Consider the following 57,546-nt stretch of genomic DNA (forward strand, 5'->3'; position numbering starts at 1 on the left):
CCGTCGGTGCTGACACGACCTATTAATGCGCCATCTTCCCGTGACAGGAAGTGGATATAACCTTGATAATCGCCGACGGCGACGCTGCGGCCGTAGGAGGCCGGTGTCGACAGGCGACGGCGCGCCAGCGCCTCGTTCTTCCAGGCGCTTTGACCGCCTTCGCGGCTGAATGCCAAGACGCCGCCCTGATCATCGGCAACAAACACGAAACGCTGGTCGACGGCCACGCCCACATCGGACGAGATCGGCTTGGTCCAGCGCGGCACGCCCGTGGCGGCGTCGAAACAGCCCGCCTTGCCCTGGTAGGTGACGGCGCACACTTCGCCTTCGAACACCACCGGCGCGCCGGCGATGTCGGAGACGCGTTCGAGTTCGGTAGCGCCGCGCGGTTCGCTGACGACGATCTCCCAGCGTACCACACCGGTGGCCGCCGTCAGTGCCAGCAGCTTGCCGCCAGGCTGGGCCACGTAGATGTTGGCGCCGCCCAGCACCATGCCCGGCGCATTGCGCAGGGTCAATGCCGGCGTGGCGCGCTGCACCGTCCACTTGCGCTCGCCCGTCTTGGCGTCGAAGCCGACGATGCGGTTGTCCACGCTGCGCACGACGACCACGCCCTGCCCCACGACGGGCGCCGTCAATACTTCGCTGGACGCCTGCGCCTTCCACAGTTGCTTGCCATCGGCGTCAAACGCCAGCACGGCGCCCTTGGCGGCGCCAACGGCCACGACCGTGCCATCGCTGCCGGCGCTCGACGTGATGTCGCTGCCGGCCTTGACGCGCCACGTTTCACGACCGCTGGCCGCGTCCAGGCGCGCCAGCGCGCCATCGGCGTTGACCACGTACAGGCTGCTGCCGGCCAGCGCAGGCGTGAATGCATAGACGCCAGCCTTGCCGATCGAATACTTCCAGGCGTCGCGCACGGCAATGCTCGATTTTAACTCGACCAGCTTGGCCGGCTCGGTTTTCGGATCTTTCGAGGCGAACGGGTTCCAGGACGAGCAACCAGCCATCAGGGCCAACAGACTTGCAGCTACCAGCTTTTCAGTGACACGCATAAGTGTTATCCAACCTTTTTCTTGTACTTGTAAGGGCAAGGCAGGCGGCGCACAACGCCACCCGGCCCCGCCATCAGTGTTCCTGTCAGGCGGCGGCCTTGTCAGCCTTGGCCTTGTCTTCCGGTACCGTACCGCCGATTGCTTCCAGCTTGACCTGGATCAGCTGACGGCCTGGATTGTTCTTGTCCGTCGCGGCCAGAGCGGCCAGGTAAGCCGTGCGGGCATCGGCCAGCTTGTTTTGCGCCACCAGGATGTCGCCCTTGCGGTCGGCCACGGCGCCGGCAAATTGCGCCACGGAAGCCGTTGCCAGCACTTTCAGCGCTTCATCGTAGGCTTTTTCGTCCAGCAGAACACCGGCCAGGCGCAGCTTGGCGATGGCCTTGTACTCTTCCGTGCCATGCTCGGCCACCCATTGCAGCTGGGTCTTGGCCGTTTTCAGGTCGTTCGCGTCGAACGCCACCTTGGCCGCGGCCAGGGCGCTCATCTGCGCATATGCCGTGCCGCTGAAACGCGACTGCATGTCGCCGGCCGCGCGCATCACCTTGGCCGTGTCCTTGGCGGCGATGGCGTTTTGCAATTCGTCGTACAGCTGGCCCGCTTGCGCAGCCTGCGTGCGCTGGTAGTACTGCCAGCCAGCCCAGCCGCTGTAGCCTGCCAGCGCCACGATCAGGACCCAGGAGGTCAGATTGCCATTGCGCTGCCACCAGGCCTTGAGGGTTGCCAGTTGTTCTTGTTCTTCGTGATCGTATGCCATGGGTCGTCAGTTTTAATGAGTAGTTGATCGAGGGTAGAACGGTCTTGCTGCAAATCAGTGGTGGTGATGCACGTGGCCGCCAGGACCGTGGTCATGGCCACAATCGTGGTCGCCGATGATCTGGTCCACCACGTAATCGACGACATCGTCGAACGGCACCGTGTTCTGCTGCGCGCCCGCATCGGCTTCGCGCATGGCTTTCACCGTCGCGACATGGTTGGCGATTTCATCGTCGCCCATGATCACGGCAAATGCCGCGCCGCTCGCGTCCGCCTTTTTCATTTGCGTCTTGAAGCTGCCGCCACCGTTGCTCGCTGCGCAATGTAGCACAACGTCCAGGCCCGCATCGCGAATCCGCTCGGCCAGCACGAACGCTTGCAAGCCTGCCTGCTCGCCCTGGTGCACCAGGTAGACGTCGCACTGGGCTGGCTGTTCCGGCTCGGCCGCGTCCTTCATCAGCAGCACCAGGCGTTCGACGCCCATGCCGAAACCGACGGCGGGCGTCGATTTGCCGCCGAACATTTCAACCATGCCGTCATAGCGGCCACCGGCGCACACCGTGCCTTGCGCGCCCAGCTTGTCGCTGACCCACTCGAACACCGTGCGGTTGTAATAATCGAGGCCGCGCACCAGGCGTGGATTGATGATGAATGGAATATTGTTGTGGTTCAGAATCTTCTGCACGCCGTGGAAATGGGCCAGCGATTCCTCGCCCAGGTACTCGAGCAGCTTCGGCGCGCCATTGACCAGATCCTGCATGGCAGGATTCTTGGTATCCAAAATGCGCAGCGGATTGCTGTGCAGGCGGCGTTTGGCTTCTTCGTCGAGCAGCTCGCCATGGCTTTCCAGGTAGGCGATCAGGTCGGCGCGGTGGCGCAGGCGCTCGGCCGCGTCGCCGATCGAGTTCAGTTCCAGGCGGATGCCTTCCAGGCCCAGGTCATCCCACAGGCGGCGGGTCATCATGATCAGCTCGGCGTCGATGTCCGGGCCCGTGAAGCCGATGGCTTCCGCGCCGAACTGGTGGAACTGGCGGTAGCGGCCCTTTTGCGGACGCTCGTGGCGGAACATCTGACCCTTGTACCACAGGCGTTTCGGGCCTTCGTACACGAGGTTATGCTCGACGACGGCGCGCACTACGCCGGCCGTGCCTTCAGGACGCAGGGTCAGGTTGTCGCCGTTCATCGAATCGGTGAACGAATACATTTCCTTTTCCACGATATCGGTCACGGCGCCGATGGCGCGCGCGAACAATTTCGTTTCTTCCACGATCGGCGTGCGGATCTGCTGGAAGCCATAGCTTTGCAGCACGGATTGCGCCGTGTTTTCAAACAATTCCCACAGCGGGGCGTCAGCTGGCAGGATATCGTTCATGCCTTTGACGGCGGTGATTTTGTCGAGCTTTTTATTTTCGGACATAGTGTTCTTCTTTGCTGTTCTTTGCTTGTTGCTGTATCAAAGTTGTCGGATTACGCGCGTGGCGCTAATCCGACCTACCCGACCTACGCCGTTGCCGTAGCGGCGGCGCCGTAATGGCTTTTAACATAATTGAGGACGATGTCCTGGAATTCCTCGACGATGCGTTCGCCGCGCAGGGTGACGACCTTTTCGCCATCGACGAACACGGGCGCGGCTGGCGACTCGCCCGTGCCGGGCAGGCTGATGCCGATGTTCGCATGCTTCGATTCGCCGGGACCGTTGACGATGCAGCCCATGACGGCCACGTTCATCGCTTCCACGCCCGGATACGATTTCTTCCACTCCGGCATCTGCTCGCGCAGATACGTCTGGATGTTGTCGGCCAGCTCCTGGAAGGTGGTCGACGTCGTGCGGCCGCAGCCGGGACAGGCGATGACCATGGGCGCGAACTTGCGCAAGCCCATGGTTTGCAAAATTTCCTGGCCGACGATGACTTCGCGCGTGCGGTCGCCGCCCGGTTCGGGCGTGAGCGAAATGCGGATGGTGTCGCCGATGCCTTCCTGCAGCAGCACGGCCAGGGCCGCCGTCGAAGCGACGATGCCCTTGCTGCCCATGCCCGCTTCCGTCAGGCCCAGGTGCAGCGGATAGTCGCAGCGCTGCGCCAGTTCGCGGTACACGGCGATCAGGTCCTGCACGCCCGACACCTTGCACGACAGGATGATCTTGTCGCGCGCCAGGCCCAGCTCTTCGGCGCGCACGGCGTTTTCAATCGCCGACGTCACCAACGCTTCATACATGACGGCTTGCGCCGGCCATGGTTCGGCACGGCCCGCGTTTTCATCCATGATGCGCGCCAGCAAGGCTTGATCGAGGCTGCCCCAGTTCACGCCGATGCGCACCGGCTTGTCGTAGCGGCAAGCCGCTTCGATCATTTGCGCAAATTGCGTGTCGCGCTTGGCGCCCTTGCCCACGTTGCCCGGATTGATGCGGTACTTCGACAGCGCGCGCGCGCAATCAGGGTAATCGTTGAGCAGGGTATGGCCGTTGTAGTGAAAATCGCCGACCAGCGGCACGTCGATGTCCATCTTGTCGAGCTGCTCGCGGATGTAGGGCACGGCCGCGGCCGCTTCCGGACGGTCCACCGTCAGGCGCACCAGTTCCGAACCGGCACGCGCCAGCTCCTTGATCTGGATCGCCGTGCCGATGGCGTCGGCCGTATCCGTGTTCGTCATCGACTGCACCACCACGGGGGCGTCGCCGCCCACCCAGATCTGGCGCTGGCCGTGCGCGATCAGCACCTTGCGGCTGTCGCGCCGGCCGGATGGGCCGGAGCCGATCGCTGTTTTCGAGGTAGCCATAATATTATCTTCTGAGTTTGCTTGAACGGTTACTGCACTTATTTGATGCTGACGCGCGAGATCGTGCCGCCGGCAACGGTCGGCAGCTCCAGCTTGGCGCCGCGCAGGGTTGCCTGCACCACGCCAGGTTTGCCCACCACCAGGGTGGCCGGGCCCGTGATATCGAACGTTTCCGTGCTGCCCGCCTTGACCATGCGCGAAATCAGCGGCGTGCTGCCAGGGCGGCGGATTTCCACCCAGGAATCCTGCTCCACCTTCAGCACCAGCGCATTCGCGCCCACGGCAGGGGCAGCCACGGGCGGCGTGACGGCGGCCGTCGCGGCTGTCGCAGGGGCTGGCACGGCGACTGGCGGCACGGCGGCGGCCGGCGACGACGCGATGGCGGCAGCCGGAGCGCCCGTCTGCGTATCGTTGCCTGGCGGCGGCGGCACGGAAATCAGGGGCACGGACGGCGACTGCACGGGCGTCAAGTCCTGGCCCGGCTTGATCAGGGTCGTTTCCACGGGACCCACTTGCGATGGTTCCTTCCCGGCCTGCGAGGACAGCAGGCTGGCTGGCACATAACCGAGCTTATACGCGCCAAAGGCGGCCGCCACGACGACGGCCACGGCACCGGCGATCCAGAGGGGAGTCTGGTTCGACGAGCGCTGCGTCATCGACGGGAAGCGCGATTCGGAAAACGTGGCGGAAATCTCGCGCCGCACGGGCGCGGCCGGGTCTTGCGCCGGCGCCGGGTGGACTTCGATCATGGCCACCAGCGGCGCCGCGTCGAGACGCACCACCTTGGCGTAGGCGCGCACGAAACCGCGCACGACGGCCACATTCGGCAAGGCCGCCATGTCGCCCTCTTCCAGCGCGATCACCTGGCGCGGCGCCAGCTTGAGCTGGTCGGCCACCTGCTCCACCGGCCAGCCCAGCGCTTCGCGCTGCGCCTTCAACTGCGCGCCTGCCAACGCCAGATTGCCCTGGGGCTGCTGCTGAGGCGTTTCTGCCCACTCTGAATTCATTGGTATCCCTGTCTCACTCATCAAACGCCCCATTTTGATAAGCAGCATATTCGGGGGAGCCGGAATGGTGGTTGCGCAAATGCGCCCCCAGGCCAGCTTCCGCACCCGCATCCCCGAGCTTATGCTGCACCTTGATCCCGAGCCACAGCACATCGGCCGTCTGGCTCTCCATTGTTGCTATCTTACCGAGCCGCTGCAAATAATAAGCCGCCTGCCGGTAGTCTTGCTGTTGGTAATACACGCGCACCAGGCCGGCGTTCGTCACTGCCACGTCCGGTGCGATGCGTACGGCGCGCATCCAATACGCGCCCGCACGCGGGTAATCGTTCAGGGCCAGGCTGCAAGCGCCCCCATTGTTGAGCGCCTTTTCCGGCGACACATACGCCGCATCCGCCAATGCCGCATCGAAATACGCCAGCGATTGCGCGGCGCGTCCCGTCTGGCATAAAAACAGGCCGTAATTATTGCTCAACTCGGGATTGTGGGGCGCAAGGCGCAAAGCGTAAAGGAAATCTTTCTCGGCAGACGCAGTTTGCCGCTGGGCCGCGAGGATCAGGGCGCGCACGCCATAGACTTGCGCATCGTTCGGCGCCAATTGCACGGCTTGCTGCGCTTCCGCCAGGGCCACGTCGAGCTGGCCTTGCGCATAGTACGCGCTGGCCAGCTGCAAGCGCAGCGCGGCACGCTCCGGCGCACCCGCCTGCACGTCCTTGGTGATAGTCTGCGGCGTGGAAGAGGCACAGCCGACCAGCAGCACGGCCAGGCAAACAGCGGCCACAGCGAGCGAGCGTTGGTAAGCCATGCCTTCCCTCATCAGGAGCGGATCTCCACGATCTTGCCGAAATTGGCACCGAATTTCTGCTGATATTCAGTCATCTTTTCCATGCGTTCCTGTACCCGGGTGCGGTCCTTGACTTCGCCGGCCAGCTGGCCGCAGGCCGCATCGATATCGTCGCCGCGCGTCTTGCGCACGGTGGTGATGATGCCGCCATCCATCAGCACTTGGGCAAACGCCTTGATGCGCGGGTTTTTCGAGCGGAACAGGCCCGACTCGGGAAACGGGTTGAACGGGATCAGGTTGAACTTGCAGTTCACGCCGAACTCGCGGTCTTGCACCAGCGCCAGCAGCTCGCGCGCATGCTCGTCGCTGTCATTGACGCCGTCCAGCATGCAGTATTCGAACGTGATGAAATCGCGCGGGGCGAATTCCAGGTAGCGCTTGCAGGCCGCCATCAATTCCTTCAGCGGGTATTTCTTGTTCAGCGGAATCAAGCCGTCGCGCAAGGCATCGTTCGAGGCGTGCAGCGAGACGGCCAGGGCCACCGGCACTTCCTGCGACAGCTTGTCCATCATCGGCACGACGCCCGACGTCGACAGGGTCACGCGGCGGCGCGACAGGCCGTAAGCGTTGTCATCGAGCATCAATTTCAGGGCCGTGACGGTCGGCTCGAAGTTCAGCAGGGGCTCGCCCATGCCCATCATGACCACGTTGGTGATCTGGCGCTCGCCTTTCGGGCCCGGCTCGATGCCCTTGGTGCGGCGCAATTCGAATTCCGCCATCCACAGCTGGCCGATGATTTCGCCGACACTGAGGTTGCGGTTGAAGCCTTGCTTGCCCGTCGAGCAGAAACGGCAGTTCACGGCGCAGCCGGCCTGGGTCGAGATGCACAGGGTGCCGCGGTTTTCTTCCGGAATGAACACGGTTTCCACGGCATTGCCATTGCCCACGTCGACCAGCCACTTGCGCGTGCCATCCGTCGACGTGTGATCGCTGATGATGGCCGGGGCGCGCACTTCGGCGCGCGTGGCCAGCTTGTCGCGCAGCGACTTGGCCAGGTCCGTCATGGCGTCAAAGTCGGAGGCGCCGAACTGGTGTATCCAGCGTTGCAATTGTTTCGCACGAAACGGTTTCTCTCCCAACTCGGCGCAGTAAGCGATGAGTTGCGCGGGATCGAGGTCCAGCAAGTTGGTGAGGGTCGTCGTATTCATGATCTTGTCTATTCTAAAAATCCGTCCCCGCGCGCATCCGGAGCGAAAACTCCACAGCGCAGCGGGAACAGGGGGTGATAAGTTATTTCACAGATAACGCCAGGAAATAACGTTATCTAAGGCAATTAAGCCTTCAGTTCTGGGAAGAAGTAAGCGATTTCCACTTTAGCAGCTTCGACAGCGTCGGAACCGTGTACGGCGTTGGCGTCGATCGAATCGGCGAAATCGGCGCGGATCGTGCCTTTTTCTGCTTTCTTCGGATCGGTCGCGCCCATCAGGTCACGGTGGGCCAGAACGGCGTTTTCGCCTTCCAGGGCTTGAATCATGACTGGACCGGAAACCATGAAGTCGACCAGATCCTTGAAGAAGCCGCGTTCCTTGTGCGCTGCGTAGAAGCCTTCAGCTTGTTCGCGCGACAGTTGGGTCATGCGTGCTGCAACGATTTTCAGGCCAGCGTTTTCAAAACGCGAGTAGATTTGACCGATTACGTTTTTTGCAACTGCGTCTGGTTTGATGATCGACAGGGTGCGTTCGATTGCCATGTGTGAAAACTCCAATAAAAAGTAAGGTTTAAAACGGTAAATTGAGAACTCAATCAACCTTTGATTTTACCATACTCCACCCCATATCACCCAGACAGGCAGGGGCATCTTGCCGCCCTGTCCCTGTTTAATGAAATCTTAAGCTGCTTTTTTGGCAAATTCCGGCCCTCATGCTATCCTTGAGTAAAGCAGTAATTTGAATTGACAACACGGAGGCACTATGAATCAGAACATGCAACGCACCTTTGACCTGTCGGGGGGCATGCAGCAAGTCCGCCATCAGGTCTTGCGCAACACTTACTGGCTGCTGGCGCTGTCCATGATCCCGACCGTGCTGGGCGCCTTCATCGGCGTGCAAATGCATTTGCCGATGCTGACCGGCGGCATGGGCTTCATCATCTTCATGGCCGTCGCATTCGGCTTCATGTACGCGATTGAAAAGACCAAGAACTCGGGCCTCGGCGTCGCCGTCCTGCTGGGCTTCACCTTCTTCATGGGCCTGATGCTCACGCCACTGCTGACGCGCACGCTCGGCTACTCGAACGGCGGCATGCTGATCATGACGGCATTCGGCGGCACGGCCACCATCCTGGCCGTGATGGCGACGATCGCCACGGTCTCGAAGCGCGACTTCTCGGCCATGGGCAAATGGCTGTTCGCGGGCGTGATCGTACTGATCCTGGCATCGGTGGCAAATATTTTCCTGGGCCTGTCGGCACTGTCGATCGTGATCTCCATGGTCGCCATCGCCATCTTCTCGGCCTACATCCTGTATGACGTGCAGCAAATCATCAACGGCGGCGAGACCAACTACATCTCGGCCACCCTGCGCATCTACCTGGACGTGTACAACATCTTCACCAGCCTGTTGTCCTTGTTAGGATTTGCCGGCGGCAGCCGCGACTAAGCGCTAACGCAAAAACGCCCAGGGCGGCGTTGCAGTGCCTCGCCGTACCAGTCGTACTGTCTTCGGCACCGCGCCTTGCCCTGAACGTTTTATGCGCTGCGCTTATGCGCAAGGACATAAAAATAAAAGCCGACCCCCGGGTCGGCTTTTTTACGTCCGTTTAAATTACTTGATCTTCTCCGCCACCTCGAGCAGGCAGGCGCGGGCGCGGTCCAGGGTCGGGTTGTCGCGCTGGGCCGCATACACGGCGTAGGCGGAATGCGAGAATTCTGGCGCGTCGCGCACGCGGTACAGCAAGCCCGCGTCGAGATACGGCTGCGCGCTGCCGATGCGAAAGTAGCTGGCGCCGCCCACTTCCAGCAGGTAGACGAGGGCCAGCGGCCCCAGCGAGATCGACACGGGCGGGCTGCTCAGCTCCGGATACGCGGCCTGGTGGTTCGCCGCGAAGCTGGGTCCCCAGTCGACGTACACATAGGTATCGGCCTGCATCTGCCCGTCGGCGCGCGTGGTGACCATCACGAGCTTTTCCTCGGCCAGCAATTCGCTGGCCAGGCCCGGACGCTGCGGCGGGTTGTACAGCACGGCCAGGTCGAGCGAGCCGTCGTGCACGGCGTCGAGCAGACGCGCGGGGCTGTCGACTTCCGCGCGCAGGGCGATCTCGGGGCAATCGCGGCTCATGCGTATCAGCCAGTCGCCGAGCAGCGGCTGCCACAAACTCAATTCGCAGCCGATACTGACGGCGTCGTCGCGCCCCGGCGGCAAGGCTACCTGATGGCGCGCCCGCTCCCACACCTGCACCATGGTGGCCGCATGGCGCATGAAGCGCTCGCCGGCCGGCGTCAGGCGCGCGCCCGCCTTGTTGCGCACGAACAGCTGGCGCCCCAGTTGCTGCTCCAGGGTGCGGATGCGGGCGCTGACGGCCGTCTGCGTCACGTGCATGCGTTCGGCCGCCATGATGAAGCTGCCGCAGGACGCCACTTCGAGGAAGGTACGCGCTTGATTGATATCCATCAGCCCATGATATCAGCTGACACGCTCATAGCCGCCCAGTACGCCCTGCTTCGACAGCACCCATTGCCACAGCTGCAGGTCGCGCGCGCGGAAGGCGCCCGCGCAGGACAGCAGATAGTATGACCACATGCGGTGGAAGCGCCCGCCCAGCTGGGCGGCAAAGCGCGGCCACGCCTGCTCAAAATTGGCATGCCAGGCCATCAGGGTCTTGTCGTAGTCGGCGCCGAAGTTGTGCAAGTCTTCGGCCACGAACAAGTCGTCCATGGCGTCGCCGATCTGGCCGATCGACGGCAAGTCGCCATTCGGGAAGATGTATTTGTCGATCCACGGATCGCACGTGGAATGGCGCTTGTTTTTGCCGATCGTGTGCAGCAGGAACAGGCCATCGTCTTGCAGGCAGCGGTGCGCCACTTCCATGAAGGTGCGGTGATTCTTGTGGCCCACGTGCTCGAACATGCCGATGCTGACGATGCGGTCGAATTTCTCATCGGTGTCGCGGTAATCCTGCAGGCGGAAGTCCAGCTGTTCGCCGCCCGGCATGGCGCGCGCATACGCGGCCTGCTCTTGCGAGATCGTCACGCCCACGCACCGCACCTGGTATTTTTCCGCCGCATAGCGCATGAAACTGCCCCAGCCGCAGCCGATGTCGAGCACGCGCATGCCCGGTTCCAGGCGCAGCTTGCGGCAGACCAGGTCGAGCTTGGCCTCCTGCGCCTCGGCCAGGTTGGCCGCATCCTTCCAGTAGCCGCAGGTATAAGTCATGCGCGGGTCGAGCATGGCCGCATAGAAGGCATTTCCGAGGTCGTAGTGTTCCTTGCCCACCATCCAGGCGCGGCGTTCCGTCTGCAGGTTGAACAGGCGCGCGGTCAAAGCGTGGAAGGCCAGGCGCATGGGGCGCACGTCGTCGCCCAACCTGGCGCGCAGCAAATGGCAAAAGAATTCGTCGAGCTGCTGCGCATCCCAGTCGCCGTCCATGTACGCTTCACCGAGGCCCAGGTTGCCGCTGGCGAAGGCGCGCTCGGGCACGCCCGGCTTGCGCAGCTGCATGTCCCAAGCGGCGCGGCCATTCAAATGGATATCGGCCCTGGCCAGCAACTCGGCCGCTTCGCGGGTCAGGCGTGTGTCGAGCCGGAGTCCGGTGCTGCCTGCCGGCGTTTGCTGTAACTGTGACTGTGTCATTTGCTGCGTGTTCATGCCCTGCCGCCTCCAGATGGTTGGTACTGGCGCCCCGCCAGCCATCAAATTATCCGCCCGCCATGACCATCTGGATAATGAAACATCATGGTCATTCATATCAAAATAATTGCTGCAAAATGATTTCAATCAATTATTTTATGGAAATATCTTATACAAGAAGCGCACCGTAGCATGAAAAAAGCCGCCTGTTCGGCGGCTGTTCGCGGCAAGTTCGCGCCCTGCGCGCTACGATCAAAAATCGTGATTCGGCGGATACTTGCTGTAAAAATCGTTATCCCATTTGAAGTTGGTAAACGCCACCGTCATCGATACGTCGAGCGCTTCGACGAAATGCCAGCAGCCGACGGGCAAAAACAGGATCTCGCCCGGCGCCAGCACGCATTCGCGCACCTGCACGTCGGCCATCAGCGGATAGCGCCGCACGTCGATGTCGCGCCCGTCGACGGGCGTAAAACAGTGGCGCTGGTTGTACACGCGCGCCACCTCGCAGGCGGCCATGATGCGCAGCCGCTTGCGCCCTTTGACCTGCGCCATGAAGTTGTTCGTCAGGTCGTGGTGGAATGGCGTCACGGTGCCGGCCGGGCCGAACCACAGAAAGCCCGTGGGGCCGCCATCCTGCTTCAGGTATTCGGGCAGCTGGCCGATATCGTCCCACAGCTCGCGCAAGGCTTGCCGGTTCTGCGAATTGTTATTCGCCGTCATATAGAAATCGTTGGTCGCGCCGCTGCCCTCGACCAGGCTCGCATACTCGCCAAACGCCATCTTGCGCTTGTGGGCCACGCTGTTCATTTCGTACTGCGCATCGGCTTCGCGGCCGAACTGCACTTCCACTTCGCGCTGCGCGTAATGCTCGCGGAAATAGGCGGCGCTCCACTTGGCCATGGCGGGCCAGTCGTCCATCATGCCCGTGATGATGACAGGCTGATTGGTGGAGTAGTACTCATCGAGGAATTCCTGCGCCGTCAATTTGTCGCGGCGGGGGATCTCGGGGTCGCGCAGCTGGTTCAGCTTGCGCTGGATATCGATCACCCAGTCGCGCTTGGCCAGACGGTTCGACAGGCGCACGGCGCCGGCCAGATACGGGCTTTGCAGCGCCAGCTCGATTTCGCGGCGCGCCAGGGGCTCCGCGATGCCGGCCTGTTGCAGCACCGGCATCAGCGCCGACGGGTGGCTGCCCAGCATGAGGTTTTCCGCAATCCAGCTGCGCCACTCGCGGCTCAGCTCCTGTTCCGGATGTTTTACTCCGAATGTCGATACCGCCGCCATCGCCCGTCTCCTGTTTTTTATGTGAACAGGCGGCCGGGCAGCAATGCCGCCCGGCCGCGTCTTACTCTACTTCAGTGTTACCGCACTTTCCACACCTCGGTCGCCAGCACGCCATTCGCGTCGCCATCGAGTTCCCACGAGAACGCACCGCGCAAGCCCTGGTCCTTCACGTACTTGACCTTGGTGCCGATGACGGTCGGATCGTCATAGCTCCACCACTGGCCGCCCGCGCCCGTGTACAGGTACAGCTGCTTGGTCACGGGATGGTAGTAGCGCGTGCCAGCCTTGGCGACGAGGATTTTATAGTCCTCGATGCCCGACTCGTAGGTGCCCGGCGCCGTGCCCGTGGCCGCCTGGTACAGGCCATCGCCGTTCGGTCCCGGCGCCACGCCCGTCCAGCCGCGGCCATAGAACGGTATGCCCAGCAGCAGCTTGTCGCGCGGCACGCCAGCGGCAATCATGTACTGCACCGCCTTGTCGCCCACATATTCGCGCGCCATGCCCGTCGACGGATCGGCAGGATCGGCAAACAGCTGGGCATTGAAGTTGGTGCTCGTTTCCCAGCCGCCGTGGAAGTCGTAGGTCATCAGGTTGATCCAATCCATGTACTGCGAGTACAGGGCCGGTTCCGTATTGTCGATCTTGTCCTTGCCGGCGCCGACAGCCGCCGTCAACAGGTAGCGCTTGCCGTTGGCCGCGCCCAGCGCATCGAGCTGGCTGCGGAATTCTGCCATCAGCAAGGTGAAGTTGCGCTTGTCGTTGGGGCTGACCGTGTTGTACGGCTGGCCGCCGCCGACCGGATATTCCCAGTCGATGTCGATGCCGTCAAAGATGTTGGCCGCCGCGCCCACGCCGCCGCGACCGCCCTGCACCGGCAGGTTGCCCTTGATGTAGATGTCGATGCACGAACGCACCATCTGCTTGCGCAGCGCATCGGTGGCAGAACCGACGGAGAAGTTCTTCGACCAGCTCCAGCCGCCCAGCGAGATGAACAGCTTCAGGTTCGGGTGCGCCGCCTTCAGTTTTCTCAACTGCAGGAAGTTGCCCGACAAGGGAGCATCCCACGGAATCGCCTGGCCATCGACGGTGCGCTTCGGCGTGCGGATGTAGTCGGCCTCGGCATCGCCGCCCGTGCCCGCATCCGGCGAATTCGGATTCGTCGCGCCCGGCTCCGTCTTGGTGATCATGGCGCATTCATAGCCGCCGTTTTTCGGATAGATATTGCCGAAGGCGTAGTTGATGAAGGTCAGCTTGTCGGCCACGCCGCTCGTGTGCACGTTCGCCACTTCATAGTCGCGGCCATACACGCCCCACTGCGCGAAATAGGAACCGACTTCGCGGCCCGCTGGGGTCGGCGTTGGGGTAGGTGTCGGCGTTGGGGTAGGCGTCGGTGTTGGAGTAGGTGTTGGAGTAGGCGTTGGCGTTGGCGTTGGCGTCGGGGTAGGCGTCGGGGTAGGCGTCGGCGTCGGCGTCGGAGTAGGCGTCGGCGTGGTGCTGCAGATCTCCTGGCTGGTCCATGGCTTGCCCGTGCCGGCGCCGCCGCTGCTTGTCGACGGGTTGTCGCCCTGCGTCCAGTAATTGGCGCGGTAATTCGTGCCCGCATAGCTGACGGTGGCGCCCGCACTGTAAGCCGTGCCGGCCGCCCACGCCAGCGCGCAGGTGCCGCCGGTTGGCGTCGGGGTCGGAGTCGGTGTTGGGGTCGGCGTTGGCTCCGGTGTCGGGGTCGGCGTCGGCGTTGGGGTGGGAGTCGGCGTCGGGGTGGTGCCGCCGTCGCAGGTGCCGCCGGCGCTCCACAGGCTCGGCGTGGAGACGGGATTCCAGCCCGAGCCCACGTGATCGGTCTGCGTCACCAGGGCCGTGTAGTTGGCCCCAAGGTACGTGACCACCGTGCCCGCGTTGTAGGTGCCGCCCTCCTGCCATGGCACGCAAGCGACGACCGTGCTGGCCGCCAGCAATTGCGAACCAGCCGGCGCGCCGGCGTCACCGCCGCCGCCGCCGCATGCCGCCAGCACGCCTCCGCTGGCCAGACATACCATCATGTTCCTGATTGTTTTTTTGAGTATTAAATTTTCCACGTTGTCTCCTGTTCAGGTTTGCAGAAATGCCACTCTGCTTCGTAAATAACTACCCTGTGATTTTGTTTTTTGCAGTTGCAAGAACAGCATGCTGCTGAAAAAATAGGCGGTCAAGTGGTTTTGAAGTGGCATCAAAGTGAGCAATACCACTTCGCATGGAAAGCGCAGCGGAGGGTGCAGACGGCGTGTTGTCCTACTGGACAATCAAAAAACGGCAGAGGGAGGATGAAAAAAGACGCTGGAACGGGAAAAGACAGACCAGTTTTATAACACGGTGTAAGTGGTATTGCGCCAGCTTGGCGCGCCGCTGAACGCGGCAGCAGCGGGTGCCTGCCTGGCCACCCGCCGTGTTTTGAATGCTTATTGCGCTAAATCAAAGACGGCCATCGACTCCACGTGGGACGTGTGGGGGAACATGTTGACCACGCCCGCCTTGCTCAGCACATAACCGGCTTCCAGCGCCAGGATGCCGGCGTCGCGCGCCAGGGTCGACGGGCTGCACGAGACGTACACGATGCGTTTCGGCAGCAGGTCCGGGCGCACTTGCGACAGGCCGACCAGCGCCTGGCACAGGGCCATGGCGCCGTCGCGCGGCGGGTCGACGAGGATGCGGTCGAACTTGCCCAGTGCGATCAGGTCGTCCGTCGTCACTTCGAACAGGTTGCGCGTCGAGAACGAGGTTTTTTCCGCCAGGCCATTGGCCAGCGCGTTTTCCAGCGCCCGCTCCGTCAAGGTCGTGCTGCCTTCGATGCCGACCACTTCGCTGCCTTGCGTGGCCAACGGCAAGGTGAAATTGCCCAGACCACAGAACAGGTCGGCCACGCGGTCCGTCGGCTGCACTTCCAGCAGGCGCAGCGCTTTCGACACGAGCACGCGGTTGATGTGATGGTTCACCTGCGTAAAATCGACGGGCTTGAACGGCATCTTGACGCCGAATTCCGGCAGCAGGTAGTGCAATTGCTTGTCGAGCGGATAGAACGGCACGGCCGTTTCCGGGCCTTTCACCTGCAGCCACCATTGCACGCCGTATTCGTCGGCAAAGGCCTTCAATTTCGTTTCATCATCCGCCGTCAACGGCGCCATGATGCGCAAGACCATGGCGGTGACGTCTTCGCCCACGGCCAGCTCGATCTGCGGCATCTGGTCGAAAATCGACAGCGAACCGATCAGCGCACGCAGGGGCAGCAGCATGGCGGAGATATGCGGCGGCAAGATTTCGCAGCTATCCATGTCGGCGACAAACGCCGATTTCTTTTCATGGAAGCCCACCAGCACGGCGTCTTTCTTCTTGACATGGCGCACGGACAGGCGCGCGCGGTAGCGGTAGCCCCACGTCGGGCCATACATGGGGCGCATGATGCTTTGCGGACGCACCTTGCCGATATGCCACAGATTGTCTTCCAGCACGCGCTGCTTGATCGCCACCTGCGCCGACGGTTCCAGGTGCTGCATCGAGCAGCCGCCGCAATTGTCGAAATGCTTGCATTTGGGCGTCACGCGCATCGATGATTCGCGGTGCAGCGCCGTCATGCGGGCCATTTCCCAGTTCTTCTTTTTCTTGAACGTCACAAAGCTGACACGCTCGCCCGGCAATGCGCCTTCGACAAACACGACCTTGCCCGGCGAGCCGTCTTCGTTCTCAATATGGCCAACGCCACGGGCGTCCATGTCGAGCGATTTGATTTCGATGATATTTTCTTGCATAGCGATCAATAGGTAAGAGTGGGCCAGGACGCAGGGCCGCGCTGGAACTTGAAAGAATGGGGAAAGGTCAGGCGCCGCGAGCGGGGCGTATGATAGCAGATGCGGCCCCGGAAATACCGGGACCGGGCGTCCTACAATAATGAGTCGCGCACGACGCCGCGCGCCGCCATGGCGCGTTTCAGTTTAATCAGCGCTTCCTGCTGGATCTGGCGCACGCGCTCGCGCGTCACGCCCATTTCCTCGGCCAGCGTCTCCAGCGTGGCCGGATCGTCGTTGTCGAGGCCGAAACGGCGCATGATGACGACGCGCTGCTTGTCGGGCAGCTTGGTCAGCCAGTCGCGCACCAGCACCGTCATTTCATGGTGTTCGGCGCGCGCGTCGGGGCTGTCTTCGCTGGCGCCGGGCAACATGTCCATCAAGGACGATTGCGGGTCGTTGTCGAGCGGTGCGTCGAGCGAGGTGGCATGCTCCGACAGGGCCAGGATATCCTGCACCTCCTCCACGGGACGGCCCACCAGATGGGCGATGTCTTCCGCGGTGGCATCCTTGCCGTCGTGGTGCTGGGCTTCCAGGTGGTATTTGCCGCGCAGGATCTGGTTCAGTTCACGCACCATGTGCACGGGCAGGCGCACCGTGCGCGCCTGGTTCATGATCGCGCGCTCAATGCTCTGGCGTATCCACCAGGTGGCGTAGGTAGAGAAGCGGAAACCGCGTTCGGGCTCGAACTTGTCGATGGCCCGCATCAGGCCGATGTTGCCCTCCTCGATCATGTCGAGCAAGACCACGCCGCGGTTGATGTAATGCTTGGCGATCGACACGACGAGGCGCAGGTTGTGCTCGATCATGGTTTGCCGGGCTTCGAAATTGCCCTGCTTGGCCAGGGTGGCGTAATGCACCTCTTGCGGCGCGGTCAGCAGGGGCCGCGTGCCGATCTGGTTCAGATAGTGCTGCGTGGTATCGGTCGACAGCTCGGCCGCCAGCACTTTTTTCAGTTCATCGACACTTTCGACCACCACGCTGACGCTGGCCACCTCGCCGCCCTCGTCCGCGTCGACGGCGTCAATGCCGTCGAGCTCGCCGATATCGTCCGTCACGACTTCGTCTGCCCCGTCTTCCGGCAGTTCCGGGTCATCGTCCAGCTGATCGTGCGGCGCGTGTGTCATTGCTTTACCTAACGGTTAGGCAGGAATTTCGAAGGATCGACGGGCTTGCCCTGCTGTCGGATTTCAAAGTGCAGCTTCACGCGGTCGGCATCGGAATCGCCCATTTCAGCGATGGCCTGGCCTTTGTTGACGTTCTGCCCTTCCTTCACCAGGATGCTGCGGTTATGCGCATACGCCGACAATAAACTATTACTGTGCTTCACGATGACAAGATTACCATAACCACGGATTCCGCTCCCGGCATACATGACTTTTCCCGCGCCGGCGGCCACCACTTGCTGGCCCGCCTTGCCGGCGATATCGACGCCCTTGTTCTTGCCTTCGTCGAAAGTGCCGATGACCTTGCCTTCGGACGGCCACATCCAGCTGATCTTGTCGTCGCCAGGCGCCGATGCGGCAGGGGCTGCCGCGGCGGCGGCCGGTGCCGTGGCGACGGTTGCCGCCGGCGCTGGCGCCGGCTTGGCGTCGCTGGTGCCGCCATCGGCGCGCAGCTCGGCCAGGGTGGCGTCGGAATAGGCGCGCTTCTCACCGCGCGGACCCGTTTTCTTCGGCACGACAGGCGCGGCCGGCTTGACTTCCGTCGACGGCGGCATAACGATGGCCGACGTTTGCGCGCCGCCCGTGTCGCCGGTCGGCGGCAGCACGCGCAGCACCTGGTCGACCTTGATGTCGTTCGGGTTGCTCAAGTCGTTCCAGGTCACCAGGTCGCGGTAATTCTGGCCATGTTCGAGGGCGATGCGCAGCAGGGTGTCGCCGCGCTTGACCGTGTAATAGGCCGGGTCGCGGTCGCGCGGATCGCTGGCGGCGGCGCTGCTGGTCGGTGGGTGGCGCTCCACGACGGGCGCCTGGACGCCGGTCGTGCCGCAACCGCTCAACAGCGCGGCCAAGGTGATGCTACATAGAAGTATGTTACTTTTCTTAATCATTCGCATGTAATTGTATGTCCTGCTTGCTAGCTGATCCGGGGATCATATGGTGCCCGGGCGCAAAGGCACGAAATGGCAATCTTCCAGGGTCTGGCTGGTCCATTCCATTTTCCCCACCCGGGTAATGAGTTGTAAGTGTTGCAATTTAGCCCCCACCGGCGCAACCAGACGCCCGCCGGGCGCCAGCTGTTCCAGCAGGGCTTGCGGGACTTCCAGGCCGGCTGCGGCAAGGATGATCCCGTCGAAGGGCGCCGCCTGCGGCAGGCCAAGCATACCATCTCCGTACTGCAAGCGCAGATTCGACACGCGCAGCGGGCGCAAATTGGCCTTCGCCAGCTCGTGCAGAGGCCGGATGCGCTCGATCGAATACACCTCTTTCGCCACCAGTGACAGCACCGCGGCCTGGTAGCCGCAACCGGTGCCGATTTCCAGCACGCGCTGCAGCTTGCCGCCCTGGCGCATCACTTCGATCATGCGCGCCACGATGTACGGCTGCGAAATGGTCTGGTGGTGGCCGATGGGCAAAGAGGCGTCGATATACGCCTGCGACGCCAGCGCCTCGTCCATGAACATGTGGCGCGGCACGGCTTGCATGGCGTCGAGCACGACCTGGTCCTTGACGCCCTGCTTCGCCACGCGGGCCACCATGGCCCGGCGCACGGCTTCCGAGACGAGCGGGTTTTGCCGCGGCGGCGACACGACGGCCGGCTGCGCCCGCTCATTGGCGATCGCTTGCGCGCGCGACGGCGCGATGGCCGCATGCGCGCCATACGGCTGCGCCACGCCGCGCGCCGCGTTTTGCGCCGCATTCTGCGTGGCCGTCTGCGGCGTGGCGATCCGGGACTGGGCCAGCGACTGCCCCCCGCCCTGCCTGGCGGGCTTGCCGGCCAGCGAATCGAGGGAAAGGGGGAAGGTACGCGGCTTGTCAGTCATAGTGAGCGGTCATGCCAGGCCTTTTGCCAGTGCATCGAGTTGGGTGGTATGGGTCAGGTCGATCTGCAGCGGCGTGATCGATACTTTTCCATGTTCAACGGCATGGAAGTCCGTGCCCGGACCGCCTTCCTTGGCCGCGCCGGCCGGGCCGATCCAAAAGATTTCACGGCCACGCGGGTCGAGCGCGCGGATGACGGGCTCTGCCGAATGGCGCTTGCCCAGGCGCGTGGCCACCACGCCTTGCAATTGCTCGTAAGGGATGGCCGGGATATTCACGTTCAGCAGATACGGTTTTTGCAGGGCGTCAAACTGGCGTTCGACGATTTCCCTGGCCACGCGGGCGGCCGCGTCCAGGTTGGCCCAGCCGAACTGCGACTGGGAAAAGGCGATGGCGGGAATACCGAACAGATAGCCTTCCGTGGCGGCCGCGACGGTGCCCGAATACAGGGTGTCGTCGCCCATGTTGGGGCCGTTGTTGATGCCGGACACCACCAGGTCGGGGCGCTCGATGAGCATGCCCGTCAGCGCCACGTGCACGCAGTCGGTGGGCGTGCCGTTGACAAAATAAAAGCCGTTGGCGGCCTTGTGCACGGACAAGGGCCGGTCCAGGGACAGCGAATTGGACGCGCCCGAACGATTGCTGTCGGGCGCCACCACGACGATGTCGGCGATGGGTGCGAGCGCGTCGGCCAATGCCTCCAGGCCGGGCGCCAGGTAACCGTCGTCGTTACTGATAAGAATTCTCATAACGAGATTTTACCTGAAGCAATGCCCACACTGCGCATGCCGCACGCCGATAGGCAGCATTTTTTGTGCCGCCGCGCGAAGATGGCTCGCCAGGTCAGCGCTGTTCGATGCGCGCTTCCGACAACGCCCCTTCCAGCGCCTGCACTTCATCCTCCTGCAAGGCCAGCAAGGCATTCAGGTCGCCTTGCAACTTGTACATTCTTTTCAGCTGCGCCATGCCGCGCCTGCGCAGCTTGCCCGGCACGCCCGGGCGCAGCAGGCAGGACTTCAAATGTTCGGCCAGTTCGCCCGCCTGCGGATACTGTTCCCGCTCGATCATGCCTTGCAACATCGAGATCATGCTGGCCAGGGTGTCCGGCTCGGCCCCTTCGTGGCCGCTGGCACGGCCGGCCAGGATGGTTTCCTGCAAATGCCGCGCACCGTCGAGCACGCTGTCCGCATGCCCCGTGACGGGGGCGTTCAACAGCCGGTCGCTGCCGCTGAGCACGGCATCTTCCAGCAGGCGCGCCGCCTCGCTGTCGCCCTGCTGCTGCAGGGTGCCGGCCAATTGCGTCTTGCTGTGCAAGGTATCGAGGTGGTCTTCGCCCAGCAGGCGCGCATGCACTTCCAGCACCTGCTCCTGCACGCTGCGCGCCGCATCGAGTTCACCGCGCCGCAGCAGCGCCTCGGCCAGCTTGCGCTGGCTCATCAGGGTTTCCGGGTGGTCGAGCCCGCGCGTGCGCTCGCACGCCGCCACCTGGTCTTCGTGCAGCTGGCGCGCGCCGGCCCAGTCGCCCAGCCCGGCCACGATGTCGGCCAGCAAATCGCGCGTGGACAAGGTGGCCGCATGGTCGCTGCCCAGGCGCCGCTCCTGGACCTGCAGCACGGCGGCGAGCAGGCGCCGCGCGCCCTCCAGGTCGCCTTCGCGCCCCAGCGCCTGCGCCAGGGCCAGCTTGCTGCGCAAGGTATCGCCATGCTCGGCGCCAAACAGGCGTTCGCGCGCCGCCACCACCGTGGCCAGCACTTGCTGCGCCTGTGCCAGCCGGCCCATGCGCAGCAAGGTGGCGGCGCGGCCATCCATCGCATCGAGGGTCAGCGGATGCTCGCCGCCCAGCTGGCGCGCATAGGTGGCCAGCACCGTATCCTGCAGCAGCAGCGCCGCCGCCAGCTCCCCCTGCTGCAACAGGGTTTGCGCCAGGCAGGCCCGGGCGGCCAGGGTGTCTGGATGTTCGCCGCCCAGCACGCGCTCGCGCACGTCGAGCACGTCTTCTTCCAGGAAGCGGGCTTCATCGAACTTGCCCAGCTGGCGCAGCAGGCGCGCCATGCCGCTCTTGCATGCCAGGCTGTCGGGATGCTCCTCGCCCAGCAGGCGCACGCGGATCTCGACGCTCTGACGAAAGGCGTCGAGCGCCTGGGCGCTGCGCCCATCCTTGCGGTACAGCTCGCCCAAACGGGCCAGGTCGCGCGCCAGCGGCAGGGCCACGGCGCGGCCCGGCTCGGCCAGCAAGGCCTGGCGCGCTTCGCTGATGGCGCCCAGCAAGGCGATTTCGCGGCTCGACTGCCATGGGAAATAGCCGCCCGTCAGCCACTGCAAAAAAGCTTCGAAGGTGCGCGTGAGGGAAAAGCGGTCGCCGCCCTGGTCGATGCGCACGGCCAGCTGCTCGCCATAGGCAAAGGTTTTCGTCTGCTGCAGCTGGACTTCGTCGAAATAGCTGTCGAGGGCGATCTGCGGCAAGCCGTAGGAGGTGCGCAGCAGGCGCTCGAACATGGGCTGGAAGCCGGCGATGCCCTTGTGCGCGTCGCCGCGACGCCACTCGGCGCGCTGCGCGCCATCGCCCATTTCTATGCGCGAGGGCAAGGGATACACGAGCAGCGGACGCTGTTCGTCTTCATGGCTGCGGCGGTACTCGATGGCCCGCGTGACGAGCGCGTCGACGCCTTCCAGGCTTTGCCGGTTCGGCGTGAAGACCACCACGAGCTTTTTCGGCAGCAAGGTGGTGCAGATGCCGGCGCTGTCCGTGCGGCCAGTGCGCGAATCGACGAGCACATAGCGAAAATGCTGGGCCAGGGTATCGGCGAAGCAGCGGAACAGGGCCGGGCACGTGTCGAACAGCTGATCCCAGTGCATCTGCGCCAGGCGCTCGCTGTAGCTGGCGTCGAAGCGCCCCGCGCGCATCAGGTACAGCGGACTGCCCTGGTCGACGCGCACCACGTACTGCTGCCAGTCGATGGCGTCGAGCACGCGCTGGGCCAGCGCCGCGTCCTCGCGTCCTGTGCCCTGTCCGCCGGCGCGCCCGCCGGCCGTTTCCAGGCTGATGCGTTCGAGCTGCTGGCGGCACGCTTCGAAGAACTCGAGCACGCCCGGCCGCTCCTCGTGCTGCTCGAAATAATGGTGCAGGCCCGGCGCTTCCATGTCCCAGTCCAGCATCAGCACGGGCACGCTGGCGTTTTCACGGCGCGCCAGCAGGACGGCGATATTCGACAGGGCCATGGTGCGGCCGGTACCGCCCTTGTAGGAATAGAAAGTGACGACTTCGCCAGGGGCGCTCAAAGGCGGCAGGGAGAGGCGTTGGCATTCCATGACAGGACCTTTTACGTGATTAACGTGGAAAGTGGGGAGGCGGAATGGCGCGCCATTCCGGTGGAATATCGGGCAACACGAAACGGCTGCAATCGTGGCCGGGCGGTGTTGACCGCTTGAGCAAGTGGTAATGCGTGGCGATGCGCTGCACGATGCGTTCGATGTCGGGCAGATATTGGGGATTTGACTTCAGATCGCCGCTGGCCAGCGTATAGCCGGAAAAATCGACGTACAGGCCCGACTCCGTGATTTGCGGCGGCAAGCCGTCCGGATGGCGCGTCATGATGATGGGAATGATCAGATGGCTGGGCAGTTCATACCAGGCGCGCCGCTCCTGCTCGATCAGCTGCATGGCGGCAAATTCGCGCCGCGTATAGCCGTGCGCTTCATATTTGGGCGTGTACAGCACGATCATGCAGACGCTCTGGCACATGGCGCGCGCCACGCGCAAGTCGATATCGTCGCCGCCGCCCAGCTGCTCGCTGTCGATGAACAGGACCTCCTCGCGGTCCAGGTGCGGCTCCAGATAGCACGCCAGCGCCTCGATGAGGTCATTCTTGAACTTGTTCATGAACGCATATTGGCCGTGTGCATAACTCAAGAAACAGCCGTAGCGGATCTCCATGGCATCCCCCTGTTCCCCGTGCGGCCCTGCCATCGCCGCGCCTTGCCCCTGTAAGGCATGGGCTCACTGTAGACCGCTCAGCAACAACCTTTTTGCGCTGGCGCAAAGATGTGTCTGGCGTCCTGGACATGCGTCACAATGCCAGAAACTGGCGTGATCGCGCCGCTTTCTGGCACGGCAGGCGCGCAAGCGGGCGGCGCGCGAAAAACGCTACTCGCTTGATAACAAAGGGAAATAAGCCGGCGCGCGGATGGCGCCGGCAAGCGGAGCTTAAGCGCCCTTGGCGGGCAGGTTGCGGAAGAACTCCACCACTTCGGCGGTATCGCGCGTGCGCTTGAACGGCGGCAGGCTTTGCCAGATGCGCTTGCCGTATGGCTTGGAAATGAGGCGCGGATCGCAAATCATCAGCACGCCCCGGTCGCCCTCGTCGCGGATCAGGCGGCCCGCGCCCTGCTTCAGGTTGATGATGGCTTCCGGCAGCGAGTGGTGCATGAAACCGTTCTTGCCCTGCTTTTCCATCACTTCGATGCGCGCGGCCAGCACGGGGTCGTCGGGCGGCGCGAACGGCAGCTTGTCGATGATGACGAGGGACAGCGCATCGCCGCGCACGTCGACGCCCTCCCAGAAGCTCTGACTACCGATCAGCACGCCATTGCCGGCCGCGCGGAACTGGTCGAGCAATTCCGTGCGGCCCTTTTCTCCCTGCACGAACAGGGGGAAGTTCAGGCCCCGCTGCCTGAATTCGTCGGCCAGGCGCTCGGCGGCCCGCTTGACGGCGCGCAAGGTGGTGCACAGGAAGAAGGTGCGCCCGCCCGCCGCCTCGATGATGGGCAAGGCGCAGTCGATGACGGCGTCCGTGTAGCCGAGCGAGTTCGGTTGCGGCAGGTTTTGCGGCACGAACAGCAAGCCCTGCTGTCCATAGTCGAACGGCGACGGCCACGTATGCGACGGCTCGCCCGTCAAGCCCATCTGCTCGGAAAAATGCCTGAAGTCGTTTTTCACGGCCAGGGTGGCCGACGTGAAAATCCAGCTGCGCGGCGTGCCTTCGCGCTGGTTGTTGAAGATCGGCGCGATCGACAATGGCGTTTTATGCAACTGCAAAGAACTGGAAAACGCTTCCACCCAGAACACGGCTTCCTCGCCAGCCGCCACTTTCGCCTTCGGATCGAACTTCCAGCCGCTCAGCTGCTGCGCCAGCTCGACGCCGCGCACTCTGCACTGCTCCAGCGTTTCCGCCCGTTCCGCCTGGGTTTCCAGCACGGCCACCATGCCGTCAAGCTCATCCTTGAGGGTGTCGAGCGCGGGGAAAAAGTCGCTCGACGGGGCGATCTGCGGCAGGGACAGGCGCACGATGTCTTGCGGGAAGGTCAGACGCAGGTCGCGCGCCGCCTTTTCCACCACCGTGACCGTCTTGGCCCAGTCGATGCCGCGCGCGTGCGCGAGGCCCTCGGCCAGCACGTCGCGGCACAGTTCCAGGATTTGCGAGGTCGACACCGTGTTACCGAAGAACAAGGTGGCCGTATCGGGCAGCTGGTGCGCCTCGTCGAAGATGATGGTATTGGCCGAAGGCAGCAATTCCGCCACGCCCGTGTCCTTCAGGGCCACGTCGGCAAAGAACAAATGGTGGTTGACCACCACCACGTCGGCCTGCTGCGCTTCCTTGCGGGCCTTCATGACGAAGCAATCCTGGTAGTACTGGCATTCGGCGCCCATGCAGGTGTCGCGCGTGGACGTCACCAGATTCCAGATCATGGCGTTTTCCGGCACCTTGGCCAGCTCGGCCTTGTCGCCGGAACTGGTCATCTTGATGAAGCGCGAGATTTCGCGCAGATGGCCCACGTCGTCGCGCGAAGTCATGCGCCCGTTTTGCAGCGTGCGTTCCAGGTGGTAATGGCAGACGTAGTTCGAGCGGCCCTTGAGCAGGGCGACGGAGACGGGCGCCTGCAGCGCGGCGCGCACGGTGGGGATATCGCGCAGGAACAATTGATCCTGCAAGTTCTTCGTGCCCGTGGACACGATGGTCTTGCCGCCCCACATCAGGGCAGGCACCAGGTAGGCGAAGGTCTTGCCGGTGCCCGTGCCCGCCTCGGCGATCAGGGTCGTCTGGCTGTCGATGGCGCTGGCGATGGCTTTCGCCATTTCCGTTTGCGAACGGCGCGGCTTGTAGCTGCCCACGGCCGGACCGAGCGGGCCGCCGGCGCCAAACAGGCGCTCGATGTCGGCATCGTGCTTGCCAGGCGCCGCCTGCGGTTCGGCTGGCAGACTGGCTTGCGGATCGGCCGGCTGGCCATCTGGGCTTACTGGCAATAAATTGTGATCGGTCAAAATATACTTAGGTGAAGGCTGGACTGGACGCTACTGGCGCCCCTCAGGCGGGAACGTCGGGCACCAACTGCATTTTCAGCAAGGTGATGTGATCCTTCAATTGCAATTTGCGCTTTTTCAGGCGGCGCAGCTGCAGCTCGTCATGGTGGCCATCGAGTATCAGCAACTCGATGACGGCATCGAGGTCGCGGTGTTCCACGTTGAGTTCAATCAGGCGCCGCTCTATTTGCTGTGCATCGCTCATGTGTTGCGTTCCAGGCAGTGTTACTAACAATGTTGGGAAACCGGCGCGCGCAGGCAGCCATGGTGCATAGTTTAACCTGCCGCGCGGCTTAGGGCACGCCATTTCCGGCGCGCCCCTGCACGGCGGTGTTATTTGACCGGCGGCACAGGCACGGCAACGGCCGGCGTGCTGGCGGCGGCCGCCTTGGCGGCCTTGGCCTGCGCTTCGGCCTGGCGCTCGGCAAGGCGTTGCGCCACCCGTTTCTGGCGCTCCACGGCTTCCGCCTGTTTTTTCGCATAGGCGGCTTCACGGGCCGCGCGGCGCGGCGCTTCGGCCGCATCGTCGGCAGCCTGTTTCGCCACCTTCGCCGCTTGCTCGGCCTCGCGTTCGGCAAGGCTCTTGCCTTGCGGCTTGGGCGGCGCCGGCTCGGGCGTCACCACTTTCACGGGCTTGGGCACGGCCGCGGCCCGCTGCTCGGCGTCGAGGCGCGCACTTTCCTGCGTCCTGGCCAGGTCGATATCGCGCAGGCGCACGGATTCGGCCCGCTTGAAGTAATTCGCTTCCGCATCGACGGCACGCAGGCGCACGAGGATCAGGCGGCGCTTTTCCTTGGCCTTGTCGAGGCAGCTATTCACGAAAAACTTGTCGTAGCACTCGAGTTCGCGCGCGGCAAACTCGTTTTCCGCCGCCTCGCGCTCGCTGGCCGACTGCTTCAGCTTGGCGTCCGCTTCTTCCACGGACAGGGTCGCGGGCACTTGCGGCGCGCCGACCTCATCCAATGCCGCCGCGCCTTGGTGCGCGCAGGCGGACAACGCCAGGACCAGGCCCAGCGCCGCACCCAGCTTGTATAGTGTATTTGCCATCATGTTCATTATCCCTGCCTCAAACGATCGCGTCGGCCGCGCCGCGCTGTTCTTTTTCCATGTATTCGCGCGATTGCATCTCGATGATACGCGAAACGGTGCGGTGAAACTCGTTGGCCAGCATGCCGTTCGTGTACAACTCATCCGGCGGCACTTCGGCCGACATGATCAGCTTGACCTTCTGGTCGTAAAACACGTCGATCAGCCACGTGAAGCGGCGCGCCTCGGAAGACTGCGCCGCCGACATGGCCGGTATGCCGGACAATATCACCGTATGGAAGCGGCTGGCGATTTCCAGATAATCATTTTGCGAACGGGGGCCGCCGCACAAGGTGGCGAAATCGAACCAGATGATGCCGCCGGCGCGGCGCAGGCAGTGGATTTCGCGGCTCTCGATGCGGATGCGCGCGTCTTCGTCGGCCGTCTCGGCGATGCGCGTGTAGGCATCGCGCAGGGCCTTGTCGGTTTCCGCGCCCAGCGGCGTATAGTAACTTTCCACCTGTTCCAGCGCGCGGCCGCGGTAATCGACGCCGGCGTCGACGTTCATCACGTCGAGCTTGTCCTTGAGCAGCGCGATGGTCGGCAGCATGCGGTCGCGGTGCAGGCCGTCCGGATACAGCAGGTCGGGGTCGTAATTCGAGGTCATGATGAAGGACACGCCATTGGCGAACAGGGCCGACAGCAGGTTGTACAGGATCATCGCGTCGGCGATGTCGGAGACGTGGAATTCATCGAAACAGATGAGGCGGTATTTCTTGGCGATGCGCTTGGCCACCTCGTCGAGCGGGTCGGCCACGCCTTTCAATTCATCGAGCTGCTGGTGCACGCCGCGCATGAATTCGTGGAAGTGCAAACGCGTCTTGCGCACGAGGGGCACGACCGAGTAAAAACTGTCCATCAGGAACGATTTACCGCGCCCCACCCCGCCCCACATGTACACGCCTTTCGGCACGGCAGGACGGTTCAGCAGGCGCTTGAAGGTGCTCGAGCGCTGGCCCTTGTAAGCCACCCACTCGTCATAGCACAGCTGCAGGCGGTCGACCGCGCGCCGCTGGGCGGCATCGGCCTTGAAATCACGCTTCTGCAACGCGTGCTGGTAAAACTCTTCTACGTTCATGGGATTCGCTTTAACGCACAAGGGCGCCGGCGGAAAAAATCCGCGAGCGCCCCTGAAGGACTAACTACAATTAAAAGTTCAACGTACGCTTGTCAACCGCCAGTGCCGCTTCCTTGGTCGCTTCCGACAGGGATGGGTGAGCGTGGCAGATGCGCGCGATGTCTTCGGCCGAAGCCTTGAATTCCATCGCCACGACGGCTTCGGAAATCAGTTCGGACGCCATCGGGCCGACGATGTGCACGCCGAGGATTTCATCGGTGGTCGCATCGGCCAGGAATTTCACCATGCCCGAAGTGTCGCCCAGCGCGCGCGCACGGCCGTTGGCCATGAACGGGAAGGTGCCTGCCTTGTAGGCGATGCCTTCGGCCTTCAGGGTTTGCTCGGTCTTGCCGACCCACGCGATTTCCGGCGAGGTGTAGATCACCCACGGAATCGTGTTGAAGTTGGTGTGGCCATGCTGGCCGGCGATACGCTCGGCCACGGCAACGCCCTCTTCTTCGGCCTTGTGCGCCAGCATCGGGCCGCGCACGACGTCGCCCACCGCCCAGACGTTCGGCAGGTTGGTCTTGCAGTCGCCGTCGACGGCGATGAAGCCGCGTTCGTCCAGCTGCAGGCCGACTTTGTCGGCGCCCAGCCCGTTCGTGTTCGGCGTACGGCCGATCGAGATGATCAGCTTGTCGAACACGGCTTTTTGCGCTTCGCCCTTGGCGTCCACGAATTCCACGGTGACGTCTTTCTTGCCTGGCGTGATCGCACCGATCTTGCAACCGAGGTTGATCTTCAAGCCTTGCTTGGTAAACAGCTTCGACGCTTCCTTGGCGATCTGCTCATCGACGGCGCCCAGGAAGACCGGCAGGCCTTCCAGCACGGTGACGTCGGAACCCAGACGGCGCCAGACGCTGCCCATTTCCAGACCGATCACGCCGGCACCGATGACGCCCAGCTTGGCTGGTACGGCGTCGATGGCCAGTGCGCCCGTGTTCGACAGGATCAGTTTCTCGTCGAATGGTGCGCCCGGCAGTTCGCGTGCGTTCGAACCCGTGGCGATGACCACGTGCTTGGCGCTCAGGGTTTCGTTGGCTTCGCCCGTCACGCTGATCTCGTACGCGCCGGCGGCGGCGGCGGCGAAAGCGGCACGGCCGTGGAAGAAGGCGATCTTGTTCTTCTTGAACAGGTACAGGATGCCGTCGTTGTTTTGCTTGACGACGGTGTCTTTGCGCTTGAGCATCTGGCCCAGGTTCAGCTTCAGGCCGGCGACGTCGATGCCGTGCTCGGCGAAGCTGTGGCCCGCGTGTTCGAAATGCTCGGACGATTGCAGCAGCGCTTTCGACGGGATGCAGCCGACGTTGGTGCAGGTACCGCCGGGAGCGGCGCCGCCCTTGGCGTTCGACCACTCGTCGACGCAAGCGACGGAAAAGCCCAGCTGCGCTGCGCGGATGGCGGCGATGTAGCCGCCAGGGCCCGCACCGATGACAACTACGTCAAATTGTTTAGTACTCATGTTTTGTTATTCCAATCTCTTCGTCTGGTACGAAAATCCACAATAGAAGGTAAATCACCACGCCGAAGCCGAAGGTCAATGTAAACAGGACGAAGACGAGGCGCCAGATCCACGCTTCCATGCCGGAAGCGCGTCCCAGGCCGCCGCACACGCCGCCGAGCCAGCGGTCGTTGCGCGAACGGCGCAGGCGGTTGAATTCCTGCACCAGGTCGTTCGCCGGACCGGCAGCCGCATCGGCGCCGGCGCCGGACGTGCTGCCCGGCTTGTCCAGGTTGATATTGCTCAGGAGCTTGGCTTTCGCTTGCGCAAATTCCGCGTCGCTCAGAGCGCCCGCCAGGTGCAACTCGTGCAGACGCTTGATTTCTTCAGAGATGTTCATAGGAATCCTCTTTCATTGAGATCAGCCAGCTGCGTCTTCTGGCAAGGGGTATCAGCTACATTGCCCCGGCGGCTACGCCGGGGGACTACGGTGCTTACAGGTCCAGCAGCAGGCGTGCGGGATCTTCCAGCGCTTCTTTCATCGCCACCAGGCCCAGGACGGCTTCGCGGCCGTCGATGATGCGGTGGTCGTAGGACATGGCCAGGTAGTTCATCGGACGTACCACGATCTGGCCGTTTTCGACAACAGCGCGGTCCTTGGTCGCATGCACGCCCAGGATGGCCGATTGTGGCGGGTTGATGATCGGGGTCGACAGCATGGAGCCGAAGGTGCCGCCGTTCGAGATCGAGAACGTACCGCCCGTCAGGTCGTCCAGGGTCAGCTTGCCTTCCTTGGCTTTCGCGCCGAATTCACCGATTTTTTTCTCGATGTCGGCGATCGACAGCTGGTCCGCGTTGCGGATGATAGGCACGACCAGGCCGCGTGGCGAACCGACAGCGATACCGATGTCGAAGTAGCCGTGGTAGACGATGTCGTTGCCGTCAACGGAGGCATTGATGATCGGGTACTTTTTCAGGGCGGCGACGGCGGCCTTGACGAAGAACGACATGAAGCCCAGCTTGACGCCGTGCTCTTTCTCGAACTTGTCCTTGTACTTGTTGCGCAGGTCGATGACCGGCTGCATGTTCACTTCATTGAACGTGGTCAGGATGGCGTTCGTCGATTGCGATTGCAGCAGGCGCTCGGCGATACGTGCGCGCAGGCGGCTCATCGGCACGCGCTCTTCCGGACGGTCGCCCAGGTTGGCGGCCGACGGCGTGGCAACTTGTTGCAGCGCTGGCTTGGCAGCGGCTGGCGCCAGCGGCGCAACAGCTGGCTTGGCGGAAGCGGCCAGGGCGTCGCCCTTGGTCACGCGGCCGTCTTTGCCCGAACCGGCGACGTCGCCAGCGGACAGGCCTTTTTCGGACAGGATCTTGGCAGCGGCAGGCATGGCGACATCGCCTTTGGTCGCGGCGGCTGGAGCGGACGCGGTCGAAGCGTCTTGCGCGGCGGCGGCCAGGGCTGGCGCAGGCACGGCCGACACTTCCATCGGGCTGACCTTGGCCGAGCCGTCGGTGTCGATGATGGCGATGACTTCGCCGGCGACGACGGTGGCGCCGTCAGCCTTGATGATTTGAACGATCACGCCAGCGGCAGGCGCCGGCAGTTCCAGCACGACTTTATCGGTTTCGATATCGATCATGTTTTCGTCGCGCGCAACTGCTTCGCCGACTTTCTTGTGCCATGCCAGCAGGGTCGCTTCCGCAACCGATTCCGACAACTGGGGAACTTTGACTTCGATTTGTGCCATGTAAAACTCCGTTTATTTTGTTATTGCGGCGCCGCCCCTGCGTAGCAAGGGCGGCGCTCCGTCATGATGTATGCAAGCAGGCGCCATGCATGCGCATGGCGCCCCTTATCCTGCCACTTACTTGGTCAGGATAAAACCCTTCAGCTTCGAGAATGCCGTTTCCAGCAGATCTTTTTGCTGGGCGTAGTGCTTGTCATAGTAACCGACAGCAGGCGACGCCGAAGCAGGACGGCCGGCGTAGGCCAGACGCTGACCCGATTCCAGGCCTTCGAAGATGTTGTGCTGGATCTGGAACCAGGCGCCCTGGTTTTGCGGCTCGTCCTGTGCCCAGACGACTTCGACCAGGTTCGGGAACTTCTTCAGTTCAGCAGCGAACGACTTGTGCGGGAACGGATACAGCTGTTCCAGGCGCACGATGGCCGTGTCGGTCTGGCCGCGGGTCTTGCGTGCGTTGACCAGGTCGTAATAGACCTTGCCCGAGCAGGCGACCACGCGCTTGACTTTCTTGGCGTCGATTTTGTCGTCGACTTCGCCGATGACGGTCTGGAAGCCGCCCTTGGCCAGGTCGGTCAGCGGCGAACCGGCATCCTTGTTGCGCAACAGCGACTTCGGCGTCAGGATGACCAGCGGCTTGCGGAACTGGCGCACCATCTGGCGGCGCAGCAAATGGAAGATCTGCGAAGCCGTCGTCGGCTGCACCACTTGCATGTTGTTGTCTGCGCACAGCTGCAGGAAACGCTCGGGACGCGCGGACGAGTGCTCAGGACCCTGGCCTTCGTAACCGTGCGGCAGCATCATGACCAGGCCCGAAGCGCGGCCCCACTTCACTTCGCCGGAGCTGATGAACTGGTCGATCACCACTTGCGCGCCGTTGGCGAAGTCGCCGAACTGGGCTTCCCAGATCGTCAGCGTGTTCGGTTCAGCGGTCGAGTAGCCGTATTCGAAGGCCAGTACGGCTTCTTCGGACAGCACCGAGTCGATGACGGTGAACGGCGCCTGGTTGTCCGACACGTTTTGCAGCGGAATGTAGGTACCTGCATCCCAACGCTCGCGGTTCTGGTCATGCAGCACGGCGTGGCGGTGCACGAAGGTGCCGCGGCCGGCATCCTGACCCGTCAGGCGGATGGCGTAGCCGGACGATACCAGCGAAGCGTAGGCCAGGTGTTCGCCCATGCCCCAGTCCAGGTTCATTTCGCCACGGCCCATGGTGCCACGGTCGCCCAGTACTTTTTCAACCAGCGAGTGGACCTTGAAGTCTTCCGGCACGGTGGTGATGCGGGTAGCCAGGCGCTTCAATTCCGTCATCGGCACGGCGGTGTCGGCCGAATCGGTCCATTTCTTGTTCAGGAACGGCAGCCAGTCGACGGCGTACTTGTTCTTGAAGTTCGAGATGACCGGATCGACGGTATGCTTGCCGGCGTCCATGGCGTCGCGGAATGCGGCCACCATCTTGTCGCCGCCATCGGCAGGGATCACGCCTTGCGCTACCAGCTTGTCCGCGTACAGCTTGCGGGTGCCTGGATGCTGGCCGATCTTTTTGTACATCAGTGGCTGCGTCAGTGCCGGCGTATCTTGCTCGTTGTGGCCAAGCTTGCGGTAGCAGATGATGTCGAGGACGATGTCCTTCTTGAATTCCATGCGGTAGTCGAGCGCGATCTGCGTCGCCAGCACCACGGCTTCCGGATCATCGGCGTTGATGTGCAGGACCGGTGCTTCGATCATCTTGACGACGTCCGAGCAGTACAGGGTCGAGCGGGCGTCGCGCGGATCCGAGGTGGTGAAACCGATCTGGTTGTTGATCACGATATGCACCGTGCCGCCGGTATGGTAGCCGCGGGTTTGCGCCAGATTCAGCGTTTCCATGACCACGCCCTGGCCGGCGAAAGCGGCATCGCCGTGCACCAGGATAGGCAGCACTTGCGCGCCCTGCGCGTCGCCGCGGCGATCCATGCGGGCCTTGACGGAGCCTTCGACCACAGGGTTGACGATTTCCAGGTGCGACGGGTTGAACGCCAGCGACAGGTGGACCGGGCCGCCTGCGGTGGAGATGTCCGACGAGAAGCCTTGATGGTATTTCACGTCGCCGGCAGGCAGGTCGTCGCCATGCTTGCCTTCGAATTCTTCGAACAGTTCCTGCGGCGCTTTGCCCAGGGTGTTGACCAGCACGTTCAGGCGGCCGCGGTGGGCCATGCCGATGACGATTTCCTGCACGCCTGTTTCGCCGGCGCGCTGGATGGTTTCATCCATCGAGGCGATGAAGGTTTCGCCGCCTTCCAGGGAGAAGCGCTTCTGGCCCACGTAGCGGGTGTGCAGATAGCGTTCCAGGCCTTCAGCCGCGGTCAGGCGGTCGAGGATGTGGATTTTTTTCTCTGGGGTGAAATTCGGGGTGGAGCGGATCGATTCCAGTTTCTCTTGCAGCCAGCGCTTTTCGGCCGGGTCGGAGATGTACATGAATTCGGCGCCGATCGAACGCGTGTAGGTATCGCGCAGATAGTTGAGCAGATCGCGCAGGGTGGCGGTCTCGGGGCCAAAATAGGTATTGCTGATGTTGAACACGGTGTCCATGTCAGCGTCGGTGAAACCGTAGAAGCTCGGCTCGAGCTCAGGGATCATCGGACGTTCCTGGCGTTGCAGCGGATCCAGGTTGGCCCAGTGGGAACCGAGGTAGCGGTAAGCGGCGATCAGCTGCGTGGCGGCGACGCGCTTGCGGCCCATTTCAACATCGAAGGAAGCGGTCACTGTGCGGATCGGACCTGCTTTTGCGCGCTCGGCGAACGAGGCGACGACGGAGGCATGCGCCACGTCAGGCTTGTTGGTGCCATCGACGGCAGGCACGTGCTGCATTGCGTCGAAGTAGGAACGCCAGTTATCGGGGACCGAGCCTGGGTTGTTCAAATATGCCTCGTACAGGTCTTCCACGTACGGAGCATTCCCACCGAACAGGTAGGAGTTGGTCGTTAATTGCTGCATATATTGCTCACCTTTCTTCGCGCTTCGCGAGGAATTAGCGGGTTAATCTAACCTTCCGCGACACGGCCTGACCGGTTAGCGGATTGCACATCAAGTTGTGGGGAAGGGCTTTTTTATTGCACCAGCATTCTGCATACCGTCATTTAGAATAGCACGCGGTATTGTAACGCAACAACGGCAAGTTGAATTTTATTTGGCAAGCAAATGTAAGCTGTGTTGTTGATTTTCCCGGGCTTGCAAGCCTGTCACTGTTGCACTTACAGCACATCGGCGGCCCTGCCGGCGTGCCGCTTGCGGCCAACCGGTCTGCCCGGCGAAGGCGGCGCCGCGATGGCGGCCAGCCACTCGGCATCACCGGCAAACCACTGCACCAGAAAGTCGAGCATGGTGCGCAGCAGTGGCGACATGTGCTGGCGCGAGGTGTAGACGCCGTAGATGCCCATGTCCTGCGGCTGGTACGCGGGCAGCAGCTCCACCAGCTGCCCGCTGGCGATCAGCGGCGCGGCCGAAAAGCGCGGCTGCAAGGCGATGCCCGCCCCCGCCACCGTGGCCACCAGCAGGACCAGCGACTCATTCGCCGACAGGCGGCCGCTGACGGGGACAGTGAGCGCTTCCCCGTCATGCGTGAATTGCCACAGGCTCTTGCCGAAATACGTGTACGTCAGGCAGTTGTGCAGGGCCAGGTCTTGCGCCCGGCGCGGCGTGCCGTGCGCCGCCAGGTACGATGGTGCGGCGCACACCACCGAGGCGCAGCTGGCCAGCTGGCGCGCGATCAGGTTCGGCTCGAGCGCGTTCGTGATGCGGATCGCCAGGTCGATGCGCTGCTCCACCAGGTTGACGGCGCGGTTCTCCATCTGCAGGTCGACGGCGGCGCGCGGGTAGCGCCGCAGGTAAGCGGTTACTGCGCCAGCGAGCGCCGTCTGTGCCAGCGATTGCGAGCAGGTGATGCGCAGCAAACCATGCGGCGTATCGAGACCCTCGGGCGAGGTGACGGCCATGGCGCCGGCCACTTCCAGCATCTGGCGGCAGCGCGCCAGAGTGGTTTCGCCCGCATCCGTCAGACTCAGACGGCGCGTGGTGCGATGCAACAGGCGCGCCCCAGCCCACTGTTCCATTTCGGCCAGGTAGCGCGTCACCATGGCGCGCGACATGTCGAGCGTCTCGCTGGCGGCCACCATGCTGCCCCGCTCGGCGATGGCGACGAATACTTGTGCGGCGGTGATACGGTCCATGCGCTACTCCCTTGATTCGTCCGATCCATGCAACTGATATCGCAATCTACCCTATTTGCCGCGCCTGGTCGAAAGGCGGTAGAACATTCAATACAGAAAGAACAATATGTCTGCACGCGACGCCCGCCTCTTCCGCACCCTGGAAACCGTTCCGATGCGGCGCAGTTAGCGCACACCGTCGCCGCCAGCGGCGAGCGGCATTGCACTGAGGCTGGCCCCGCTGCCTTACAGCGCGGCCAGGAAGCGCTCATACTCTTGCGCACTGCGTGCCAGCCGCCCGGCATAGTCCGGCTCCTTCGGCCCGTCTTCCGCGCCATAGAAGGCAAAGAAGCGGCGGTTGTCGGCGCCGATATACGCCAGGGTCACATCGAACGGCGCCAGCAGCTGCACCAGGGTGACGTTCCACTTGCCTTGCGGCGTGAAGTCTTCCTGGCGGATGCCTGCCGTGACGCCCAGCGCCACTTTTCTCCCCTTGAAGGCATCGCCGCCCGTGCCGTAAGCCCAGCCATACGCCAGCACCTCGTCGAGCCACTGCTTGAGCAAGGGCGGGCAGTTGAACCAGTACACGGGAAACTGCAAGACCACATTGGTGTGCGCCTCCACCAGCGCCTGCTCGCGCGCCACGTCGATATTTCCATCAGGATAAGCCTGGTGCACGTCATGGATGGTGTAGCGGTCCGGATACCGCGCCAGCTCCCGCAGCCAGCGCTTGTTGGCCACCGAAGTATCAATGGAGGGATGGAAGACGATAACAAGGGTTTTCAACATGCTGTTTTCCTGAAAATGGACGGATGCACCGGCCTCGCGCTCTGAAAAAGCAAGCGAGCCGGTACCCTGCCCCGCGGCGTTTCATTGCACCGCCAGAGGCAGAAACAGCATATCCATGGTGAGTACTTTATACAAGTACGCACATTTATTGCTCATACCATACAAAAAGTAAGCTACTGGACTATAGAAAAGCGCGTTGCCATACGTATCCGGATCAAACTGGCTGTTGCCGCTCGCCCCACTCGCACAGGGTATGCAGCACGGGGATCAGCGAGGCGCCCTTGCTTGAGAGCGAGTATTCCACCTTGGGCGGCACTTGCGGATACTCCTTGCGCACGATCAGCGCATCGGCCTCCAGTTCCTTCAGCACGACGCTGAGGGTCTTGAAGGCGATGCCGCCCAGATGACGCTTGAGTTCGTTATGCCGCAGCACCTTGTTTTCCGCCAGCGCGTACAGGATCAGCATCTTGTATTTCCCGCCGATCAGCGACAAGGTATAGCCAAATGCCGTATCGCCGAGGGCCACGCCGCCGGGGGCGCAGGTTTCTTCATTCATCGCATTGTGCTTCCTGTTGGTCAGAGTGCGAGCATAACAGCCCGGCGGCCCCGGCTTGCGTCGAGCACGCGCATAAAAAAAACGGGCCGAAGCCCGTTTTTTTGTTTGCTCGATACCGCTCCGGATTAACGCTTGTCCAGTGGCGGTACTTCACGCGTGGTCGAACCGACGAACAGCTGGCGCGGACGGCCGATCTTTTGCTCTGGGTCGGCGATCATTTCGTTCCACTGGGCGATCCAGCCGATCGTACGGGCCATAGCGAAGATACCGGTGAACAGCGATACAGGGATGCCCAGCGCCGATTGCACGATGCCCGAGTAGAAGTCGACGTTCGGGTACAGTTTGCGCGACACGAAGTATTCGTCGTTCAGTGCAATCTTTTCCAGTTCCATCGCCAGCTTGAACAGCGGATCGTCCTGCAGACCCAGTTCTTGCAGCACTTCGTAGCAGGTTTCACGCATCAGCTTGGCGCGTGGATCGAAGTTCTTGTACACGCGGTGGCCAAAGCCCATCAGCTTGACGCCCGAGTTCTTGTCCTTGACTTGCGCGATGAAGGCAGGGATGTTCTCGACGGTGCCGATTTCTTTCAGCATGTTCAGTGCCGCTTCGTTGGCGCCGCCGTGGGCAGGGCCCCACAGGCAGGCGATACCGGCAGCGATACAGGCGAACGGGTTGGCGCCCGACGAACCGGCCAGACGGACGGTCGATGTCGATGCGTTTTGCTCGTGGTCCGCATGCAGGATCAGGATGCGGTCCAGGGCGCGCACCAGCACGTCGTTGACCTTGTACTCTTCGCACGGGTTGGCGAACATCATGTGCATGAAGTTGGCGCTGTACGACAGGTCGTTGCGTGGGTACACGAACGGCTGGCCGACCGAGTACTTGTAGGTCATGGCGACCAGGGTCGGCATCTTGGCGATCAGGCGGATGGCCGACACTTCGCGGTGACGCGGGTCGTTGATGTCCAGCGAGTCATGGTAGAACGATGCCAGCGCGCCGACGGTGCCCACCAGGACCGACATCGGATGCGCGTCGCGGCGGAAGCCGCGGAAGAAGAATTGCATCTGTTCGTGCACCATCGTGTGCTTGGTGACGGTGTCGACGAACTTGGCTTTCTGCGCCGCGTTCGGCAGTTCGCCGTTCAGCAGCAGGTAGCACGATTCCATGAAGTCGGCGTTGACGGCCAACTGTTCGATCGGGTAACCACGGTACAGCAGCTCGCCCTTGTCGCCGTCGATGTAGGTGATCGACGAGTTGCAGGCGGCCGTCGACATAAAGCCTGGGTCGTAGGTGAACTTGCCGCTACCGGCGTACAGTTTGCGGATGTCGATGACGTCCGGGCCAACCGTGCCTTTGTAGATTGGAAATTCAAGCGATGGGCTGCCATCGGAGAACGACAGGGTAGCTTTTGTGTCAGAGATATTCATGGGCTCTTCCTTCTCGGGAGTGAGTCGAAATTAAAATCAAAAATTCTGGCTGCAATTCGCACCGCACTCGGCAGTGCTACAGCGCGCCACTCGCACCGTTTGCAATATATCGCCCAGGCGTCTAGGCAATGCGCAGTCGTTGCAGCAGTGCGCGCACATGCGGCAGATCGACTTCGCCTTCCGGCTCTTTACGGGCCAGTACCAGATCCATTAACGCATTGTCCGATAAATCCAGCAAACGCGTCAGCGCGTCAACTTCTTCATCGGTCAATTCGGTTTCATACGCATCGAGAAAACGGGTCAGGATAATGTCGTTTTCCAGCAGGCCACGGCGTGAACGCCAGCGCAGGCGGGCGCGGTTGGCCGGGTCGGCCTGATGCGAGGACAAAATTGATTCTGTCATTTGGTTTACCACTTTACGTGTGCCTTGCGGCACGGTGCTGCTTTGCAGGCGCCGCCCGCAGGCAAGAGAGGATACCCTCTTCCCGCAAACGGCGCCCGGCGGACGCGATCAGGGGATCAGATCGCGCGGCGGACCATCAATTCCTTGATCTTGCCGATCGCCTTGTTCGGGTTCAACCCTTTCGGGCAGACGTCGACACAGTTCATGATCGAATGGCAGCGGAACAGGCGGTACGGGTCTTCCAGGTTGTCCAGACGCGCACCGGTGGCTTCGTCGCGCGAATCGGCGATGAAGCGGTAGGCTTGCAGCAGGCCGGCCGGGCCGACGAATTTGTCCGGATTCCACCAGAACGACGGGCACGACGTGGAGCAGCATGCGCACAGGATGCACTCGTACAGGCCATCGAGTTCTTCGCGCTGTTCCGGCGATTGCAGGCGCTCTTTTTCAGGCGGGATCGAATCGTTGATCAGGAAAGGCTTGATCGAATCATACTGCTTGAAAAATTGCGTCATGTCGACGATCAGGTCGCGGATGACCGGCAAACCTGGCAACGGACGCAGCACGATAGGCTCCGACAGTTCGTTCAGGTTGGTCGTGCATGCCAGGCCGTTCTTGCCGTTGATGTTCATTGCGTCCGAACCGCACACGCCTTCGCGGCACGAGCGGCGCAGGGCCAGCGAGTCATCGACGTCAGACTTGATGCGCTGCAGTGCGTCGAGCAGCATCTTGTCGGTGTCTTTCAGCTCGACCGTCAGGTCTTGCATGTAAGGCTTGGCATCCTGGTCAGGATCGTAGCGGTAGATTTTGAATTTGAGAGTGCGTGCCATGGTATAGCCTTAGAAAGTACGTGGTTTCGGTTTGAAGGTATCAACCGTCAAAGGCTTGGTCACGACTGGCTTGTATTCCAGTCGGTTGCCTTCCGAATACCACAGCGTGTGCTTCATCCAGTTGTCGTCGTCGCGGGTCGGGTGGTCGTCCTGGGCGTGGGCGCCGCGCGATTCCTTGCGCGCTGCCGCCGAAACGATGGTCGCTTTCGCCGTTTCGATCAGGTTGTCCAGCTCCAGCGCTTCCACGCGGGCCGTGTTGAAGACCATCGATTTATCCTTGAAGGAGACGTGCTTGCGGCGCTCGTCGAGCTTCATGATTTCTTCGACGCCCTTGTTCAGCATCTCGTCGGTACGGAACACGCCGCAGTACTTCTGCATCGTTGCGCGGATGTCGTTCGCCACGCCCTGCACGGTTTCCGTGCCGGTCGAGTTTTCCAGGCGCTGCAAACGGCCCATGGCGAAATCGGCAGCATCGGCTGGCAAAGGCTTGTTTTCCTTGGCTTTCAGGCCGCTGTTGACGATGTGGTTACCGGCCGCGCGGCCGAAGACCACGAGGTCGAGCAGCGAGTTCGTGCCCAGGCGGTTGGCGCCGTGCACGGACACGCAGGCGCATTCGCCGATCGCGTACAGACCGTTGACAACCTTGGCCGAATTATCCGGACCGGTCGGGGTGACGACCTGGCCGTGGATGTTCGTCGGGATGCCGCCCATCTGGTAGTGAATCGTCGGCACGACAGGAATCGGTTCCTTGGTGGCGTCGACGTTGGCGAACTTGTGGCCGATTTCCAGAATCGATGGCAGGCGCTTGGCGATGGTGTCGGCGCCGATATGGCGCAGGTCCAGCATCACGTGGTCCTTGTTCGGACCGCAGCCGCGGCCTTCCTTGATTTCCTGGTCCATCGAACGCGAGACGAAGTCGCGCGGCGCCAGATCCTTCAGGGTCGGCGCATAGCGTTCCATGAAGCGTTCGCCTTCGCTATTGATCAGGATGCCGCCTTCGCCGCGCACGCCTTCGGTGATCAATACGCCCGCGCCGGCCACGCCGGTCGGGTGGAACTGCCAGAATTCCATGTCTTGCAGCGGCAGGCCGGCGCGTGCCGCCATGCCCATGCCGTCGCCGGTATTAATGAACGCATTCGTCGACGCGGCGAAGATACGGCCTGCGCCGCCCGTTGCCATGACCGTCGTTTTTGCTTCCAGGATCATGCATTCGCCGGTTTCCATTTCCAGCGCGACAACACCGATCACGTCGCCTTCGGCGTCGCGGATCAGGTCGAGTGCCATCCATTCTACGAAGAAGTGCGTACGCGCACGCACGTTGCGCTGGTACAGCGTGTGCAACAGGGCGTGACCGGTACGGTCGGCTGCCGCGCAGGCGCGCTGCACCGGCTTTTCGCCGAAGTGGGCCGTGTGGCCGCCGAATGGACGCTGATAGATGGTGCCGTCAGGGTTGCGGTCGAATGGCATGCCGAAGTGTTCCAGTTCGTACACGACCTTCGGTGCTTCGCGGCACATGAATTCGATGGCATCCTGGTCGCCCAGATAGTCGCCGCCCTTGACGGTGTCGAACATGTGCCAGAACCAGTTGTCTTCGGCCATGTTGCCGAGCGACGCGCCGATACCGCCCTGCGCCGCAACGGTGTGCGAGCGGGTCGGGAAAACTTTCGACAGAACAGCGACGTTCAGGCCGGCTTCGGCCAGCTGCAACGACGCGCGCATGCCGGAACCGCCGGCGCCAACGATGACCGCATCAAAGCGGCGGGTAGGGATTGCAGATTTATATGCTGCCACGATTACACACTCCAGAGTATCTGTACCGTCCAGCCGGCACAAGCGATCAACCACAGCATGGTGGCAATTTGCAGGGTCAGACGGAGGCCAGCGCTTTTCACGTAGTCCATCCAGATGTCGCGTACGCCGACCCATGCGTGGTAGAACAGGGCGACGAAGGTCACCAGGCTGAACAATTTAAACCACTGCTGTGCGAACAGACCAGCCCAGCCTTCATAGCTGAAGTTGCTGCCGGTCAGGAAAGAAATAAGCAGGATGGCCACATAGGCCACCATGACGATGGCGGTAACGCGTTGCGCCAGCCAATCGCGCAAGCCGTAATGGGCACCGACGACGAGGCGTTTCGGTCCGATATTATTGTCTGCCATGTTTAAAATACTCCAAACAGTTTCAAAGCGACCAAGGCCGTCAACACCAGGCTCACGACCAGCACGGACGACGCGGTCTTGCGTGCCGAATCTTTTTCGATGGCAACGTGCACGTCCATGAACAGGTGACGGATACCGGCGCAGAAGTGGTGCAGGAAGGCCCAGACGAGACCCAGGGTGATCAGCTTGACGAACCAGTGCGAGGCGATGCCCTGGAAGTAGGCGTAGGACATTTCGGAACGCAGGCTCAGTTCCAGCATGTACAGGATACATGGCAGCAAGGCGAAAATGATGAAACCGCTGATGCGATGCAGGATCGAGACGATGGCGCCGACAGCCATGCGGTAGTTCGACAATTCGGTAACATGAATGTTACGGAATTGTGGCCGTTCTTTTTTTGGTACTTCTCTTACGGCTTCAGACATAACAAAAACCTCCCCTTTGAATTTCAACTAAATATTGAAGCCGCGATTTTCGCCGATTTTCGCAACCCATACCAATATCTATTGTTACATATAACCAAAATGGTTTTTTACTACAAAATACCGCGCTACTTTCCGTAGTTCACGTAATTTAATTACAGAATCGCCGGCAAAACACGGCCCGCCGGGGCGGGCCATGCTGTCGCTGCGCTTTCCGTTGTCTCCGTTGCCCGCCTTGCGGCAGGCATCTTGCAAGCGATGCACTTCAGCCTTGCCGCTTGTGCGGACGCCCGCAGGCGCCCCGCCGCTTCAGCTGAGTTCATTCTGATAATGATGGCGACTGGTCAGGTACAAGCCCCGGCGCAGTTCGACCGGCTTGTCGCCGTAGGTAAACGACACGCGCTCGGAACTGAGCAAGGGCGTGCCGAGGTCGATATTTAACAATTGCGCGGCGCCCGCGTCGGCGCACACGGCGCGGATCTGTTCGGACGCGCGTATCATGCGCGTGCCAAATTCCGTTTCGAACAAGCCGTACATGGGCCCCTTGTATTCCACCAGGCGCTCGGCCGTCAGCCCCTTGAAGATCAGGCCGGGCAGCCACAGTTCCTCGACGATGGTCGGCACGCCGTCGAAATACTGCACGCGCTTGATGAAGATGACGGCGTCGCCGGACTTCAGGTCCATCAGGCGCGCCACGTCGGCCGGCGCGCGCACGCGCTTGACTTCGATGAATTTGCTTTCGGGGTAATGCGGCACGCCTTCGTCCGGCACCAGGCGCAGGAAGCGGAAATGCGCGCGCGCCTCATGGTGGGTGGAAACGAAAGTGCCCTTGCCCTGGCGGCGCATGACGAGGTTCTCGGCGGCCAGTTCATCGATGGCCTTGCGCACCGTGCCCTGACTGACCTTGAAGCGGCCTGCCAGCTCGACTTCGCTGGGAATCAGTTCGCCCGGCTTCCATTCGCCCGATTGCAGGCTCTGCGTGATGAGCGCCTTGATCTGCTGGTACAGGGGACTGAAGGTGGGCGAAGCGGTCGCGGCAGGCGCGGACACGGCGGTGGCAGTGGTATTAATGCTGGCGACAGGGGTGCCGGCCGCAGTGGCAGCAGGCGTGGCCGGGGTGCCCGCGGTCGGACTGACCGCCCCGCTTGCAGCAGTGGCATTGTTGGTCAGATTGGACGAGGCGGAATTCATAGTCCGACATTTCAACACAAATCACTGTCCGCGTCCAGTAAAACAGACGTAGTTATCTGTCTTATATAAGACATAAGATATGATTGACAGATAGAGATCGGAGGCCTAAACTGCCCTCGATAAAACTTGTGAGCCAGCGTTTTATGTTGTCGGCCAGCCACTCTGGCCTCGTGCAGCACAAGCGTGACGGCAGCGTACACCAGCATTTCGGTGGCGCGGGCCGGTTTTGGTATCATTACAGTTTTTCCGGATAAGCGTAAGCCCAGCTTCAAGCCCGTTTTCTTTCCCATTTTTGGAGATTCATCATGGCTAAAACCCCAATGCGTGTTGCAGTGACCGGCGCCGCCGGCCAGATCGGCTACGCCCTGTTGTTCCGCATCGCCAATGGCGACATGCTCGGCAAAGACCAGCCTGTCATCTTGCAACTGCTTGAAATCCCGGACGAAAAAGCCCAGAAGGCGCTCAAGGGCGTGATGATGGAAATCGACGATTGCGCCTTCCCGCTGCTGACGGAAATGACCGCCCACTCCGATCCGCTGACCGCCTTCAAGGATGTCGACGTGGCCGTCCTGGTGGGCGCGCGTCCACGCGGCCCAGGCATGGAACGCAAGGACCTGCTGGAAGCGAACGCCCAGATCTTCACGGTACAAGGCAAGGCGCTCGACGCCGTCGCTTCGCGCAATGTCAAAGTACTGGTGGTCGGCAACCCTGCCAACACCAACGCCTACATCGCCATGAAATCGGCACCATCGCTGCCAGCGAAAAACTTCACCGCCATGCTGCGCCTGGACCACAACCGCGCGCTGTCGCAAGTCGCTGCCAAGACCGGCACCGCCGTGAAAGACATCGAGAAGCTGACCGTCTGGGGCAACCACTCGCCGACGATGTACGCCGACTACCGCTTCGCCACCGTGAACGGCAAGGCTGTGAAAGACCTGATCAACGACCAGGAATGGAACGCCAACGTGTTCCTGCCTACCGTCGGCAAGCGCGGCGCGGCCATCATCGAAGCGCGCGGCCTGTCGTCGGCAGCGTCGGCAGCGAACGCCGCCATCGACCACATCCATGACTGGATGCTGGGCACCGCCGGCAAGTGGACCACCATGGGCGTTCCTTCGGATGGCTCGTATGGCATTCCTGAAGGCACCGTGTTCGGCTTCCCGGTCACCACCGACAACGGTGAGTACACCATCGTTCAAGGTCTGGAAATCGATGCATTCTCGCAAGAGCGCATCAACCTGACCCTGAAAGAACTGACCGAAGAGCGCGAAGGCGTGAAACACCTGCTGGCCTAAGTCCAGTTTTGGCGGCGCGGCAATGCGCCGCCCGCCAAGAAGGCCGCTCCGCGAGATTCGCGGCGCGGCTGTTTTCTCAAGTAGTTTTTACCTGCAGAAATGCCTTAAGCATGCACCCTTCCGAGGTTTTATTCCAAGGCAAACGCCAGCCGCTGTTGCTCGCCGCTTGCGACCACTACGCCGGCTCTGAAAAGCTGATGCGTAAATCGATTGCTTTGCAACAAGAGCTTGGTCCCCTGTTCGACATCACCTTCGACTGCGAAGACGGCGCCAGCGCCGGCAATGAAGAAGTCCACGCGCTGATGATCGCCGGCCTGCTGGCCAGCGACGAGAACCAGTTCAACCGCATCGGCGTGCGCGTGCACGACGTCGACAGCCCGTTTTTCGTGCGCGACGTGGAAATCATCTGCAGCGCCGCGTCCCGCCTGGCCTATATCGCCGTGCCCAAGGTGGCCGGCGTGCAGGATGCCATGCTGGCCATCGACCTGATCAACCTGCACGCGCGCCGCGCCGGCCGCGACAACCTGCCCGTGCACATCCTGATCGAGACGCATGGCGCGCTGCGCGACGCCTACGCGATCGCCGCCCTGCCCCAGGTCGAATGCCTGTCCTTCGGCATCATGGATTTCGTGTCGGCCCACTACGGCGCCATTCCCGCCGCCGCCATGCGCACGCCGGGCCAGTTCACGCACCCGCTGGTGGTGCGCGCCAAGCTCGAAGTGGCGGCCGCCTGCCACGCGCACGGCAAGGTGGCGTCGCACAACGTGACGACGGACGTGCGCGATTCGGCCGTGGTGGCGAATGACGCCCAGCGCGCGACGGCCGAGTTCGGCTACACGCGCATGTGGAGCATCCACCCGGACCAGATCAAGCCCATCATCAAGGCCTTTACGCCGCGCCTGTCCGAAGTCAACGAAGCGAGCAACATCCTCAACGAAGCGCTGCGCGCCAACTGGGGACCGATTGCGCAAAATGGCCGCTTGCACGACCGCGCCAGCTACCGATATTATTGGACCGTTTTGCAACGCGCCAAACTGGCGGGCCTCGGCCTGCCCGAGGCGGCCGCTGCATTACTCAACACCCCCTCTTCCAGCACCACTGAAAACTGACAGGAATTACACGATGTCCCTCTCCAAATTAGCAATTGCCTGCAGCGTCGCGCTGGGCGCCATGACCCTCACGCTGGCGCCAGCCAGCTTCGCCGCCACGGCAGAGGCAAATCCCAAGGCCGTCAAGGCCAAGCCAAAGGCCAAGGCCACCAAGGCAAAAGCTGCGGCCAAGGAAGCCCATCCGCTCGCCATGTCGGCCGCCGACAAGGAAGAAGCCGATGAACCGAACACCGCAGGCTCGGCTTCCACCGACTTCAATTGCGAACTTGGTAACAAAATTACCATTTACACCAATGCTACTGACGACAAACACATCGCCCTGCGCTGGAAGAAGCGCCTGCACCGCCTGAGCCGCGTTGGCACCACCACCGGCGCCAACCGCTTCGAGAACCGTCTGTACGGCCTCGTGTGGATCGGCATCCCGGCCAAAGGCATGCTGCTCGATTCCAAGCAGGGCCGTCAGCTGGCCAATGAATGCAAGGATGCGGAGCAAGCCAAGCCGGCGGCAGTGGTGGAAGCCGCGCCATCGCTGGGCGTGCTGCCGGCCACCGGCGGCTGATGTGCGTAGCAAGGGCCTCTTCGGGGGCTCAGTCATGTTTTGTAATTTGAATAATCAATAAATAGACGATACCCAACAAGGAGAGGTCATGTCCCGCAACACTCTGAACACGCTCAAGGACTTTAATATTTCGGATAGCAAGAAGGGCAAGCTGTACTCCCTGCCTGCGCTGGAAAAAAGCCTGGGCATCAATGTCTCCCGCCTGCCAGTGTCGATTCGTATCGTGCTCGAATCGGTATTGCGCAACTGCGACGGCAAAAAAGTCACCGAAGAACACGTCAAGCAATTGGCGAGCTGGGGCCCGACCGCCGAGCGCACCGACGAGATCCCGTTCGTAGTGGCGCGCGTCGTGCTGCAAGACTTCACCGGCGTACCGCTGCTGGCCGACCTGGCAGCAATGCGCAACGTGGCCGCCAAGATGGGCATCAACGCCAAGAAGATCGAACCTTTGGTACCGGTCGACCTGGTGGTCGACCACTCGGTGACCATCGATCACTACCGCGAAAAGAAAGCGCTGGACCTGAACATGAAACTGGAATTCTCGCGTAACAACGAGCGTTACCAGTTCATGAAATGGGGCATGCAGGCATTCGACACCTTCGGCGTCGTGCCACCGGGCTTCGGCATCGTCCACCAGGTCAACCTGGAATACCTGGCGCGCGGCGTGCACCACGCAGGCAAGAAAGCCGGCGACGTGTACTACCCTGACACCCTGGTCGGCACCGACTCGCACACCACCATGATCAACGGCATCGGCGTGGTCGGCTGGGGCGTGGGCGGCATCGAGGCGGAAGCGGGCATGCTGGGCCAACCGGTCTACTTCCTGACGCCAGACGTCATCGGCGTGAACCTGTCGGGCGCGTTGCGCGAAGGCTGCACCGCCACCGACCTGGTACTGACCATCACAGAATTGCTGCGCAAAGAAAAAGTCGTCGGCAAGTTCGTCGAATTCTTCGGCGAAGGTACCGAATCGCTGACCCTGACGGACCGCGCGACGATCGCCAACATGGCACCGGAATACGGCGCGACCATGGGCTTCTTCCCGGTCGACGAAGCCACCATCGACTACTTCAAGGGCACCGGCCGCAGCAAAGCTGAAATCGCCGCGTTCGAAGGCTACTTCAAGGCGCAAAACCTGTTCGGCGTGCCAAAAGCCGGCGAGATCGACTACACCCGCGTGGTGGAACTGGACCTGGCATCGGTCGCTCCGTCGCTGGCCGGCCCGAAACGCCCGCAAGACCGTATCGAAATCGGCAACGTCAAGGCCAACTTCGCCGAGCTGTTCGCCAAGCCAACCACGGAAAACGGCTTCAACAAGAACCCGGCCGACCTGGCTGCCGTGTACGAAACGACGAACGGCGTGAAAGTGTCGAACGGCGACGTGCTGATCGCCGCGATCACCTCGTGCACCAACACCTCGAACCCGAGCGTGATGCTGGCTGCCGGCCTGCTGGCCAAGAAAGCCGTGGAAGCTGGCCTGAAAGTCGCGCCGCACATCAAGACCTCGCTGGCTCCCGGCTCGCGCGTCGTGACCGAGTACCTGACCGCCGCCGGCCTGCTGCCATACCTGGAAAAACTGGGCTTCGGCGTGACCGCCTACGGCTGCACCACCTGTATCGGCAACGCGGGCGACCTGACGCCCGAGCTGAACGCAGCGATTGCCACGCACGACATCGTCGCGTCGGCCGTGCTGTCGGGCAACCGCAACTTCGAAGCGCGCATTCACCCGAACATCCGCTCGAACTTCCTCGCTTCGCCACCGCTGGTCGTCGCTTACGCCATCGCCGGCAACATGACGCGCGACCTGATGACGGAACCGGTCGGCAAGGGCAAGGGCGGCAAGGACATCTATCTGGGCGACATCTGGCCGACCTCGGCTGAAGTGTCGGCCATGATGAAGTTTGCCATGAACGCCAAGGTGTTCAAGGACAACTATGCCGACGTCAAGGGCGCGCCAGGCAAGCTGTGGGAAAAAGTCACGACCGTGTCCGGTCAAGTCTACAACTGGCCGAAATCGACCTACATCGCGGAACCACCGTTCTTCGACAACTTCTCGATGACGCCAGCGGCAGTGGCCACCGGCATCGAAGGCGCGCGCGCACTGGGCGTGTTCGGCGATTCCATCACCACCGACCACATCTCGCCAGCCGGTTCGATCCAGGAAAACGGTCCTGCAGGCAAATGGCTGAAGGAAAACGGCGTCCTGAAAGCGGACTTCAACTCCTACGGCTCGCGTCGCGGCAACCATGAAATCATGATGCGCGGCACGTTCGCCAACGTGCGTATCAAAAACCGCATGATCCCTGCCAAGGCGGACGGTTCGGCGGTCGAAGGCGGCATCACGATCCACCAGCCTTCCGGCGAAGAAATGTCGATCTATGACGCAGCGATGAAATATGTTGCTGAAGGCACGCCAACCATGGTCTTCGGCGGCGAAGAGTACGGTACGGGCTCGTCGCGCGACTGGGCGGCCAAAGGTACGCAACTGCTGGGCGTGAAAGCCGTGATCACCCGTTCGTTCGAGCGTATCCACCGCTCGAACCTGGTGGGCATGGGCGTGTTGCCGCTGCAATTCATCGGCGACGACAGCGTGCAAACCCTGGGCATCACCGGCAAGGAAACCTTCGACCTGAAAGGCCTCGAAGGCGAAATCAAGCCACAGCAACTGGCTACCCTGGTGATCCACCGCGCCGACGGCAGCAGCCAGGAAGTCAAAGTCCTGCTGCGCATCGATACGCCGATCGAAGTCGATTACTACAAGCATGGCGGTATTCTGCCATTCGTGCTGCGTCAACTGCTGGCCGAGTAATCAGCCCAGCTGTGATGCAAGATCAAAGCGCCGGTTTCGACCGGCGCTTTTTTTCGTCCCTGCATCCCGTTCCGACTTGAAATTTCGTCTATTGGCACGATCTAAGGACAGCTTACGTATTGCGTGCGGCTGAATCCTCTACAATACGGTTATAAGGGTTTATCATTGTTTGACTGATCCATTTTTTTCACTTTCCGAGACTCTTATCCCGCTATGCGTCGTCCTTCCAAAGATTCATCCCATAAACTGACTGCCGACAGCCAGCGCCTGGTCACCTTTGCCCAGGCGATCGTACAGGCAGCCAGCCGTCTCGAAGAGCGGTCCTGGGAACACAGCCTGGATACGCAGCTCCAGAAATTACTCAAAACCGGCCACCAGGACACCATCGACAACACCCTGGGCAGCCTGTTCAAGGATGACTTGAACGCCTATGACGTGCTGATGGACTGCGTTGAAGCCGTCAGCGAATCGACCGTCATCACGCATGAAGACGTGCGCTACGACGCCCTGCTCGTCGCCGTGCCCATCCTCGCGTGGACGCGCTTTTCCATCGCCTCCGGCCCCATGGCCGGCGACGCGCACGGTGTGCTGTCGGCGCATTTCGCCGCCCACCTGCTGGCCGACGGCACCAAGATGGCCATGGCGCCGACCCTGTACTCGATCGACCAGTTACCGCGCAGCCATGTCGAGACCTATGCCAAGACGCAAAAGCTGGCCCTGGCCGCCCTGAAAGGCACGGCCGTCAAGCCCTCGGGCAAAGAAGCGGAAACGGCGCCCTTCCTGGCCGACACGCGCTACCTGCTGGTCGCCGTGGTGGCGCCCGCCGGCGCACCGCTGTTCCGCTGGCAGACGCCAGCTAGCCAGCTCGACTTCATCGCCGAACGCAGCGCCGCGCTGGAACAATGGCGCACGCAGGCGACGCCAACGTTCGCCCGCCTGCTGCCCGGCTGCGGCCTGGAATTGCTGCTGCCGGAAGCGTATTACGTGGCCTGCCGCGAGGCGGACAAGCTGATACGCCCCGTCTCCGTGCGCGCCGCCGTGCACTACCTGACGCATACCTTGGCCATCGAGCCGTCGGAACTGCGCGCCGTCATCGCCGGCTTCGGCGAGGAAGCGGCCGACGGCCAGGTGGACGAGTACCGCATCGCCTTCACCCTGCGCCAGGCGCCGGACGTGATCTACGGCATCGTCTGGCCTTTGTACGGCCAGGAAGACGAGGATGGCACGCCGATCGAAGGCCTGATCCAGGTCGGCATCGCCGCGCTGGACAAGCAAAAGACGCCGGTCGATGAAATCATCGAGCACCTGAACGCCGCCGGCGTGACGCAGATCAAGCGCCACGCGGAACGTTTTGTCGGCGAATACTGCGACGATTGCGGCGCGCCCCTGTTTGCCGACCCGGTCGGCGAGCTGGCGCATGCGGAAATGCCGGAAGATACGCCACAGGGCACCGAGCATTTCCATTGATGCGGGCTTGTCGGATTACGCGCTGCGCGCTAATCCGACCTACGCTGCTGTCATAGGCTGTAGGTCGGATTAGCCGGCACGGCGTAATCCGACAGCAGCGTTGGCGCACAAAAAAAAGGCGGAACCTCGGTTCCGCCTTTTTCATTGCAACGTCATTTACAACACCATCACCACTGTGAAAACGGGTGGCGGATCAGATTCGCGTTGTAGTAGCGCGCGTCGCCCGACACTTCCGCGCCGATCCACTCCGGCTTCTCGAACGGCTGGTCTTCCGAAGCCAGCTCGATCTCGGCCACCAGCAGGCCGGCATTGGCGCCGAGGAACTCGTCGACTTCCCATACCATGCCCGCGTGTTCGATGCGGTGGCGAACCTTTTCGATCAGCGGCTGCTCGCACAGGCCGTCGAGCAGTTCGGCGGCGTCGGCCAGCGGAATCGGATACTCCCATTCGCCGCGCGTGGCACCCACGTTCGCGCCCTTGATGGTCAGCATCGCCTGCTCACCCTCGATGCGCACACGCACCACGCGCTCGCGCGCGGACGACAGATAGCCCTGGCGCAGCAGCACCACCTGTCCCAGGCCGCGCCAGGCATCGCCGGCCAGCAGGAATTTACGCTCGATCTCGACGCCCATGATCAACGCCGTTCAATCGAGCGACAGCAGGATGGGCTGCAGCATGGCCGCGCCCAGTGCCGCGCTGCGCGCGCCGTTCCAGCCCACGATTGGGTCCGGCAAGTCCGCGTTTTCCTTGAACGGCATTTCCAGGGTCAGCGCCAGGCAGCCGAAGTGGTGGCCGATGTATTTCGACGCCAGGGTCAGCATGTCGGACTTGTACTTGCTGGCCGCATAGCCGAACTTGTCCTGGAAGTCGGGGCTGGCCTGCTTGTAGCGCTCGATGAAGGCCTTCTGGTGCGCCGCTTGCGCCGGCGTGAAGTTTTCCAGCATTTCATTGCCGGCCACAAAGTTGTACGGCAGCGCTTCATCGCCGTGGATGTCGAAGAACATGTCGACGCCCGTTTCGTGGATCTTGTTTTTCACGCACAGCACTTCCGGGCTCGATTCCAGCGATGGCGTCATCCATTCGCGGTTCAGGTTGGCGCCGGCCGCATTCGTGCGCAGGTTGCCGCGGATGGAACCGTCCGGATTCATGTTCGGCACGATGTGGAACACGGCGCGCTGCAGCAGTTTGCGCGCGATCGGGTTGGCATCGTCGAGCAGCGAATCGATCAGGCCTTCGACGAACCATTCGGCCATCGATTCGCCCGGATGCTGGCGCGCGATGACCCAGATTTTCTTTTCCGCCTGCGGATTGCCGATGGTAACCATGTTCATGTCGCGGCCGTCGACCGTGCTGCCCAGGTCGGATACGCGCGCCAGCGGATGCTCGGCCACTTCGCCCAGCAGGCGCAGATGGCGTTCCCACGAATACGGCTCGAAGTAGGCGTAGTACACGCTGTCGAGTTCCGGCGTGTGCGAGATCGTCATGACCTGGCCGTCGAACGAGGTCGGCACGCGGAACCAGTTTTCGCTGTCGTAGCTGGCCACTGCCTGGTAGTCTTCATAGCCGGCCGGATAGGTGGCCTGGCCCGCGTTCAGGAAGCGCATCGTGCAGGCCTGGCCGCGCGCGCCCTGCAGGCGGAAGTGGAACCACTGATGGATGTCGGCGTGGCTATCCTTGCGCAAGTTCAGGTCGATGGCGCCGGCGCTGGTGGCGCTCACCACGTCGATGGCGCCCGAGTCGAAGTTCTGGCTGATTTTAATGGTCATGTAATGATCCCGTCCGAATGTAAGTGTGCCGGCGTCGCCTCGCGGGCGCCCGCCGTTGCGCTAAACGCAGTGTAAGCTATCCCTCTATTTTCCGCCCTTTGTCCCCGTTCGCAAAGCCTGGCCGGTCGATTCGTGCACCATTCCGGGGCATCGATGGAAAAGCGGGGGTCAAAAGCGCGAAAAATCGGTCTACTGTCGCATCCACCGGACAAAAAACTGAATTGTAACAATGCCAGACACATTAGCGGGCCATCGCGCCCCTATAATTCCTGCTTTCATAGAGTCGCCAGGAAAGAGTCGTGGACAAGAAGTTGACCAACATTCAGGAAAGAAAGTTGCGCGAGGCGCAGGCGCGGCGCGAACACATCATCGACGTCGTCAAAGACCTCATCAAAAAGGGTGGCGCGCGCGCCGTCTCCATCCGCAAGGTGGCCGAAGCGGCCGGCTTTTCCACCACCGTCGTGTACGCCCTGTTCCGCGACAAGGCCACCCTGATCGCCCAGGCCATGGACAAGGATTTGCTGGAACTGGTGCGCGCCATGCGCACCGCCTGCGACACCAGCACTGACCCATGGGAACGCATCAGCCTGGTAGGCCGCGCCTATATTGAGTACGGCTTCCAGCATCCCGACGAGTATTCGCTGATCTTCATGGAGCTGCGTCCGCACGCGGAAGTCGACGCTGTCGAAGTGGAACACGGCAATATCGAGCAAGACCCGTATGCCTATGCGCTGCACCTGTTCGGCGAACTGGCGCAGGCGGGCCAGGTACGCCAGGACGAGCCGGCGCTGCACACGATGACGCAAATCTTCTGGCAATCGCTGCACGGCCTCGTTTCCCTGCGCATCGTCATGGATGCGGGCGACCCATGGACGCCGCACCTGGAAATGCACGCGCATATCGACGACTTGCTGGCCGTCGTCACGGCAGGCATCCGCCTGCGCTTCGCACCGGCTTCCTGACATTTGATCCAACGCAAACCGCCTCGACGGAAAAGGCGGACAGTGGGGTGACGCCGCCTGCGCTGGTGCAGCGCGGCTCGCGCGAAGGAATGCGAGATGAACGAAGCCTATGCCACGGACCGGCTTGACAAACAGCAAAGCGGGAACAATGCTGTACGCATGGAAGCGCGCCTGACAAAACTGGAAACGGACCGGGAACATGACCGGCTATGGTTCAAGACCCTGGAACAGCGTCTTGGCGAAGGCCTGGACAACGTGCGTGCGGAATTGCGCGACGAATCGCAGCTGCTGCGGGCCGACCTGACGCAATTTCGCGGCGACCTGCGCGGCGACTGCCACGCCTTGCGCACGGAACTGGGCGACATCCGCAAACACATGCATACCCACTTCCTGTGGTTCATGGGTATCCAGGCCACCACCACGTTTGCCCTGCTGGGCCTGGGCGCCAAGGCGCTGCATATGTATTGAATAGTGAAAAAGGCAGGCGCGGTGCCGCACCGCCCTGCCCTGTGTTTGCGCTGACGCAAACTTACTGCGCTGCCAGCATGCTCTGCGTTTCCTGGTAGCGCATATGCCACGACAGCGCCTGTTCCAGGATGTGCGGCGTATGACCACCGCGCTGGCATGCCGCGTCGTAATACGCGCGCAATTGATCGCGATAAGCGGGATGCGTGCAGCGCTCGATGATCAGCGGCGCCCGTTCGCGCGGCGCCAGGCCACGCAAATCCGCATAGCCCCACTCCGTCACCAGCACGTCGACGTCATGCTCCGTATGGTCGACATGCGAGACCATCGGCACGACGCTGGAAATGCGTCCGCCCTTGGCCGCCGATTTCGACACGAACATCGATACTTGCCCGTTGCGCGCGAAGTCGCCCGAGCCGCCGATGCCGTTCATCATGTGCGTGCCGCACACGTGCGTGGAATTGACGTTGCCATAGATATCGAACTCGAGCGCCGTGTTCAGGGCGATGATGCCCAGGCGGCGCACGATCTCGGGATGGTTGCTGATCTCTTGCGGACGCAGCACGATTTTCGAGCGGTAGTGGTCGATATTGTCCATCAGCTTCTGGTGCACGGCGGCCGACAGGGTGATCGACGAAGCCGAGGCAAACGCCAGCTGGCCCGAATCGAGCAGTTCGATGGCGCTGTCCTGCAGCACTTCCGAATACATCGTCATGTTCTGGAAGCGCGAACCGATCAGGCCGTGCAGCACGGCGTTGGCGATGGTGCCGATGCCTGCCTGCAGCGGCAGCAATTCGGGTCCCATGCGCCCGGCCGCCACTTCGCCTTCAAGGAAGGCAATCACATGGCCGGCGATCGCCTGCGTTTCCGCGTCGGGCGGCAAGGCGTTCGACGGGCTGTCGGGGCTGTCCGTGATGACGATGGCGGCGATGCGGGCCGGGTCGATGGCGATGGCCGTGCTGCCCAGGCGCTGGTCGACGCGCGTGAGGGGTATCGGTTCGCGCCCCGGCAAGGTGTGCGGAATATAGATGTCGTGCAAGCCTTCCAGCGCCAGCGGCGTGGACAGGTTGATTTCGATGATGACCTGCGTTGCCTGCTGGGCGAAGGCGGCGGAGTTGCCGACCGACATGGTCGGGATGATGGCGCCGGCCGCCGTGATGGCCGTCGCTTCGATGACGGCGATATCGACGGCGGCCAGGTTGCCCGAACGCAGCTGCTCGGCCGTTTCCGACAGATGCTGGTCGATGAACATGACTTCGCCCTTGTTGATCTTGCCGCGCAAGACAGGGTCGACCTGGAACGGCATGCGGCGCGCCAGCACGCCCGCTTCGGCCATCAGGCCGTCGCTGCCATTGCCCAGCGAAGCGCCCGTGATCAGGGTCAGGCTCAAGGGGTCTCGCAGGGCACGCTCGGCCAGCGCGCGCGGCAGGGCCTTGGCGTCGCCGGCACGGGTAAAACCGCTCATGCCGACACGCATGCCGTTGTGGAACAATTTGGCTGCCTCATCGGCGCTCATGATCTTGCCGAGCAAGCCTGGGTGGCGGATACGGTCTTCGTACATCTGATGCTCCTGATCTTCTTACTATTCTCAAACTGGATGGCTGTCATACACCAGCCCCATAAGTGGTTTCAGTATAAAATCGCGTCTACATGCATGGCATGAATTAATTTCGCCACATCCAGTCGATATTTTCATGCCTTGCCAACGCCGAGCACCCTCGTGGATATCCGTTCCCTGCGCTATTTCGTCGAAACCGTGCGCCTGTCGAGCTTTACGCAGGCGGCCGAATCGCTGCACCTGACCCAGTCGACCATCAGCAAGATGGTGCGCCAGCTGGAAGATGAAGTGGGCGCGCAGCTGCTGGTGCGCGACGGGCGCAAGCTGACCCTGACGGACACGGGCCGCATCGTCTACCAGCATGGCCAGGAAATGCTGGCGAACATGCGCCAGCTGACTCTGGAAGTGCGCGACACGCAGGCCTTGCAGCGCGGCAGCCTGACGGTCGGCATCCCGCCCATGATCAATGTGCTGTTTACACCTGTATTAAAAGCCTTCCGCGCGCGCCACCCGCACATCAGCCTGACGCTGCAGGAAGACACGGGCCAGCGGATCGAACGCCAGGTGGCGGCCGGCGAACTGGAAATCGGCATGACGGTGCTGCCGGCCGATCCGGAACTCGACCTCGTGGCCGTGGAAGTGGCCAACTACCCGATCTGGGCCCTGGCCGAGCCGGGCACGTTCCAGAAAAACCGCACGACCTTGCCCTTCAAGGCGCTGGCCGACTTGCCGCTGGTGTTGTTAAAGGATGATTTCGCCCTCACGCGCAGCCTGCGCCAGCATTTCGCGCAAGCGGGCTTTGCGCCGACCATCGCCGCGCAGAGCGGCCAGTGGGACTGGCTGGTGGCGATGGCCTCGGCGGGCCTGGGCGTGGCCCTGCTGCCCGAGCCGTTCATCCACCGCCTGGCCGGCGAGCCATTGGAGGCGGTGCGCATCGTCGAGCCGGAGGTGGCGTGGCAGGTGGCGCATATCTGGAGCGGGCGCTATCTGTCGCATGCGGCGCGCGCCTGGCTCGAGGTATGCCAGGACGTGCTGGGTACGCCGTTCGCGCACTGACGTAAAAAAGGGTGGCCGAGGCCACCCTTTTGCTTGATCACGCCACCTTGCTTACTTGGCGCCGTCGTTGTACATGCTGGCGTACTTCCAGCCGAAGTACAGAATGAAGGTGTAGCACAGGGCCGGCACGAGGAAGGACAGTTGCAGGTTGATGTGGTCGGCCAGGAAGCCCTGGATGAACGGCACGATGGCGCCGCCGACGATGGCCATGCACAGGATGCCCGAACCTTGCCCCGTTTGCGCGCCCAGCTTGTTCAGGGCCATGCTGAAGATGGTCGGGAACATGATGGAGTTGAACAGGCCGACGGCGATCAAGGCCCACATGGCCGTGTGACCGCTGGAGAACACGGCGACGAGGATCAGCGCGATGACGACGGCGGCGTTGAAGGCCAGGGTCTTGCCGGGGCTGACATAGCGCATCACGGCAAAGCCGACGAAGCGGCCCAGCATGGCGCCACCCCAGTAATAGCTGACGAAATAGGCGGCGTCGGCGTGGCTGAGGCCCGCGATATGGCTCTCGCCCAGGAAGTTGATCAGGAAGCTGCCGATGCTGACTTCACCGCCCACGTACAGGAAGATGGCCAGCGCACCCAGCACCAGGTGGCGGTGCGACCAGATCGAGACCTTGTGGCCGTCCTGCGCCAGGGCGGCCGCGTCGTCCGCATGCGAAATCTTCGGCAGTTTCGCCAGCGCGAACAGCACGGCCAGGATCACCAAGGTGGCGGCCAGCACCAGGTACGGGCCCTGCACGGAAGCGGCTTCCTTGGCGCGGTAGGCCAGCTGCTCGGCTGCCGGCAGCAGGTCGAACTGCTGCACCGTCAGCACGGTGCCCGACAAGATCAGCATGCCGCCCAAGGCCGGCGCCACGGTCGTGCCCAGCGCATTGAACGCCTGCGTCAGGGTCAATCGGCTCGACGCCGTCTGCGGGTCGCCCAGTTCCGTCACGTAGGGATTGGCCGCCACCTGCAGCACGGTGATGCCGGCCGCGAGGATGAAGAAGGACAAGAGGAACAGCGCATAGCTGCCGGTGGACGCCGGGTAAAACATGGCGCAGCCGGCGGCGGCGATCAGCAGGCCGGCGACGACGCCGCGCTGGTAGCCGATTTTCTTGATCAGCATGCCGGCGGGCAGCGAAACGATGGCGTAGGCGCCAAAGAAGCAGAACTGCACCAGCATCGCCTGGACATAGGTCAAGGTGTAGATCGAGCGCAGATGGGGAATCAGCACATCATTAAGCGAGGTCAGCAGTCCCCACATGAAAAACAGCACCGTGACAATGATCAGGGCGCCTGTATTGTTTTGCGTGCCGGCCTGTGCGGACTGGACGCCCTGGCCTTGCTTTACGTATTCCATACCTCTCCATTTTTCAATTCCAAGTTGATCTTGCCAGGCATGGAAGCGTTTCCACCCGGGCAGCACCAGGACGCGCAAGCGCCACGCAGATATCAGCGTGGGCCATGACTGCCATCAGCGATCCGGGGCAGGCAAGGCTTCTCTTGCGCGCGGCAGGCGCACGGCCGACCGTTTCTCGTCAGAATGAGGTCTTGTGGG

At 62.3% G+C, this 57,546-nt stretch carries 50 protein-coding genes (1 of these 50 running past the window's edge); 9 read left to right on the top strand and 41 right to left on the bottom strand.

All coding sequences use genetic code 11. The annotated features are described in order from the left end of the window. The 8 genes from bamB to ndk form a co-directional block, all read right to left on the bottom strand. A protein-coding gene (bamB, locus tag IGS55_RS16845; RefSeq protein ID WP_128142406.1) for an outer membrane protein assembly factor BamB crosses the window boundary here: on the bottom strand, positions 1-1,055 show its 5' portion. The gene continues 91 nt to the left of window position 1, outside the view; the window shows 1,055 of its 1,146 coding nt (coding positions 1-1,055); it begins with the start codon at positions 1,053-1,055; the stop codon falls past the left edge of the window. An 85-nt stretch (positions 1,056-1,140) separates the two neighbouring features. Further along, positions 1,141-1,809 (bottom strand): YfgM family protein, encoded by a 669-nt coding sequence (locus tag IGS55_RS16850; protein WP_034752031.1) that lies wholly within the window; start codon positions 1,807-1,809, stop codon positions 1,141-1,143. A 54-nt stretch (positions 1,810-1,863) separates the two neighbouring features. Beyond that, positions 1,864-3,225 carry a histidine--tRNA ligase gene (hisS, locus tag IGS55_RS16855; protein ID WP_230518992.1) on the bottom strand — a complete coding sequence of 454 codons (1,362 nt, stop codon included), beginning with the start codon at positions 3,223-3,225 and terminating at the stop codon, positions 1,864-1,866. 83 nt (positions 3,226-3,308) lie between these two features. Next, complete coding sequence (gene ispG / locus IGS55_RS16860; RefSeq protein WP_070301527.1) at positions 3,309-4,583, bottom strand: flavodoxin-dependent (E)-4-hydroxy-3-methylbut-2-enyl-diphosphate synthase; 1,275 nt, start codon at positions 4,581-4,583, stop codon at positions 3,309-3,311. A 38-nt stretch (positions 4,584-4,621) separates the two neighbouring features. Continuing rightward, entirely contained in the window at positions 4,622-5,590 is a 969-nt protein-coding gene (locus tag IGS55_RS16865; RefSeq protein WP_230518993.1) for a helix-turn-helix domain-containing protein, read from the bottom strand. Between the two features lie 13 nt (positions 5,591-5,603). Further along, positions 5,604-6,392, bottom strand: coding sequence for a type IV pilus biogenesis/stability protein PilW (pilW, locus tag IGS55_RS16870; protein ID WP_230518994.1), 789 nt, complete (start codon positions 6,390-6,392; stop codon positions 5,604-5,606). A gap of 11 nt (positions 6,393-6,403) precedes the next feature. Continuing rightward, positions 6,404-7,579: a 23S rRNA (adenine(2503)-C(2))-methyltransferase RlmN gene (gene rlmN, locus IGS55_RS16875; RefSeq protein WP_034752035.1), complete on the bottom strand. Its 1,176-nt coding sequence runs from the start codon at positions 7,577-7,579 to the stop codon at positions 6,404-6,406. A 125-nt stretch (positions 7,580-7,704) separates the two neighbouring features. After that, positions 7,705-8,121 carry a nucleoside-diphosphate kinase gene (gene ndk / locus IGS55_RS16880; RefSeq protein WP_034752036.1) on the bottom strand — a complete coding sequence of 139 codons (417 nt, stop codon included), beginning with the start codon at positions 8,119-8,121 and terminating at the stop codon, positions 7,705-7,707. A gap of 232 nt (positions 8,122-8,353) precedes the next feature. Between ndk and IGS55_RS16885 the strand changes: the two genes are divergently transcribed. Next, positions 8,354-9,028 carry a Bax inhibitor-1/YccA family protein gene (locus tag IGS55_RS16885; protein WP_411268305.1) on the top strand — a complete coding sequence of 225 codons (675 nt, stop codon included), beginning with the start codon at positions 8,354-8,356 and terminating at the stop codon, positions 9,026-9,028. 165 nt (positions 9,029-9,193) lie between these two features. On the opposite strand, the gene IGS55_RS16890 is transcribed toward IGS55_RS16885, so the two are convergent. The 29 genes from IGS55_RS16890 to IGS55_RS17030 all read right to left on the bottom strand — a co-directional run bounded on the left by IGS55_RS16890 (position 9,194) and on the right by IGS55_RS17030 (position 42,949). Then, entirely contained in the window at positions 9,194-10,039 is an 846-nt protein-coding gene (locus IGS55_RS16890) for a LysR family transcriptional regulator (RefSeq protein WP_230518995.1), read from the bottom strand. 12 nt (positions 10,040-10,051) lie between these two features. Continuing rightward, positions 10,052-11,233 (bottom strand): cyclopropane fatty acyl phospholipid synthase, encoded by a 1,182-nt coding sequence (gene cfa / locus IGS55_RS16895; protein ID WP_230518996.1) that lies wholly within the window; start codon positions 11,231-11,233, stop codon positions 10,052-10,054. 234 nt (positions 11,234-11,467) lie between these two features. Beyond that, entirely contained in the window at positions 11,468-12,502 is a 1,035-nt protein-coding gene (locus IGS55_RS16900) for a cupin-like domain-containing protein (RefSeq protein ID WP_230518997.1), read from the bottom strand. A 77-nt stretch (positions 12,503-12,579) separates the two neighbouring features. Further along, positions 12,580-14,541 (bottom strand): glycosyl hydrolase family 18 protein, encoded by a 1,962-nt coding sequence (locus IGS55_RS16905; protein WP_268992051.1) that lies wholly within the window; start codon positions 14,539-14,541, stop codon positions 12,580-12,582. A 396-nt stretch (positions 14,542-14,937) separates the two neighbouring features. Further along, complete coding sequence (gene rlmD / locus IGS55_RS16910) at positions 14,938-16,281, bottom strand: 23S rRNA (uracil(1939)-C(5))-methyltransferase RlmD (protein WP_230518998.1); 1,344 nt, start codon at positions 16,279-16,281, stop codon at positions 14,938-14,940. 131 nt (positions 16,282-16,412) lie between these two features. Next, on the bottom strand, positions 16,413-17,444 hold the full coding sequence (rpoS, locus tag IGS55_RS16915; RefSeq protein ID WP_230518999.1) for an RNA polymerase sigma factor RpoS: 1,032 nt from the start codon (positions 17,442-17,444) through the stop codon (positions 16,413-16,415). 8 nt (positions 17,445-17,452) lie between these two features. Beyond that, positions 17,453-18,370 (bottom strand): peptidoglycan DD-metalloendopeptidase family protein, encoded by a 918-nt coding sequence (locus tag IGS55_RS16920; protein WP_230519032.1) that lies wholly within the window; start codon positions 18,368-18,370, stop codon positions 17,453-17,455. Positions 18,371-18,412: 42 nt separating this feature from the next. Further along, positions 18,413-19,303, bottom strand: coding sequence for a protein-L-isoaspartate(D-aspartate) O-methyltransferase (locus tag IGS55_RS16925; RefSeq protein WP_230519000.1), 891 nt, complete (start codon positions 19,301-19,303; stop codon positions 18,413-18,415). Between the two features lie 9 nt (positions 19,304-19,312). Beyond that, the gene (surE, locus tag IGS55_RS16930) at positions 19,313-20,050 is read right to left on the bottom strand and encodes a 5'/3'-nucleotidase SurE (RefSeq protein ID WP_230519001.1); all 738 of its coding nucleotides are present in this window, start codon (positions 20,048-20,050) and stop codon (positions 19,313-19,315) included. A gap of 94 nt (positions 20,051-20,144) precedes the next feature. Next, entirely contained in the window at positions 20,145-22,610 is a 2,466-nt protein-coding gene (locus IGS55_RS16935; protein ID WP_230519002.1) for a tetratricopeptide repeat protein, read from the bottom strand. A 19-nt stretch (positions 22,611-22,629) separates the two neighbouring features. Next, complete coding sequence (locus tag IGS55_RS16940; RefSeq protein ID WP_034752049.1) at positions 22,630-23,235, bottom strand: toll/interleukin-1 receptor domain-containing protein; 606 nt, start codon at positions 23,233-23,235, stop codon at positions 22,630-22,632. A gap of 270 nt (positions 23,236-23,505) precedes the next feature. Further along, on the bottom strand, positions 23,506-25,560 hold the full coding sequence (locus tag IGS55_RS16945) for an ATP-dependent DNA helicase (protein ID WP_442908172.1): 2,055 nt from the start codon (positions 25,558-25,560) through the stop codon (positions 23,506-23,508). 43 nt (positions 25,561-25,603) lie between these two features. Continuing rightward, the gene (locus IGS55_RS16950) at positions 25,604-25,804 is read right to left on the bottom strand and encodes a YdcH family protein (RefSeq protein WP_034752051.1); all 201 of its coding nucleotides are present in this window, start codon (positions 25,802-25,804) and stop codon (positions 25,604-25,606) included. 128 nt (positions 25,805-25,932) lie between these two features. Beyond that, positions 25,933-26,649, bottom strand: a complete 717-nt coding sequence (locus tag IGS55_RS16955) for a hypothetical protein (RefSeq protein WP_230519003.1) — start codon at positions 26,647-26,649, stop codon at positions 25,933-25,935. A 16-nt stretch (positions 26,650-26,665) separates the two neighbouring features. Next, positions 26,666-27,763, bottom strand: coding sequence for a cell division protein ZapE (gene zapE / locus IGS55_RS16960; RefSeq protein WP_034752052.1), 1,098 nt, complete (start codon positions 27,761-27,763; stop codon positions 26,666-26,668). A 70-nt stretch (positions 27,764-27,833) separates the two neighbouring features. Then, a complete protein-coding gene (gene lpdA, locus IGS55_RS16965) occupies positions 27,834-29,264 on the bottom strand; it encodes a dihydrolipoyl dehydrogenase (protein WP_035820749.1) in 1,431 nt (476 codons plus the stop codon). After that, a complete protein-coding gene (locus IGS55_RS16970) occupies positions 29,254-29,643 on the bottom strand; it encodes a PspC domain-containing protein (protein ID WP_034752060.1) in 390 nt (129 codons plus the stop codon). The genes lpdA and IGS55_RS16970 overlap by 11 nt, the downstream gene beginning before the upstream one ends. Positions 29,644-29,737: 94 nt before the next feature. Beyond that, positions 29,738-30,994: a 2-oxoglutarate dehydrogenase complex dihydrolipoyllysine-residue succinyltransferase gene (gene odhB, locus IGS55_RS16975; protein ID WP_230519004.1), complete on the bottom strand. Its 1,257-nt coding sequence runs from the start codon at positions 30,992-30,994 to the stop codon at positions 29,738-29,740. Between the two features lie 117 nt (positions 30,995-31,111). Then, entirely contained in the window at positions 31,112-33,964 is a 2,853-nt protein-coding gene (locus tag IGS55_RS16980; RefSeq protein ID WP_230519005.1) for a 2-oxoglutarate dehydrogenase E1 component, read from the bottom strand. A gap of 257 nt (positions 33,965-34,221) precedes the next feature. Next, positions 34,222-35,196 carry a LysR family transcriptional regulator gene (locus tag IGS55_RS16985; RefSeq protein WP_230519006.1) on the bottom strand — a complete coding sequence of 325 codons (975 nt, stop codon included), beginning with the start codon at positions 35,194-35,196 and terminating at the stop codon, positions 34,222-34,224. A 225-nt stretch (positions 35,197-35,421) separates the two neighbouring features. Next, positions 35,422-35,964: an NAD(P)H-dependent oxidoreductase gene (locus tag IGS55_RS16990; RefSeq protein ID WP_230519007.1), complete on the bottom strand. Its 543-nt coding sequence runs from the start codon at positions 35,962-35,964 to the stop codon at positions 35,422-35,424. Between the two features lie 214 nt (positions 35,965-36,178). After that, entirely contained in the window at positions 36,179-36,520 is a 342-nt protein-coding gene (locus IGS55_RS16995; protein ID WP_230519008.1) for a winged helix-turn-helix transcriptional regulator, read from the bottom strand. Between the two features lie 125 nt (positions 36,521-36,645). Next, positions 36,646-37,947, bottom strand: a complete 1,302-nt coding sequence (gene gltA / locus IGS55_RS17000) for a citrate synthase (protein WP_230519009.1) — start codon at positions 37,945-37,947, stop codon at positions 36,646-36,648. A gap of 121 nt (positions 37,948-38,068) precedes the next feature. Next, positions 38,069-38,350, bottom strand: a complete 282-nt coding sequence (locus tag IGS55_RS17005) for an FAD assembly factor SdhE (RefSeq protein WP_034752073.1) — start codon at positions 38,348-38,350, stop codon at positions 38,069-38,071. Positions 38,351-38,466: 116 nt separating this feature from the next. After that, on the bottom strand, positions 38,467-39,177 hold the full coding sequence (locus tag IGS55_RS17010) for a succinate dehydrogenase iron-sulfur subunit (RefSeq protein WP_034789099.1): 711 nt from the start codon (positions 39,175-39,177) through the stop codon (positions 38,467-38,469). Positions 39,178-39,186: 9 nt separating this feature from the next. Next, positions 39,187-40,968: a succinate dehydrogenase flavoprotein subunit gene (sdhA, locus tag IGS55_RS17015; protein WP_046685730.1), complete on the bottom strand. Its 1,782-nt coding sequence runs from the start codon at positions 40,966-40,968 to the stop codon at positions 39,187-39,189. Between the two features lie 2 nt (positions 40,969-40,970). Next, positions 40,971-41,336, bottom strand: a complete 366-nt coding sequence (sdhD, locus tag IGS55_RS17020) for a succinate dehydrogenase, hydrophobic membrane anchor protein (protein ID WP_034752078.1) — start codon at positions 41,334-41,336, stop codon at positions 40,971-40,973. A 2-nt stretch (positions 41,337-41,338) separates the two neighbouring features. Beyond that, positions 41,339-41,761 carry a succinate dehydrogenase, cytochrome b556 subunit gene (sdhC, locus tag IGS55_RS17025; RefSeq protein ID WP_034752080.1) on the bottom strand — a complete coding sequence of 141 codons (423 nt, stop codon included), beginning with the start codon at positions 41,759-41,761 and terminating at the stop codon, positions 41,339-41,341. A gap of 306 nt (positions 41,762-42,067) precedes the next feature. After that, the gene (locus tag IGS55_RS17030) at positions 42,068-42,949 is read right to left on the bottom strand and encodes a GntR family transcriptional regulator (RefSeq protein WP_230519010.1); all 882 of its coding nucleotides are present in this window, start codon (positions 42,947-42,949) and stop codon (positions 42,068-42,070) included. 305 nt (positions 42,950-43,254) lie between these two features. On the opposite strand from IGS55_RS17030, the gene IGS55_RS17035 reads away from it, so the two are divergent. The 5 genes from IGS55_RS17035 (at position 43,255) to IGS55_RS17055 (ending at position 50,188) form a co-directional block, all read left to right on the top strand. Further along, positions 43,255-44,244, top strand: coding sequence for a malate dehydrogenase (locus tag IGS55_RS17035; RefSeq protein WP_034752084.1), 990 nt, complete (start codon positions 43,255-43,257; stop codon positions 44,242-44,244). A 110-nt stretch (positions 44,245-44,354) separates the two neighbouring features. Continuing rightward, on the top strand, positions 44,355-45,353 hold the full coding sequence (locus IGS55_RS17040) for an HpcH/HpaI aldolase/citrate lyase family protein (protein ID WP_230519011.1): 999 nt from the start codon (positions 44,355-44,357) through the stop codon (positions 45,351-45,353). Positions 45,354-45,366: 13 nt separating this feature from the next. Then, entirely contained in the window at positions 45,367-45,912 is a 546-nt protein-coding gene (locus IGS55_RS17045; RefSeq protein WP_230519012.1) for a hypothetical protein, read from the top strand. An 88-nt stretch (positions 45,913-46,000) separates the two neighbouring features. Beyond that, positions 46,001-48,721 (top strand): aconitate hydratase AcnA, encoded by a 2,721-nt coding sequence (acnA, locus tag IGS55_RS17050; RefSeq protein ID WP_102293627.1) that lies wholly within the window; start codon positions 46,001-46,003, stop codon positions 48,719-48,721. Positions 48,722-48,934: 213 nt separating this feature from the next. Then, positions 48,935-50,188: a DUF2863 family protein gene (locus tag IGS55_RS17055; protein ID WP_070301542.1), complete on the top strand. Its 1,254-nt coding sequence runs from the start codon at positions 48,935-48,937 to the stop codon at positions 50,186-50,188. A gap of 167 nt (positions 50,189-50,355) precedes the next feature. Here IGS55_RS17055 and IGS55_RS17060 read toward each other — a convergent pair whose 3' ends face one another. Together IGS55_RS17060 and IGS55_RS17065 are read right to left on the bottom strand one after the other, a co-directional pair. Next, the gene (locus tag IGS55_RS17060; RefSeq protein ID WP_230519013.1) at positions 50,356-50,820 is read right to left on the bottom strand and encodes a CYTH domain-containing protein; all 465 of its coding nucleotides are present in this window, start codon (positions 50,818-50,820) and stop codon (positions 50,356-50,358) included. A gap of 12 nt (positions 50,821-50,832) precedes the next feature. Then, positions 50,833-51,954, bottom strand: coding sequence for a M14 family metallopeptidase (locus IGS55_RS17065; RefSeq protein ID WP_230519014.1), 1,122 nt, complete (start codon positions 51,952-51,954; stop codon positions 50,833-50,835). Positions 51,955-52,253: 299 nt separating this feature from the next. Here IGS55_RS17065 and IGS55_RS17070 point away from each other — a divergent pair, with 299 nt between their 5' ends. After that, positions 52,254-52,916 (top strand): TetR/AcrR family transcriptional regulator, encoded by a 663-nt coding sequence (locus IGS55_RS17070; RefSeq protein WP_230519015.1) that lies wholly within the window; start codon positions 52,254-52,256, stop codon positions 52,914-52,916. A 96-nt stretch (positions 52,917-53,012) separates the two neighbouring features. Continuing rightward, on the top strand, positions 53,013-53,384 hold the full coding sequence (locus tag IGS55_RS17075) for a hypothetical protein (RefSeq protein WP_230519016.1): 372 nt from the start codon (positions 53,013-53,015) through the stop codon (positions 53,382-53,384). Positions 53,385-53,445: 61 nt separating this feature from the next. Here the strand turns inward: IGS55_RS17075 and IGS55_RS17080 are convergent, their stop codons facing one another. Further along, complete coding sequence (locus IGS55_RS17080; RefSeq protein ID WP_230519017.1) at positions 53,446-54,942, bottom strand: succinate CoA transferase; 1,497 nt, start codon at positions 54,940-54,942, stop codon at positions 53,446-53,448. 159 nt (positions 54,943-55,101) lie between these two features. Here IGS55_RS17080 and IGS55_RS17085 point away from each other — a divergent pair, with 159 nt between their 5' ends. Next, on the top strand, positions 55,102-55,995 hold the full coding sequence (locus tag IGS55_RS17085; protein WP_230519018.1) for a LysR substrate-binding domain-containing protein: 894 nt from the start codon (positions 55,102-55,104) through the stop codon (positions 55,993-55,995). Positions 55,996-56,046: 51 nt separating this feature from the next. Here the strand turns inward: IGS55_RS17085 and fucP are convergent, their stop codons facing one another. After that, entirely contained in the window at positions 56,047-57,348 is a 1,302-nt protein-coding gene (gene fucP, locus IGS55_RS17090; RefSeq protein WP_230519019.1) for an L-fucose:H+ symporter permease, read from the bottom strand. Between the last annotated feature and the right edge of the window lie 198 nt (positions 57,349-57,546).

This window comes from Janthinobacterium sp. EB271-G4-3-2 (assembly GCF_020858035.1).
Classification (GTDB): domain Bacteria; phylum Pseudomonadota; class Gammaproteobacteria; order Burkholderiales; family Burkholderiaceae_D; genus Janthinobacterium; species Janthinobacterium aestuarii.

Excerpts from the sequence above, each read along its gene's own strand:
- IGS55_RS16850 (WP_034752031.1), bottom strand. The coding sequence starts at position 1,809 with ATGGCATACGATCACGAAGAACAAGAACAACTGGCAACCCTCAAGGCC.
- hisS (WP_230518992.1), bottom strand. The coding sequence starts at position 3,225 with ATGTCCGAAAATAAAAAGCTCGACAAAATCACCGCCGTCAAAGGCATG.
- ispG (WP_070301527.1), bottom strand. The coding sequence starts at position 4,583 with ATGGCTACCTCGAAAACAGCGATCGGCTCCGGCCCATCCGGCCGGCGC.
- IGS55_RS16865 (WP_230518993.1), bottom strand. The coding sequence starts at position 5,590 with ATGAATTCAGAGTGGGCAGAAACGCCTCAGCAGCAGCCCCAGGGCAAT.
- pilW (WP_230518994.1), bottom strand. The coding sequence starts at position 6,392 with ATGGCTTACCAACGCTCGCTCGCTGTGGCCGCTGTTTGCCTGGCCGTG.
- rlmN (WP_034752035.1), bottom strand. The coding sequence starts at position 7,579 with ATGAATACGACGACCCTCACCAACTTGCTGGACCTCGATCCCGCGCAA.
- ndk (WP_034752036.1), bottom strand. The coding sequence starts at position 8,121 with ATGGCAATCGAACGCACCCTGTCGATCATCAAACCAGACGCAGTTGCA.
- IGS55_RS16885 (WP_411268305.1), top strand. The coding sequence starts at position 8,354 with ATGCAACGCACCTTTGACCTGTCGGGGGGCATGCAGCAAGTCCGCCAT.
- IGS55_RS16890 (WP_230518995.1), bottom strand. The coding sequence starts at position 10,039 with ATGGATATCAATCAAGCGCGTACCTTCCTCGAAGTGGCGTCCTGCGGC.
- cfa (WP_230518996.1), bottom strand. The coding sequence starts at position 11,233 with ATGAACACGCAGCAAATGACACAGTCACAGTTACAGCAAACGCCGGCA.
- IGS55_RS16900 (WP_230518997.1), bottom strand. The coding sequence starts at position 12,502 with ATGGCGGCGGTATCGACATTCGGAGTAAAACATCCGGAACAGGAGCTG.
- IGS55_RS16905 (WP_268992051.1), bottom strand. The coding sequence starts at position 14,541 with ATGATGGTATGTCTGGCCAGCGGAGGCGTGCTGGCGGCATGCGGCGGC.
- rlmD (WP_230518998.1), bottom strand. The coding sequence starts at position 16,281 with ATGCAAGAAAATATCATCGAAATCAAATCGCTCGACATGGACGCCCGT.
- rpoS (WP_230518999.1), bottom strand. The coding sequence starts at position 17,444 with ATGACACACGCGCCGCACGATCAGCTGGACGATGACCCGGAACTGCCG.
- IGS55_RS16920 (WP_230519032.1), bottom strand. The coding sequence starts at position 18,370 with ATGATTAAGAAAAGTAACATACTTCTATGTAGCATCACCTTGGCCGCG.
- IGS55_RS16925 (WP_230519000.1), bottom strand. The coding sequence starts at position 19,303 with ATGACTGACAAGCCGCGTACCTTCCCCCTTTCCCTCGATTCGCTGGCC.
- surE (WP_230519001.1), bottom strand. The coding sequence starts at position 20,050 with ATGAGAATTCTTATCAGTAACGACGACGGTTACCTGGCGCCCGGCCTG.
- IGS55_RS16935 (WP_230519002.1), bottom strand. The coding sequence starts at position 22,610 with ATGGAATGCCAACGCCTCTCCCTGCCGCCTTTGAGCGCCCCTGGCGAA.
- IGS55_RS16940 (WP_034752049.1), bottom strand. The coding sequence starts at position 23,235 with ATGGAGATCCGCTACGGCTGTTTCTTGAGTTATGCACACGGCCAATAT.
- IGS55_RS16950 (WP_034752051.1), bottom strand. The coding sequence starts at position 25,804 with ATGAGCGATGCACAGCAAATAGAGCGGCGCCTGATTGAACTCAACGTG.
- IGS55_RS16955 (WP_230519003.1), bottom strand. The coding sequence starts at position 26,649 with ATGATGGCAAATACACTATACAAGCTGGGTGCGGCGCTGGGCCTGGTC.
- zapE (WP_034752052.1), bottom strand. The coding sequence starts at position 27,763 with ATGAACGTAGAAGAGTTTTACCAGCACGCGTTGCAGAAGCGTGATTTC.
- lpdA (WP_035820749.1), bottom strand. The coding sequence starts at position 29,264 with ATGAGTACTAAACAATTTGACGTAGTTGTCATCGGTGCGGGCCCTGGC.
- IGS55_RS16970 (WP_034752060.1), bottom strand. The coding sequence starts at position 29,643 with ATGAACATCTCTGAAGAAATCAAGCGTCTGCACGAGTTGCACCTGGCG.
- odhB (WP_230519004.1), bottom strand. The coding sequence starts at position 30,994 with ATGGCACAAATCGAAGTCAAAGTTCCCCAGTTGTCGGAATCGGTTGCG.
- IGS55_RS16980 (WP_230519005.1), bottom strand. The coding sequence starts at position 33,964 with ATGCAGCAATTAACGACCAACTCCTACCTGTTCGGTGGGAATGCTCCG.
- IGS55_RS16985 (WP_230519006.1), bottom strand. The coding sequence starts at position 35,196 with ATGGACCGTATCACCGCCGCACAAGTATTCGTCGCCATCGCCGAGCGG.
- IGS55_RS16990 (WP_230519007.1), bottom strand. The coding sequence starts at position 35,964 with ATGTTGAAAACCCTTGTTATCGTCTTCCATCCCTCCATTGATACTTCG.
- IGS55_RS16995 (WP_230519008.1), bottom strand. The coding sequence starts at position 36,520 with ATGAATGAAGAAACCTGCGCCCCCGGCGGCGTGGCCCTCGGCGATACG.
- gltA (WP_230519009.1), bottom strand. The coding sequence starts at position 37,947 with ATGAATATCTCTGACACAAAAGCTACCCTGTCGTTCTCCGATGGCAGC.
- IGS55_RS17005 (WP_034752073.1), bottom strand. The coding sequence starts at position 38,350 with ATGACAGAATCAATTTTGTCCTCGCATCAGGCCGACCCGGCCAACCGC.
- IGS55_RS17010 (WP_034789099.1), bottom strand. The coding sequence starts at position 39,177 with ATGGCACGCACTCTCAAATTCAAAATCTACCGCTACGATCCTGACCAG.
- sdhD (WP_034752078.1), bottom strand. The coding sequence starts at position 41,336 with ATGGCAGACAATAATATCGGACCGAAACGCCTCGTCGTCGGTGCCCAT.
- sdhC (WP_034752080.1), bottom strand. The coding sequence starts at position 41,761 with ATGTCTGAAGCCGTAAGAGAAGTACCAAAAAAAGAACGGCCACAATTC.
- IGS55_RS17030 (WP_230519010.1), bottom strand. The coding sequence starts at position 42,949 with ATGAATTCCGCCTCGTCCAATCTGACCAACAATGCCACTGCTGCAAGC.
- IGS55_RS17035 (WP_034752084.1), top strand. The coding sequence starts at position 43,255 with ATGGCTAAAACCCCAATGCGTGTTGCAGTGACCGGCGCCGCCGGCCAG.
- IGS55_RS17040 (WP_230519011.1), top strand. The coding sequence starts at position 44,355 with ATGCACCCTTCCGAGGTTTTATTCCAAGGCAAACGCCAGCCGCTGTTG.
- IGS55_RS17045 (WP_230519012.1), top strand. The coding sequence starts at position 45,367 with ATGTCCCTCTCCAAATTAGCAATTGCCTGCAGCGTCGCGCTGGGCGCC.
- acnA (WP_102293627.1), top strand. The coding sequence starts at position 46,001 with ATGTCCCGCAACACTCTGAACACGCTCAAGGACTTTAATATTTCGGAT.
- IGS55_RS17055 (WP_070301542.1), top strand. The coding sequence starts at position 48,935 with ATGCGTCGTCCTTCCAAAGATTCATCCCATAAACTGACTGCCGACAGC.
- IGS55_RS17060 (WP_230519013.1), bottom strand. The coding sequence starts at position 50,820 with ATGGGCGTCGAGATCGAGCGTAAATTCCTGCTGGCCGGCGATGCCTGG.
- IGS55_RS17065 (WP_230519014.1), bottom strand. The coding sequence starts at position 51,954 with ATGACCATTAAAATCAGCCAGAACTTCGACTCGGGCGCCATCGACGTG.
- IGS55_RS17075 (WP_230519016.1), top strand. The coding sequence starts at position 53,013 with ATGAACGAAGCCTATGCCACGGACCGGCTTGACAAACAGCAAAGCGGG.
- IGS55_RS17080 (WP_230519017.1), bottom strand. The coding sequence starts at position 54,942 with ATGTACGAAGACCGTATCCGCCACCCAGGCTTGCTCGGCAAGATCATG.
- fucP (WP_230519019.1), bottom strand. The coding sequence starts at position 57,348 with ATGGAATACGTAAAGCAAGGCCAGGGCGTCCAGTCCGCACAGGCCGGC.